Annotated in this window: 39 protein-coding genes, 2 tRNA genes and 1 pseudogene (2 of these 42 cut by a window edge); 16 read left to right on the forward strand and 26 right to left on the reverse strand. The window is 67.3% G+C overall.

The genetic code is table 11. The annotated features are described in order from the left end of the window. Positions 1-666 carry the 3' portion of a type VII secretion-associated serine protease mycosin gene (gene mycP / locus BMY61_RS20260; RefSeq protein ID WP_244904216.1) on the forward strand. It extends 408 nt beyond the left edge of the window, so the window shows 666 of its 1,074 coding nt (coding positions 409-1,074); its start codon lies off the left edge, out of view; it ends in the stop codon at positions 664-666. Positions 667-1,897: 1,231 nt separating this feature from the next. On the opposite strand, the gene BMY61_RS20265 is transcribed toward mycP, so the two are convergent. After that, a complete protein-coding gene (locus BMY61_RS20265) occupies positions 1,898-2,920 on the reverse strand; it encodes a PDDEXK family nuclease (protein WP_075003992.1) in 1,023 nt (340 codons plus the stop codon). Between the two features lie 67 nt (positions 2,921-2,987). Next, positions 2,988-4,325 (reverse strand): restriction endonuclease, encoded by a 1,338-nt coding sequence (locus BMY61_RS20270; protein WP_052438860.1) that lies wholly within the window; start codon positions 4,323-4,325, stop codon positions 2,988-2,990. A gap of 12 nt (positions 4,326-4,337) precedes the next feature. Here BMY61_RS20270 and BMY61_RS45090 point away from each other — a divergent pair, with 12 nt between their 5' ends. Then, a complete protein-coding gene (locus tag BMY61_RS45090; protein ID WP_052438861.1) occupies positions 4,338-4,568 on the forward strand; it encodes a hypothetical protein in 231 nt (76 codons plus the stop codon). Positions 4,569-5,191: 623 nt separating this feature from the next. Here the strand turns inward: BMY61_RS45090 and BMY61_RS20280 are convergent. After that, positions 5,192-5,425 (reverse strand): hypothetical protein, encoded by a 234-nt coding sequence (locus BMY61_RS20280; protein WP_042450257.1) that lies wholly within the window; start codon positions 5,423-5,425, stop codon positions 5,192-5,194. After that, positions 5,422-9,222 (reverse strand): colicin E3/pyocin S6 family cytotoxin, encoded by a 3,801-nt coding sequence (locus BMY61_RS20285; RefSeq protein ID WP_174514510.1) that lies wholly within the window; start codon positions 9,220-9,222, stop codon positions 5,422-5,424. Before BMY61_RS20285 ends, BMY61_RS20280 begins: the two co-directional genes overlap by 4 nt. A 604-nt stretch (positions 9,223-9,826) precedes the next feature. On the opposite strand from BMY61_RS20285, the gene BMY61_RS44235 reads away from it, so the two are divergent. Then, positions 9,827-10,405, forward strand: coding sequence for an Lsr2 family DNA-binding protein (locus BMY61_RS44235; protein WP_083555185.1), 579 nt, complete (start codon positions 9,827-9,829; stop codon positions 10,403-10,405). Between the two features lie 83 nt (positions 10,406-10,488). On the opposite strand, the gene BMY61_RS20300 is transcribed toward BMY61_RS44235, so the two are convergent. The 7 genes and pseudogenes from BMY61_RS20300 to BMY61_RS20330 all read right to left on the reverse strand — a co-directional run bounded on the left by BMY61_RS20300 (position 10,489) and on the right by BMY61_RS20330 (position 20,842). Further along, positions 10,489-11,202 carry a hypothetical protein gene (locus BMY61_RS20300; protein ID WP_143094450.1) on the reverse strand — a complete coding sequence of 238 codons (714 nt, stop codon included), beginning with the start codon at positions 11,200-11,202 and terminating at the stop codon, positions 10,489-10,491. Between the two features lie 8 nt (positions 11,203-11,210). Continuing rightward, positions 11,211-11,612: a hypothetical protein gene (locus BMY61_RS20305; protein WP_052438864.1), complete on the reverse strand. Its 402-nt coding sequence runs from the start codon at positions 11,610-11,612 to the stop codon at positions 11,211-11,213. 168 nt (positions 11,613-11,780) lie between these two features. Continuing rightward, the gene (locus BMY61_RS20310; protein ID WP_042450260.1) at positions 11,781-14,522 is read right to left on the reverse strand and encodes a DUF7825 domain-containing protein; all 2,742 of its coding nucleotides are present in this window, start codon (positions 14,520-14,522) and stop codon (positions 11,781-11,783) included. A 5-nt stretch (positions 14,523-14,527) separates the two neighbouring features. After that, positions 14,528-15,898, reverse strand: a pseudogene (locus BMY61_RS20315) (SWIM zinc finger family protein). A gap of 991 nt (positions 15,899-16,889) precedes the next feature. Beyond that, positions 16,890-16,956 (reverse strand) — tRNA-Ser (locus BMY61_RS20320). Positions 16,957-17,165: 209 nt separating this feature from the next. After that, positions 17,166-18,647 carry a hypothetical protein gene (locus tag BMY61_RS20325; protein WP_042450264.1) on the reverse strand — a complete coding sequence of 494 codons (1,482 nt, stop codon included), beginning with the start codon at positions 18,645-18,647 and terminating at the stop codon, positions 17,166-17,168. Positions 18,648-18,796: 149 nt separating this feature from the next. Further along, the gene (locus BMY61_RS20330) at positions 18,797-20,842 is read right to left on the reverse strand and encodes a hypothetical protein (RefSeq protein ID WP_042450266.1); all 2,046 of its coding nucleotides are present in this window, start codon (positions 20,840-20,842) and stop codon (positions 18,797-18,799) included. A gap of 196 nt (positions 20,843-21,038) precedes the next feature. Here BMY61_RS20330 and BMY61_RS20335 point away from each other — a divergent pair, with 196 nt between their 5' ends. The 5 genes from BMY61_RS20335 (at position 21,039) to dcm (ending at position 30,300) form a co-directional block, all read left to right on the forward strand. After that, positions 21,039-22,517: an ATP-binding protein gene (locus tag BMY61_RS20335; protein WP_052438865.1), complete on the forward strand. Its 1,479-nt coding sequence runs from the start codon at positions 21,039-21,041 to the stop codon at positions 22,515-22,517. Then, positions 22,514-25,381 (forward strand): Z1 domain-containing protein, encoded by a 2,868-nt coding sequence (locus tag BMY61_RS20340; RefSeq protein ID WP_052438866.1) that lies wholly within the window; start codon positions 22,514-22,516, stop codon positions 25,379-25,381. The genes BMY61_RS20335 and BMY61_RS20340 overlap by 4 nt, the downstream gene beginning before the upstream one ends. Continuing rightward, the gene (locus BMY61_RS20345) at positions 25,378-26,391 is read left to right on the forward strand and encodes a PD-(D/E)XK motif protein (RefSeq protein WP_042450268.1); all 1,014 of its coding nucleotides are present in this window, start codon (positions 25,378-25,380) and stop codon (positions 26,389-26,391) included. Before BMY61_RS20340 ends, BMY61_RS20345 begins: the two co-directional genes overlap by 4 nt. Next, a complete protein-coding gene (locus BMY61_RS20350) occupies positions 26,378-28,117 on the forward strand; it encodes an AIPR family protein (RefSeq protein ID WP_052438867.1) in 1,740 nt (579 codons plus the stop codon). Before BMY61_RS20345 ends, BMY61_RS20350 begins: the two co-directional genes overlap by 14 nt. Positions 28,118-28,401: 284 nt before the next feature. Beyond that, entirely contained in the window at positions 28,402-30,300 is a 1,899-nt protein-coding gene (dcm, locus tag BMY61_RS20355; RefSeq protein WP_236656086.1) for a DNA (cytosine-5-)-methyltransferase, read from the forward strand. Between the two features lie 8 nt (positions 30,301-30,308). On the opposite strand, the gene BMY61_RS20360 is transcribed toward dcm, so the two are convergent. From BMY61_RS20360 to dgt, 8 genes are all read right to left on the reverse strand, one after another. Next, positions 30,309-30,728: a very short patch repair endonuclease gene (locus tag BMY61_RS20360; RefSeq protein WP_236656087.1), complete on the reverse strand. Its 420-nt coding sequence runs from the start codon at positions 30,726-30,728 to the stop codon at positions 30,309-30,311. A 325-nt stretch (positions 30,729-31,053) separates the two neighbouring features. Continuing rightward, positions 31,054-31,431, reverse strand: coding sequence for a hypothetical protein (locus BMY61_RS20365; protein ID WP_042450272.1), 378 nt, complete (start codon positions 31,429-31,431; stop codon positions 31,054-31,056). Between the two features lie 510 nt (positions 31,432-31,941). Further along, a complete protein-coding gene (locus BMY61_RS20370) occupies positions 31,942-33,675 on the reverse strand; it encodes a hypothetical protein (RefSeq protein WP_143094451.1) in 1,734 nt (577 codons plus the stop codon). A gap of 164 nt (positions 33,676-33,839) precedes the next feature. Continuing rightward, on the reverse strand, positions 33,840-37,301 hold the full coding sequence (locus tag BMY61_RS20375; RefSeq protein WP_042450275.1) for a helicase-related protein: 3,462 nt from the start codon (positions 37,299-37,301) through the stop codon (positions 33,840-33,842). Between the two features lie 755 nt (positions 37,302-38,056). Then, positions 38,057-38,524, reverse strand: a complete 468-nt coding sequence (locus BMY61_RS20380; RefSeq protein WP_042450277.1) for an NUDIX hydrolase — start codon at positions 38,522-38,524, stop codon at positions 38,057-38,059. Positions 38,525-38,530: 6 nt separating this feature from the next. Next, positions 38,531-39,463, reverse strand: a complete 933-nt coding sequence (locus tag BMY61_RS48620) for a hypothetical protein (RefSeq protein ID WP_052438868.1) — start codon at positions 39,461-39,463, stop codon at positions 38,531-38,533. Positions 39,464-40,173: 710 nt separating this feature from the next. Continuing rightward, positions 40,174-40,866, reverse strand: a complete 693-nt coding sequence (locus BMY61_RS20390; RefSeq protein ID WP_052438869.1) for a hypothetical protein — start codon at positions 40,864-40,866, stop codon at positions 40,174-40,176. Positions 40,867-40,902: 36 nt separating this feature from the next. Then, positions 40,903-41,565, reverse strand: coding sequence for a dGTP triphosphohydrolase (gene dgt, locus BMY61_RS20395; RefSeq protein ID WP_082015146.1), 663 nt, complete (start codon positions 41,563-41,565; stop codon positions 40,903-40,905). 704 nt (positions 41,566-42,269) lie between these two features. On the opposite strand from dgt, the gene BMY61_RS20400 reads away from it, so the two are divergent. From BMY61_RS20400 to BMY61_RS20415, 4 genes are all read left to right on the forward strand, one after another. Next, positions 42,270-43,055 carry a hypothetical protein gene (locus BMY61_RS20400; RefSeq protein ID WP_042450279.1) on the forward strand — a complete coding sequence of 262 codons (786 nt, stop codon included), beginning with the start codon at positions 42,270-42,272 and terminating at the stop codon, positions 43,053-43,055. A gap of 13 nt (positions 43,056-43,068) precedes the next feature. After that, entirely contained in the window at positions 43,069-44,106 is a 1,038-nt protein-coding gene (locus BMY61_RS20405; protein WP_075003998.1) for a TRM11 family SAM-dependent methyltransferase, read from the forward strand. Next, positions 44,103-44,417: a helix-turn-helix domain-containing protein gene (locus BMY61_RS20410; protein WP_083555187.1), complete on the forward strand. Its 315-nt coding sequence runs from the start codon at positions 44,103-44,105 to the stop codon at positions 44,415-44,417. The genes BMY61_RS20405 and BMY61_RS20410 overlap by 4 nt, the downstream gene beginning before the upstream one ends. Before the next feature lie 199 nt (positions 44,418-44,616). Next, on the forward strand, positions 44,617-46,221 hold the full coding sequence (locus BMY61_RS20415) for a tyrosine-type recombinase/integrase (RefSeq protein WP_143094452.1): 1,605 nt from the start codon (positions 44,617-44,619) through the stop codon (positions 46,219-46,221). 300 nt (positions 46,222-46,521) lie between these two features. On the opposite strand, the gene BMY61_RS20420 is transcribed toward BMY61_RS20415, so the two are convergent. The 4 genes from BMY61_RS20420 to BMY61_RS20435 all read right to left on the reverse strand — a co-directional run bounded on the left by BMY61_RS20420 (position 46,522) and on the right by BMY61_RS20435 (position 50,292). Beyond that, complete coding sequence (locus BMY61_RS20420; RefSeq protein WP_143094453.1) at positions 46,522-47,187, reverse strand: HNH endonuclease; 666 nt, start codon at positions 47,185-47,187, stop codon at positions 46,522-46,524. Positions 47,188-47,375: 188 nt separating this feature from the next. Then, the gene (locus BMY61_RS47775) at positions 47,376-48,950 is read right to left on the reverse strand and encodes an AAA family ATPase (RefSeq protein WP_082015147.1); all 1,575 of its coding nucleotides are present in this window, start codon (positions 48,948-48,950) and stop codon (positions 47,376-47,378) included. Between the two features lie 483 nt (positions 48,951-49,433). Then, positions 49,434-49,510: transfer RNA gene (locus BMY61_RS20430), tRNA-Lys, on the reverse strand. A gap of 107 nt (positions 49,511-49,617) precedes the next feature. Further along, complete coding sequence (locus BMY61_RS20435; RefSeq protein WP_042450285.1) at positions 49,618-50,292, reverse strand: GOLPH3/VPS74 family protein; 675 nt, start codon at positions 50,290-50,292, stop codon at positions 49,618-49,620. 177 nt (positions 50,293-50,469) lie between these two features. Between BMY61_RS20435 and BMY61_RS20440 the strand changes: the two genes are divergently transcribed. From BMY61_RS20440 to BMY61_RS20450, 3 genes are all read left to right on the forward strand, one after another. Next, positions 50,470-51,633 carry an LLM class flavin-dependent oxidoreductase gene (locus tag BMY61_RS20440; protein WP_082015149.1) on the forward strand — a complete coding sequence of 388 codons (1,164 nt, stop codon included), beginning with the start codon at positions 50,470-50,472 and terminating at the stop codon, positions 51,631-51,633. Beyond that, the gene (locus BMY61_RS20445; protein ID WP_236656088.1) at positions 51,630-52,496 is read left to right on the forward strand and encodes a pyridoxal-phosphate dependent enzyme; all 867 of its coding nucleotides are present in this window, start codon (positions 51,630-51,632) and stop codon (positions 52,494-52,496) included. Before BMY61_RS20440 ends, BMY61_RS20445 begins: the two co-directional genes overlap by 4 nt. A gap of 290 nt (positions 52,497-52,786) precedes the next feature. After that, positions 52,787-53,986 carry a chitinase gene (locus tag BMY61_RS20450; RefSeq protein ID WP_082015155.1) on the forward strand — a complete coding sequence of 400 codons (1,200 nt, stop codon included), beginning with the start codon at positions 52,787-52,789 and terminating at the stop codon, positions 53,984-53,986. Between the two features lie 114 nt (positions 53,987-54,100). Here BMY61_RS20450 and BMY61_RS20455 read toward each other — a convergent pair whose 3' ends face one another. Continuing rightward, positions 54,101-54,898, reverse strand: coding sequence for an SDR family NAD(P)-dependent oxidoreductase (locus BMY61_RS20455; protein ID WP_042450292.1), 798 nt, complete (start codon positions 54,896-54,898; stop codon positions 54,101-54,103). Between the two features lie 144 nt (positions 54,899-55,042). On the opposite strand from BMY61_RS20455, the gene BMY61_RS20460 reads away from it, so the two are divergent. Next, positions 55,043-55,684, forward strand: coding sequence for a TetR family transcriptional regulator (locus tag BMY61_RS20460; protein WP_042450387.1), 642 nt, complete (start codon positions 55,043-55,045; stop codon positions 55,682-55,684). 378 nt (positions 55,685-56,062) lie between these two features. Here BMY61_RS20460 and BMY61_RS20465 read toward each other — a convergent pair whose 3' ends face one another. Next, positions 56,063-56,275, reverse strand: a complete 213-nt coding sequence (locus BMY61_RS20465; protein WP_042450294.1) for an acyl-CoA carboxylase subunit epsilon — start codon at positions 56,273-56,275, stop codon at positions 56,063-56,065. 63 nt (positions 56,276-56,338) lie between these two features. Beyond that, positions 56,339-57,671: the 3' portion of an acyl-CoA carboxylase subunit beta gene (locus BMY61_RS20470; RefSeq protein WP_042450295.1), read on the reverse strand. 251 nt of this gene lie beyond the right edge of the window; 1,333 of the gene's 1,584 nt are visible here — the last part of the coding sequence; its start codon lies beyond the right edge, outside the window; the stop codon is at positions 56,339-56,341.

Genomic DNA, 57,671 nt, shown 5'->3' on the forward strand with positions numbered 1-57,671 from the left:
GAGGCGATCGCCTACGCCGAATCCAAGGGAAAGCTCGTCGTGGCGGCAGTCGGCAACAGCGGGAACACGGGAAACCCGGTGAACTACCCGGCGGCCTACCCTGGCGTGCTCGGAGTGGCGGCAGTGAATGAGAGCATCAAGCCGACTGCCGAGTCCGAATACGGATCGCAGGTCGCGCTGGCAGCCCCCGGAGACAACATGGCCGACGCCTGCCCAAGTTCCACCGGTTACTGCACGAGCCATGGCACCAGCGACTCCACGGCGTTGGTGTCGGCGTCCGCCGCGCTCGTCTGGTCCCTGCACCGGGACTGGACCGCCGACCAAGTCATCCGGGTCCTCATCAATACCGCTGACGGTCAAGGAAAGTGGGACCCCCACTTCGGCTGGGGCGTCGTTCGCCCCCGCATCGCCTTGACGGACGCGGGGGACCCTGGGCCGGCGGACGTGAACCCTCTCCTTGCCGCGTCGGCGTCCGGCTCGGCGAGTCCGGTGGCGTCACAGTCCGCGCACGACAGCACCGCAAGCCCGGCCCCAGTGGCTGCGACACAGAACGCGAAGGACAGCGGGAACGGACTGCTGTACGCCGGGCTCGGGGGCGTCGCACTGCTCGCCGTGATCACCGGTATCGTCCTCGCGCTGCGCCGTCGTACTAGCGGTGGCATCTAGGCCAGTGGTTCGGGGGCAAACAGGAACAGGCGAACACCGAACGGCCCAAGCGCGTGGGACGATCGCCCAGCTCGCCATCTCGGCATCACTGTCGCGGAGTCAAGGAGTCCTGGACCGCCGACATGCCCTCGCGCGCAGGCGGCCGCATTGAATCTGCCCCCGGGTTAGCCGGTCCTGCGCTCGACCAGGCGCACGGTCAGCTGCGCAGGTCGCGACGTCGAGGTCGCCGACCCGATTGTGCGCCGCGGCAACTCCACAGTCGTGGAGACCAGTGTCAAGATGTGCCTGCGAGCCGGTCGGCGCGGGTGCCTGTTCGACAGCGTTCGGCAGCGAGGGCGGAGCGCATCCTCAGCGAACACACTGGCGAGACGAGCCCATGCGCCCAGCCGTCCGATCACAGGGCGGACTCCGCTGACGCAAGCTCAAAAATGCAAAGTCCAGCTCCCCGTCCACCATGGGTCTCCCCGCCCTGTCCAATCACGGACGGGATACCCTCAGGAGGTACATAAGCGCACGCAGGTCATTGCGTGGATTTGCACAGCGTTGGGTGCCCCTACTCAATACCCGGGGAGCATGTGATCCCCTGTCTTCGCGCGCGGGGCGGCCAGCAGCGTCCCGTGGGTGTGCGCCGCGGCCTTCCAATGTACTTCTGCGGCAGGTGCTCGCCGACGTTCTCGCGTACTCGGTTCCTTCCGGCCTGGACGGGCCGTTGCGGCGCGCTGGGACGCGTACGTGACCGGTGGCGGCGCACATCCTGGGCGGGTCCAGGCGCGTTGTGTGTCCGGCCCGCCCAGGGCTCAACAGCTCAGCTTCGTCGGCGTCGGCCGGAGGCGGTAGGTGCGAAGGTCGCCTCGGATCTGCCGATGGGTGATGGCCGAGGCCAGTCTTTGCTGGAGGAACCCGCACATCTGGTTTCATCCGCCCCATCCTGTGCCCGCACTCCCTCCGCAGGCACAAAAAGACCTGCGGCCCCATGATCACTCATGGGGCCGCAGGCTGTAGGTGCGCCGCCAGGGACTCGAACCCCGGACCCGCTGATTAAGAGCCGAGCTAGATCATTTCCCGCTAGTACCAACACACTGCGAAGTGTGCCAATCTAGGTCAATCTGTCCATCTTTGACACGACCGCGAGTCCCGATGGCACCATCGGACGTCCATCGCGAATGGCGCCGTCACTCCCACCACGCTCCCGCCACCAGCCAGGATTTCGGCGGCGGTCCGACGCGGATCGCTATTGGACTTGAGGCGCGACCACAGCCTCGGGTTGCTGTCGCACAGCGCGCCACAACGATGCCAGTTCAGGATCCATGTGGTAACTCGCAACACCGCCCGGCAGCCATTCGATGCTGACTGGCCAACGCTTCTGCGTGAAGCCGTTGGCAGGGTTCTTCAACCGCATGGTCAGCCCGGCGAGTTGCCCGCGCACGGCTCCCTTCGTGATCCCCGCTTCCTCTGCGATGTCCGCGACCCCCACATACCCCGGTTCCTCAGCGGCACAGAGATCGAGGAGGGCGAGTGTCGCGGAATTACTGGCGGCAGCGAGTCGGCGCAGGCCGCTCGCGTCCCAGGGAGCGCCTGGCTCGTCGTCGACGACCGTGGCTGTCTCACTTCGTCGGCCTATCGTGAATTCTTCGACGTCGGGTACCGGGAAGAGGCGGCTGAAGGACACAACGACCCGCTTGTCGTCCAGCTGGTAGGGGCGGAACCTGATCAGCGACAGGTCCACTCCCTGTTCGTTGAGCCACACGACCGAGGCGGTGACCGAGGGCGGGAAGTCGGAGGCGATGAGGACGATCCGCGGGTGGCGGATGGTCTCGGACGTGAGCAGGAACTCGGTCGTCAAGCGATCGAGGGCTGCGTCCGCATCGACGGTACGTCCTCGCTTCCCGAGATGGGCCGCGTACAGCTCCGAGACGTCGTGGGGGGTCAGTCTGCTCACCATCGCGGCGTAGTTGATCGCCTGCATGTGGATGCTGTGCGGGGCCGCCTCGCGTTTCAGCTCGGCCACGATCAGGTGCCCGTCCGGGGCGATCGCCAGCAGGTCCAGGCGATCCAGGACGCGCTCGCCGTCGGCTGTCTGCCACCCGTCGTACTCACAGGTGATGATTTCTACCCCTGGCCCCAGGATGCCGGGGTTGGCCAGGATCCACTCCTGTAGGTGCGCACGCTCCTGCAACGCCAGCTCCGGCAGCGAAGTCCGGTCGACCGGCACCGCGGAGCTGCCCTGGATGGTCAGGAGAACCTCGTCGTACACCACAAACTCCCGGTCTTCTTCCGCGCTTGCGCTGATGGGGGTTGATCAGGACCGGCCTTCGATCGGGTCACCTCGGGCCGAGGTGGCCGGACAGGCCGACTTCCTGGAGCAGTTCGACGAGCTGCGGGCCGTCGATGAGGGTGAGCCGTTTGTCGCGGGCGAACTCGTGGGAGCCGGGTCCGAAGCCTGCGGTGGTGACCAGGATGCCCTTCGCAGCTCCGTGGTGGTCGACGGTTCCCCACAGATCGCGCACGGCATCCGGGCTCACTGTGTTCCGATACCGCTTGGCCTGGATCACGATCTGACCGCCGGTGACCGGGTCCGGGTCGATCGCGAGGACGTCCACGCCTTGATCACCGCTTCTCTTGGTCGTGGTCACCTGCAGACCGCGGCGCCGGAAGAGTTCCGCGAGCAGTTCCTCGAATTCGATCGGGTCCATGTCGAAGAGGTCGGTGTCCTCCTCGTGGTCGGTCCCTGATTCGGCCAAGGTCCCGCCAACGCTGTCGGGCTGTCGTCCTTGGCGAACGGCTTCAAGTCGGTCCGGCCGGCCCGAGAGCTGTCCGTGGAGCCCGTGCAGGCAACTCACTGCCTCAACGCGGTCCAGAGCCAGCGCGTTGAACTGGTCCCGACGGCAGGTCAGCGTCAGCAGGAACGTCTCCGACTCGTTGCCGGTGGCGGGGCTCAACGCCGTCACATAGCCGTTGAGAGCAATGGACTGGAGCACTCCTTGGTCGTCCGCCCGGAACAGGTCGGCAACCACACGCAGACCACTCTGGGCGAGGACCTCCCGGTGGAGGTTCCGGCGCTCCGTGGGCGGGCGGGAGATCTCGCTCTCGCGGTCATCGGTCTTGAAGTACCGGATCCGGGCGGTCTCCGGCACGATGTCCACGCTCGGCAGTTCCCAGTTGATCACGAGCTGTCGAGCTGTTGTGTCGTAAGCCAGGGCGAACTGGCAAGGAAAGCCGACGGGCCATGTACTCGCAGTGTGCAGGAGCGCCGCGGAGAAGTACTGGCGTACCGCCTCACCGTCGCCGGCACCCACCTGACACCAGAGCGCATGCACCTCTGCGTCCCTGGCGGCGCTTCGACGCTGTTCTTCGGCAGCCCAGGTCGTGAACTGCTGGTGGTACTCGGAAAGGCGTCGCCAGCGGTCGGCTTCGGCCGCCTGGGCCTGCTGCCAGTCGTACTCGAAGCGAGCTCGGGCCTCGGCGACCTGAGCTTCATGCTGACGTTTCGCGCCGGGGCTGAGCGCCTGGAGTCCGCTCAGCGGGGGGACCTGGTAGTACCGACCGTCCGGCATGGCGATCGGACGCCCCAGGTGACCTGGGTCGAACGGCGGGATCTGGATGGGAGGGCACATCAGTTGCCACGAGAAGGCTGGGGCGGTGAGGCCCGTCTTCAGCACGGACCGAAGGTCGTGGACGAGGGCTTCGATGCCGCTGTTCCGTGTCGCGACCTCGGCCTCACGGGACTGCTGATAGGCGACCAGGGCGGCCTTCTGGCCACGTGCGGCCTCCCTCTGCGCCGCCCGATACGCCTGCTCCCGCGCCTGGGCTTGCTGACGCTGAGCTGCCGCGGCGGATCGCTGAGCAGCAGCCTGCTGCCGGCGCTGACGCTGTTGGTGGCGCTGGATCTCAGCGACGACTGATGCGAGCCCGGAACTACGACGCGCCACGTGCTCCCCTCCGGCAGAGACGTACGCCTGCCAAGTTTGGTGACAAGCGCCCACGACGGGCAGCATCGCAGGAACCCCACCCAGCTGCCGTGCCTGCCAGGATAGTGGCCATTCGTACAACAGTTGGGCGCACGGGAATCATGAAGGTGACCGCCCAACAGGTCAGTACCGGAGTGTCATTCCGGCAGCGCCGACCCTCCGTCGTCCCGGCGAGCCAGTCACGGATGCAGCTGCGCTCATCCGCGACGCTGAGCGCGTCGTCCCGGGCACCCACCGTCCACGGCGTCGCGAGTAGCCGCAACGGCCGGAACCGAACCGACGAAGCGAAAGGCGGCCCACCCGCGAAGGGTGAACCACCTTATCCGCCTTGCCATTTGAAGCCGGTGCGCCGCCAGGGACTCGAACCCCCGACCCGCTGACAAGAGCCGAGCTGGATCATTTCCCAGTAGCACTAAAACACGGCGAAATTCACCGTTCTAGGCTGATCTGTCCGTCTTTGACAGGAGCGCCAGTCCCGATGGCGCCAACCGGCATCCATCGCGATCGGCCCCGTCGCTCCCACCACGCTCTCACCACCTTGGGCACGGCACCCGGGTTCAGTCAGCTCGGGCCACAAGGAAATACTCCACTCGGTCCGCATCTGCAGTGATACCGAGCAGTTGCTCCATCTCCGGGATGCGGGACGGCGGGACGTCGAAGACCGATCCAACGAGGTCAGGATGGTCGCCCACCCATGCAGCCGCCGTGTCGATGTCGAAACTTTCCGGGAGTCGGTACTCCTCGGTGATCCATGGCTGCCCCTTCTCGGCAGCCTCGATCATCCAGATCACTTGACGCATTTCCTTCCCGACACCGGGCCCTTGAGTTGCGCCCCCGTATTGGGATCGTACGCACCGAGGTGCCGTCCGTTCTTGTCGTACTTCTCCACCTCGCCGTGTTGCGAGTCCCACTCGTAGATGTTCTTCCCGTCCTCCCAGCGAGCGCGCTTGCCACCACCACCCTGGACCGGCGTCTTCGCTGTCGCCTTCCTGGCGTTCGGGAAGCCCGGCAGGGAGGTCGGCGCCGGCACCCGGGTCGGGATGGTCCGCTTCGCGGGAGTGGGCGTAGGGGCCGGGTTGGCGTTTCCCCCGCCGCCTCCTGAGCCCTTGCGCTTGGCCAGTCCCAGCGGGTCGATCTCGTCCAATGGATTGGCTACATAGCTGTACGGATCCGGGGCGGGGACGAGGCCAAGGGGGTCGGGGGCCGTGAAGCGACCGGTCTGCGGGTCGTAGTAGCGGTGCAGCGTGTAGTCGAGGCCGGTTTCCTCGTCGTGGTACTGGCCCGGGAAACGCAACGGGCAGTCGGCCTCGGGGTCGCTGCGGCGCAACGACAGGTCGGTGCCCCACAGTGATCCACTCCGCTCCCAGGCAATGTGACCATCGGCGGTGACCAGGTGCGTCGGGGTGCCGACGAGGTCCCCGATGATGGCCCAGAACCGCTCGCTGACGGTGTCGTCGGCTACGGCGGTGCGCCGTACCTGTGCCCTGGGGATCCACGTGCCGGGTTCGTACTCCCACGTCGTCATCGTGACGGCCGAGTCAGTGGCTGAGCGGCGGCCTTCCTCCGCGAGGACCTCGTCGTCCCAGCAGAAGCGGCTTTCTGACACGACCGTGCCGTTGGCATCGAGCCGTCGCTTGGCCGTGCGGCGTCCCAGCGCATCGTAGACGTAGTTCCAGTGCTCGCCCTCCGCATTCTTCGCGTCGGTGAGTCGGTCGAAGGCGTCGTAGCGGTAGGACCAGTCACTCACTCGGCCGGAAAGCGTACGCCGTCGGACCTTGATGACTCTGCCCTGGTCGTCGTAGCTGTAGGACGTGCGTCCTGCCGCACGCAGCTGAGCTCCGGCGTAGGTGCGGCCGCCGGCGACGTCGAGGGCCTGGCTTCCTGCAGCCGAGTCCGTGAGGGCGCCGGCTTCGTCGTAGCGATAGCGCTCCGTCCAGGTCGCCGCCTCCACGGCGGTGACCCTCCCAACGGAGTCGAGTGCGAAGCTCCGACGGCCCACACCGCTGTCGTGATGTCCGATGGCAATCCCGTCCGCCCGATAGGTCCACTCGCTGCGATGCAGCAGACGCGGCGCCATGCCGTCGACGGAGGCCTGAGAGGCGGTCAGGCTCTGACTCGTCAGGCGTCCCCGGTTGTCCCAGGAGCTGCTGACGGACGTCGTCCCGCCCACACTCCGATGCTGTTCGCGACCAGCCCGGTCGTAGTCAACGGAGACGACGTTTCCGGCAAACATCATGTTCGTGGCCTGGTGGGCCTCGTCGTATTGCCACGCTGTGACGACGCCCGCCGGGGTCCTGCGCTCGGTTCGCCGCCCCAAGAGGTCGTAGCCGTGGGCGAACGACAGGCCGTCGGCGACCTCCGCCAGAACACGGCCGCAGGCGTCGTGGCGGAAGGCGACATCGACCCAGTCGTTCCGGGCGCTGACGAGATTTCCAGCCGCGTCGTACCCGAACGCCGCTTGCGCGCCGGCATCGGTGGTGTGTCCGGTGACGCGTCCAACCGGGTCCCAGGCGTAGGTGATGCTCTGGTTCGCGCCGTTGGTGCGTCGTACGAGCCGGCCGGCGGCGTCGTGCTCGTAACGGAGCGTCCTCCCGTTGAAGTCGGTCTCCGAAGCGAGATCACCCAGCGCGCTGTATTTGTACCTCCACTCCCGCCCCGCAGCGTCGACGACCGACGTCAGGCGCGGTTCATTGTCGTAGGCGAATGCGAGGCGAGCCCCCTCAGCGTCGATGCGAGCGGTCGGCATACCGAACGGCCCCGACTCAAACCGAGTACGGTGCCCCGCCGCGTCAACATGCTCCAGCAGGTTGCCCTCAGGGTCATGGCGGCGTTCCTCCCGGGTTCCGTCGGGGAGTTGCCGCCAGGCGGGCCTGCCCTCGACAGTCCAGCCGTAACTCGTGACCGTCCCCAGCGGGTCGGTCTCCACGATGAGCCGTCCGAACGGGTCACGCTCGTAGCGAGTGGTACGTCCCAGGGGATCGGTGACCGAGACGGGCAATCCCGCCGAGTTCGCCCCGTAGTACGTTGTCTGACCGTGGGCGTCGGTCTCCGCCACGGTCCGCCCCTGGCCGTCGTAGGTGTAGCGGGTGACCGCCCCACACGGGTCAGTCACCGAAGTCCGGTTCCCCTGCGCGTCGCACTCGTAGTGCCACGTCGGGCCACCAGGCTCTACCAGCACACGCAGGAAGCCGGCCGTGTCGTACTCGGCGGCCGTCACGGTCCCGTCCGGGTGGTCGATCCGCACGGTGCGGCCTTGGCTGTCGCGGGTGTAGCGGGTGACGTGCCCGAGGGGATCGGCGTGGCCGAGCAGACGGCCGTACGGGTCGTAATCGGTGCGGACTACATGGCCGAGAGCGTCTGTGACGGAAGCGACGTGCCCCTGCGCGTCGTAGGCGTAGACAGTTGCGTGGCCGAGACTGTCGGTGACCGTCGTAGTCCGCTGGACCACGTCGTAGGCGAACGCGGCGGCGAGGAACCCGCCGGTCCCGTCCCCTCGGGCGACACGCCCGTCCGATCCGTACTCGTAGGCATACCAATGCCCGTTGCGGTCGGTCCAGGAGGTGATCCGGTCCTGCTCGTCCCAGCCGTACACCAGCGGGAGACCCGAGGAGTTGAGCACGGCGGCAAGGCGTCCCCGGTCATCCCACTCGTAGCCGACGACGCGCGTGCCCCGCCCTTCGTCACTGCCGTCGAGCACCCGCAGCGCCGCGAGCCGCGGCCCTCCCACGGTGTGGACCGTGTCGATCGCGACCCGGTAACCACCCGAGTGCCGCACCTCGACGGGCAAGCCCTCAGGCCCGTAGAGGTGCTCGATGCGGTGGCCGTTACGGTCGGACATCGCCGTCAGCGCACGCGTCTGTTGTTCACCCCCGGCAGGCGGGGGATCGAAATGGCGGACCCACCCCGTCTCCGGGTCCTCGATGCGGATCGTCCCGCCCGGACCGTCCCAGGTGAGCGGCCAGCGTGCGCCCCTCACCGGCAGCACGCGCGATGAGGAGTCCGTCGGAAGCGGGTAGTGGAGGATCTGCGCGTCATCGCCCACGAAGCTGATTCCGTCCGCATCGACCCGCACACGCTGGTCGAGCGTCGACGACCAGCCCGGGCCCAGCCATTGTCCGTCCATGTACCCCGACGCATAGGCGCGCCGCAGCTCCAGCGGCAGCAAACCGGGCAAGGCCAGATCGGACGCAGAAGTGATCATCTGGCCGGTGACCACGTCGACCGGATCGCCACCGGTCGTGCACCCGCCGTTCCCCTCGGACGGCTGCCCCGGCCGCGGTTCCCCCGCTCCGGGATCAGGCCGCTCTCCGCCAGGGCCCGTTGCTCCCCCACCGTCAGCTGCCCGGCCGCCGCCCCCATCCCCCGGCCCAGCGGGGTCCCCGACATGAGGCGAATGTGCGTCCTTCTCCGCCGACTTCGCAAGGCTACTGGCGGTGTTGGCCTCGTTCTCGGCCGCATGCTCGGCGACCTGGGTGGCCTTGCTCTTGGTTTCACTCAAGATGTCGCGATAGGCATTCGCGAAGTCCCCCGCCAAGCCCTTTCCGGACTTTTCAGCGGCCTCCTCGAAGGCCTTGGCAATCTGGCTCACCGCGCTGCTCCCCCGCACGCCCCTGCTCCAGCATGTCAGGAGCACGCTATCAAGGGCCCGTTCGACTTGATCATCTCGTCTGCAGGCCGACGCGGAACGCAACAGCGGTCCTCTGCATGCCCGAGCTGCGCTCCCACAGCCGGCGAAAGTGAGATCTGCGGCAGCGCGATCATCACGGAGCCGTAGGTCGCACACCGCCCTGACCGTGCCCCGCCGGGGAGGCGAGGCCCCGGATGCGGTGATCCGGGAGAACATTTCAGAGTCGAACGGAGACGACGCCTCGAATGATGGCATTTTGCAGCCATTGCGAGGTAACCCGCAGGCATGGCTGCCGCGACCATCCGCGAAGTACCCGACTCGTTCCTCGAACAGCCGAAACTGAAGGCAGCCCAGGGCGGGAAGAGCCTTCAGCCGTACCTTCCCGACCTCGTCACGCGGGAGGCCACCACGCCCTCCCTGGCCGAGATGATGGCGCGGCTGAGAAGTGGGCGAGCCAGAAGGACGATCCGCAGGCGAGTTCCTCGCCCGCGATCAGTTCGGTGTCCTGGTACTCCGGGATAACCACGGTCAGCACGGGTGTGCTCGTGCCGGGAGGATACCCAGCGTGCCGAAGTCGAAGGTCGAGCCATGCCCCATCCGCCGCCATACCGCCAAGGCCGGCCGACCCGAGCACATGCTCGGGTCCGCCGGCCCGGCGCTCCGCGGGATGGCTGATCTCAGCGATGTCTTCGGCAAGTCCCCAAGCTGCGCCGTCGGCTTCAAGGCCGAGACGACCTTTGACGGTTTCCCCGGACCACCTCCAAGGCCCATTCTGGGAGAGACACTGCGTGACGGAGGTGTCCTGATGGGCCTGCTCTGGAGACTCCTCGCTCCGAAGTCCGTGAAACGTGCACGACGCTCCGTAGGCAAGGTGGCGCACCCCGTGCGCACCATGACCCCCAAGCCGATCAAAGGGGTGCGACGCGCGGCCTATGGGACGACGCACCCGTGGGAAGTGGTGGAACGCGGGGTCGAAGACCAGGTCGTCCGCTCGGCGCGCAGCCGGCCCCCATCACCCGTCGTCGCTCGCAACGGCGCGAGCAGCGCGCAGGTTCGCGCGTGGGCGAAGCGGAGTGGGTACTCCGTGGCGGACAAGGGCCGCCTGCCCGCGTACGTGATCGAGGCCTACAACCGCTCCCACTGACGCGTGCGAGGCCCAGGGCGCGCGTCCACGATGATCTGGAGCCTCGACACGCTCAGCCGGTTCCTCCGCCGGCGCGCCAGAGGTCATTCGGCGTAGGTGAGGATCGGGTGGGTGGGGTCGTCGGCGCAGACCAGCAGCCATAGCTGTCCGCCGCGGCCGCCCCATACGCCTGTGGGACGGTTGTCGTCCCAGTCCTCCGGATCGCCCCACCGGAACCCAGGATCACCGTTGGGCAGCCACGGGCCGTTGAGTGCCTCGGAGGTCGCACCGAGCAGCAGGACCGTGGGTGCCCCGCAGGAGCATCGTTCAGCCGGTGGGGGCCAGAACCCCACGTTCGGGAGCCACCCGCCCATTTTCCAGCCGGGCGTCCCCGCATGGTCGGCGTAGTCGTGCTGATCGAAATCGTTGCGAGGTTCGCCGGTCGCGGTCCACCGGGCGCAGTCCTCCTCCAGCCCGGCCGGCAAGATTCTGAGACGGCCGTCCCTGAAGTCGTCTTCGTCCGGGTCCGTGAGTGTGATCGGCGGGTACTCCTGGACCAGCTCGGGATGCAGAATGCACGCCCGCGGGGTGAAGTCGACGTCCTCGCCACGGGTGAAGAGGTTCAACGCGGGGTTGGCGTCCATTACCGTGCCCAGCTCCGACTCGGTTCGCCAATACAGGCGCACGCGCGGCTCGTAGTCGTCCGCGTGCGGGTTCGGGCACCACAGCACCTGCAGCATGTCCGTGCCGTCCGGGAACATCCACTTCGGCAAGGATGCGATCCCCCTGGGCACGTCGTGGCGGTAGAGCTGCAGCACGGAGGCCATCACCACTGGCTGGTGCGGGAGATCGCGCACCGGGGACAGTTGCTGGGGGCTGCCGAAGGCGCGTCGTGTCCGTGCAGCACACGCGTCAAGGCAGCCGCGACGCCGGGATCCAGCCTCCGCAGTTCGGCCTCGCTCTCGAGCGGGTCACCGTCCAGGATCCGGCGCAGGTCCTCGATGGCGGCTTCCTGCGAGCTCGGTTCACCATCGTCGATCGCGTGGTCCTCGGTGCAGGTGGGCCAAGACTCGCTCACGGGCCACGCAAGGGGGCCTCCCACGGAGCTGTCCCCGGCCTGGGGCGTGCCACGACGCGGATGGAGACGCAACGCCGTGCGCGCGTAAGCGGCCAGCTCCGGGTGGAGGGCGAGCAACTCGGCGCGACGGCCCGGGGTCGTATCCACCATGGCACAAGGCTCCTGAATTCCGGAGGCGGGTATTTGTCTCGGATGATGCAGTTGAAGTTCGTCAGGCTGAAACGCTGCGAAGGCAGTTGTCCCTGGCGCATCGGATCAACTGCTCTGGCGCCAACGAGCGTCGAAGTGTGCCGTTCCCGGCTGATCCGTTCCCCTCTCTCACTGACGCAGGATCTCCTGCAGGCGCCTGGCCTCCTTCGGGAGCCTCGCGGGCTTGGCTTGGAGCGCCAGTTCGGCGAGTTCAGGCAAGTCGCTTCGCACGGGTCCGAGTGCAGCGCACTCGGACCCGAGGGACAGGAGATCCGGCAGACCCTTGAGTGCCGGGTTCGCGGCAACAGCGGTGATGAGGGCCCGGACGACGCCCCACACGTGCGTCGCGGCGCCGACGCGCGCGGCCTCGCCGAGGGCCTTCAGGAAGCGGCCGGGTCGTGCGATGTGCTCGTGCCACAGCGCCGCAAGGAGTCTGCCGAGCAGGGACGGATCCAGCTTGTCGAGGGCGGCGAGTGCCAGCAGTGCGTCGACCGCCGCGGTGCGGCTCGCGGGGCCCGCAGCGGTCAGCCCGTATGCCAGGGCGAGGTGCACCACCGGGGCAGGGGATGACCCTGCCCACGCGAGGGACGGCAGCACGGTGATGGCGGTGGCGGAGCTGTCGTCGTCGGCCTGCTTGAAGAACGTCGGCAGTGCGTGGGCGGCGATCAGGTCGGGGTGGTGCGGCGTGATGCTGGGCCACAGGCCGATCAGGGTGTTGGAGCGTCCGTTCCACGTGGGCCAGTAGTACGCCTGGGGCTCCAGGGGATCGGGGGTCTGCGCCAGGATGCCGGCGAGCGTGCACTCCTCGGGCTCACTGCTGGTCTTCATGACTGGCACCACGCGGGGCGTCGAGATCCTGCGGTGTCCGGTGGCGTCGGGGAGTTCGTCGACGCCGAAGGCTTGGGTGTGGAAGTCGGAGAACACTGGCAGGATGACGGTCTCGCTTCGCGGACCGCCCAGCATCCGCGCGTGCCCGGCGATGTCGGCTCGCGCGGCATCGGGGAGGCGAAGAAGTGCCTGTTCGAGATCGTCCGCCCAGGGTGTGACGGATTCGGCCTGGAATTGGTCGAGCCGACCGGCGAGTACGGCTGGGTCGATCGCCCCGTCAGCCGTGGTCGGGGTGGCAAGCAGGAACGGCGCGGTTCCGCTGGGCAGGTGCTTGGTGATCTCGTGGATCCGCCGCAGCGGAATGTGGTCGACGCTCGTAAAGAGCTCCTCGAGGAGGAGGGTGCGGGCATCGAGCGCGACGCGGGAGGAGCGCCCGGCGAGGACGTCCATGAGGCAGCCCAGGGCATGGGCCATCGTGGTGGCTGACCAGCGGTTGGCGTCGTTCTGGGCGGGATAGCGGGTGGCGAGTGGAGCGAAGGCGGCGGCGACTGCGTCACGCTCTGCGTGGTGCTGGACCACCGCGCCTTCCAGAACCCGTTCCAGCTCCATCGGGTCGATCTGGCGAGTCACCAGAGCGGCGGCGAAGCGCTCGGCGAGTTCTGTCGGCGATTCGATCGCCTCGGGCATCGTCCGGACCGCCGGGACAGGAAGCTCCAGGGCCAGATTCTCTGGTTGCGCGGTGCCTGTGCCGAGCAGGCGGGCGGCTTCGCTCTGGAGGGAAGCGTCGACCATGATGGCCGCGTCTCTCAACTGCTCCTGCATCTCAGGACCGAGCAGTCCGATCCAGCGGGCGGCGAGGCCGAGGGCCCGCTCCTGAACCGCTGCCGTGGGGTGGCTGAATGCCATGGACAAGGCGCCCGCCAGAACGGCCGACTGCGCGGTGTCACGCCGCACCACCTTGTCCATCCACGCGAGCTGCGCTGAGACGAGGGTCGTCTCCGAGCGGGTGAGGACGGCCGAGCACAACTCCTCGAAAGCGTCCGGCTCCAAACGCCCCTGTGAGTCCAGGGTCTTCAGGAGCTTCTGGGCGATCTTGCCCACCGTCCCCGCCCCGTCGGCGGCCAGCCGGATGTACATTCCGACGCGGTCAGCCGTCTGTTCCGGGGTGGGCGCGAGTTGGTCGTGCAGGGCGACAAAGCCGCGCAGGTTGCCCGGCCGGTCGCCGCGAAGGAGCTTCGCCAGACACTGGTCAAGCAGCGCGCCCCGGTCGAGCACTCCCTCATCGGCGAGCGCTGCCAGCACCTTGGGCCACTCGTTGTCGGCGCCGAAGCGCGCCGCGTACGGGTCGGTGAACTCACTGCCGATGTCGTCAACTTCGAACAGCCTGGGCACGAACTCTGCAAGACGCGGTTCGGCCCGCAGCCAGGAACGCAGGGTGGTGTGGTGCGGCACCGGGGCGCGCCAGCCCTGGGCCGCGAACCATTCCCGGATCTCCTGATGCTGGTAGCGGATGAGGCTGCCTTGGGAGACCCAGCCGCGGATGAATCCGTCGGTGGCCGGCAGGTCCGTCTCGGACCAGGCCGCCAGGCCGTATGTGATCAGCCAGGGTGCCAGTCCACGGTTGGTGGGGAGCCACTCCGCAAGGCGGACGGCCAGCTCCTGCTGCCAGGCCGGGTCGCGGTGGCCGAGCAGCAGTAGAGCGAGGATCCGGTGGTAGTCGGAGTTCGTCGAGCCACCTCCGTCCAAGGGCCATGTGGTGTGCAACAGGCGACGCTGCGTCAGCCAGGAGTACGCCTCTCTGGGCGTTCCCGAGCAGAGAATGCCGGCGACGAACGTGGCGGCCAACTGGTCGTGTGCCACCATGTACCGTCCCGAATCCTGGGACATCTCCCGCCGAAGCTCCTTGAGCAGCGCCTTCAGAGGCGCCCGAAGGTGCCGGAGCTGAGAGGCCGATATGCCGGCCAGACGCTCGATCACGTTCTGCGGTACACGGCCTGCGATCAGGGCGCGCAGCTCGGTCCAGTCCATCGTCTCGTTGTCCATCGCCGTCATATCCGCTCGCCGCTTCCCTTGCTCTGATTCCGGACCACCAGTTGCACCGCCAGTACGTGCTTGCAGGGGCCACGGCCACCCCGGTAACGGGCCCACCACTCGCACGTGCAAGCCCACCCCGCCGAGCCGCGACGCACGCGATGGTGACCGTCCCCGACCTCCGCTGTTCCGCCGGCGTTGCTCCAGTCGCCCAGTCGGACGACTCCCTCAGCGACGAGGGTGCGGGCGCCGCGCAGACGGGGGTTGAAGCGCTCCACCGACTCGGAGTTGAACGGCAGATCCCGGTGGAAGTACTCGGCCTCAGCGAGGTCGTAGCCGATACGCCCCGCTGCGGCCAAGCCGGCCAAGGCCGCCCTGGTCCGCTCCTCGCTGAGTTCGCAGCGCTGCGCCAGTTCCCTGGTGCCGATCCGGGCCTGCCAGGCCAGACAGTCCGCGACCGCCTCCACGTCCCGTTCCTCACCAGACCCGAGCAGCCCGTGGAGAATCGCTCCCTCACCCGAGAAGCCACGCGATGCGTTCGGCGAGAGCACCAGCAGGAGCCGCATCCCGGGCAGTCCCACCTCCCAGGCGCTGGGCTGGGGCTGCCCATCCACCACGGGCGGACCCTACAAGGTCAGCGCCGTGGCGAAACGAAGCACCCGCCCCAGGGCTCCGAGCCGTTCCGGCCCAGGCAGACACACCGCGCCCGGAACAGGCCAGGAGGTGAGCCGCAGCGAACCGCCCGAGGCCACCACCCACAAAGGCGCCCCCGAGCGCCCGCGCGGCAACGAACGCAGGAACCGCACTCCGGCCGCCGCAGGCACCCGGGCACGCTCATCGAAGCCGGCCGAAATCACCTGAACCTCGCCGAACCCGCGGACCCACCGGTCAGGCAGCGCGACCTTGCGCTCGACGATCGGCGCCGCGCTGTCCAGCGTTCGCACGGCCAAGTCCTTTGGGCCGACACGCAGATGCAGCGGCTCACCCGTCCGGATCCGGGACAGTGCGTCCCGAAGGGACAGATTCACGTCCACATTGGTGGTTCCGTAGCCGGTCTCCCCGTCAAGGCCGGCCGGCAGGACATCCAGCCGGGCATACACGCCCCCGCACGCGGAGAACGACTCGAACCGCAACCGGTCGCCGTGGCCCGTCACGACCGGGTCGAGCAACCCCGGCCGGGGCCGGTAGTAGTCGGCGGCCGCCACATCCGCGACCGCCAGTAGAGCGGCAGCCGCCGCCTGCGAATGCTGCAGGAAGCCGTCGAAGAAACGCGGCTCGCCAACCCAACCGGCGGGTGTCACGGCCCCCGATGTGGACAGCAGGAGGCCCGTGTCGGTAGAGAACGTCGACGCCCCTTGATAGGCGTAGATCTGTGTCTGCGTCGGCATGGCGCAGAACCTATCCCTCACCTCCGACAAAGCCGCAGGCCGGGGCTGGCGCCCGCCCTTCGGGGTGCCGTGGTGGAACTCCTGGCTCACAGATAGAACGTCACTTGTCGGAAATGCTTGACGACTGCGGGGAACGCGGTCGCGCCTCTGCCATTGTCCTCAAGGGTCTGTGGAAACCAGTGGCCGAGCGGGCGCCGGCATTGGCAGGATGCCGGGCGATGGCCCCCCTTCGAACTCCTTCGACAACCTCATCCAGCACGCACGCACCGTCGTCCTGACCGACCCCGCGTGGGAACCGTGGGCAGCCTCGGCGAGCGCAATCCCGAGTGGCTCACGCAGCAGATGCTTCTGTGAGCCCGCCCTCCCCGATTGAGTGCAATCAGAGTAGGAGCGGCCTCGCACCCGATCGGCCGGCATCATCCAAGTGAGGTCGGGCGCTTGGGAAGGCGGCACGGGTACGCGGTTCGGGTTCGGTGGACAAGCGGTGCGGCTGCCGGGACGGAGGCAGCGGTCGTCAGCTCGGCGGTCGCTGCCCCAGGCTCGGCCGGCGCGAGCACGGCAGCTGGTACTTCGCCGCCCCGCGCGGCTACGCCACGCGCGACCGGGCCCACGCCGCCCTGCGGAGTCTGCGCCGCTTCAGGCCGCTCACGGTCCGGGACGGGCTGGGGCAGTGGCTCGCCGCCCACACCCGGCTGCGCTGCGCGCCACCACCCGCCAGAACTACCGCTACCTCGACAGCATGGCCCGCGTCGGCCGCGGCACCGGCCCGCTCAGTGCCTCCACGCTCATGCGGGCGCGTGCCGCGCTGCGCACGGCCCTGAACGCGGCCGTCCGCACGGGCCTGATCGAAAGACGCAGCTCAACCGCCCTCTCAACCCGAAGCGGATACTCAGGCCGCCTCACCTCAACCCCGCACCAGACCCGACAAAGCGAAAGGCGGCCCACCCCGCGAAGGGTGAACCGCCTTATCAGGCTTGCCACTTGGGCGATGTGCGCCGCCAGGGACTCGAACCCCGGACCCGCTGATTAAGAGTCAGCTGCTATAACCAACTAGGCGCTACCGGACTGTGCCATCCAGTCCATGCGGCGCCATTCTATCCATTTCGGGGGGCGGGTAGGTGCCTAGCAGTACCAGTGGCTGTCACCCGAGACCGGGGGCGCCGCTCCCACCACGCTCCCACCAGCGGCGCTGAGAGCGTCGACGATCTCAGCCCCGACTCAGCGTGTATCCCGAGATCCTGGCAGTGCGGTAGGCAGTCGCGAGCCCTCATTCCCAGCCGTACCTGTTGCCCTCCGGGCCGTGAGGGCTCCACTCACCAAGGAAGGGTTTGAGGTCCTCGGGCTTGACCTTCCTGGCCTCGGGCATCGTGGGCAGACCCTGGAGTGGATCCAGCGCGAGCACGTGTGCACGAGCCCAAGCCAGCCACTGCCTGGCTGACTCCATGGCCGAGGCGTCGTCTCCGGCCTGGGGCTGGGAGAGGCGGGCCTCCAGCGCGCTGCAGTAGGCGCGCAGACCCTCTGCCTGCCGCCACTGCTGTGCCTGCTCGCGGAGCCGCTCGGCGTACTGCTCGTGGATTGCCTGCTCGTTCGCCGCGGTCATAGCGGCTTCCCAGCGCACCTGGCGTTCTGCTTTCGCCCGCTCCTCGTCGATGGCGCGCTGCTGGTCCTCAACGGCACGCAACTCGAGTTCCGCGAGCACAACGGGCAGGAGTTCCTCGACGGTCCAGCGCTGCCGGTCCCGCCAGGCACACTGGCGAGTGGCGCGGTAGCGAGGAACCTCGATGACCAGACGCGCGGCCTTTGTCGGGTCGCTGGACTGCGGGGACTCCTGCTGGATGGTGACGGTGTAGCCAAAGCTGTCGATGACGATGTCGATTTCGCCCTCGCGCCGGGAGTAACTCGACGGATGATGCCGGCCGTTGTAGTAGTACGGGCGGCTACGGTGGTAGTCGGAAACCGGTCGTTCAATAACGCGGTGCCCGCGCCGGACAGCTTCCGCGGCCAGCGCCTGGAACATGAGAAGTGCTCTGCGCCGTTGCGGGGCTGGCATCACCAGTCGGTCGGTGTCGTCGCGCAGGCTGGCAACAACGGGGTGTGGATCTCGCAGCTGTGCTGGCACCGGTACCGGAGCCAGTGCTTCCAGGGCAACGTCTGACAGCTTGGTCGAGGTTCCGTTGGCGAGCGAGATCTCGAAGTCCTTGGTGCTGTTCCACAGGCGCCGGGTCTCGATTCGCTTCCCTGCGGGGATGAGTTGGTGGCGCTTCGCGTACTCCACAACACGTCGCCGGTCCTTGATCGCCTCGTCCGTCGGAGATGCGACAACGACCCTGTGCTCGGCCGTGAGGCGTGCGATCAGTTCCGCTGCCTCCGCTGCTCGCCGAGCTGGCAGTTGGATCGAAACAGCGGTGTGAACACGAGCCTTAACCGCCTTCGGTGTCCCGGCTGCCTCCTCGGGCGGGGGGACGTCCCCAACCGCAGTGACGACTGCACTGGTGGTCGCCACAGCCGACTGCACCTTTCGGGAGGGGTTCTCGGGGTGCTGACCATGCTCCAGGTAGTAGCGCCCAGCCTCTGTTAGCTCGGCCTCCCACCGACCGCCCCGGCGATCGACGGTGATCAGGCCGCGATTTCGCAGGGCATAGCCAGTGGTGCGGGCCCCTGAAGGAACCGGCGAGCCGGTTGACTCTCCGGAGGCGATGCCCTGGAGCAAAGCCAGCTGGACATCATTCAGCGGATCCCATCGATGCATGCCACCACGCTCACATCCCGATCTTCACCCCGAGCGGACACTGGGCTTCACGACGCCGTTCGCCCCACCACGTTCACACTCTCGCCAGGTCGGGCCAAACCGGCGCGACGAGGGAGTGGCCGAGCGCCTCGCTCTTTCCCATGAAGTCGTCACCCTTGAAACCAGGGAGGCGCTGCCATCCTGCGGGCATTGAATACTGCCTGCACCGGAGCCAGAACCTCGTGAAGCGACTCAACGGAGCCGTCCCTCCGTGCCTCTACAGAGGCCAACATGGCGTCGATCCGGGACGCAAGCTTCCGTGCGCTCTCATTACCGCTGAGCTCAGCCGCAAGAGCAAGACCCCGGCGGCAGTGCACAACGCACTCATGCAAGCTGGTCCGGGCCCTTTCATCGCCGGCTGCCAGTCCCTCGCCCAGCCTCGATGCCTCTCCAGTCACCTGCGCTGCGGCATAGGCGATGACATGGCGCACGGCTGGCACAGGTTCTGCACCGCTGTTGATCAAGGCATTCACTATCAAAGGAAACATGTCCTCCGGCGCCCGAAGCATCCCCTCGGGCGCCTCTGCCCATACCCGTTCAACCCAGTCGCGATCGATGGATATCGGCGTGAGATTTGGTGTTCGCTGCCGCACCAACCAGTGCGAGATGCCATGGTCCAGCTCCGCGGATCGGATGATCCCGAAACACAGTTGGAGAAAGCTGTCTGAGTCGAGAGACTGCACCACGAGCTCAAGGGTGCCGCCGGAGCGCCGGAGGTCGTGGACAGAGATGCCGCAGCCCCCCAGTGCTTCCAGGATGGCGAGGTTGCGCGCGGACTCAGGTGCGTTTGTCAGCCAGTCTCGAACTGGTGGCTTGGCGATGGCGAACGCGACCTCCACTCCGTGGTGAAACGCTTGGCATACCGCCCGAGCTCGCTCGGCTGACATGAAGAGGGTCTCTAGTGTGACGACATCTTCGCCGAGGCGTGCAGCGCCAAGATCGGAATCCCACCAGATATCGCGATGGGCGATCGCATTCCGCCAGGCGACTTGTATCACCGAGGCAAGCGCCTCGAACAGCCTGCCTTCTCGGCGCGAGATCGCGTCGTGGACAGGCCTTAGGGTGGAGTCGCCGGGGAGGCGCTGGCCCGCGAATGCGAGCGCGGCGATCGCAGTCCGCCGCGCGTCACCCTCGACAGCAAGCACGTAGGCGTTCGCCACGGATTCAAGCCTGTGCTCATCGTCTCGATCGCCCGATTCAAGTTCGAGATGGGCCTTGAAGAAGCCAGCGTGCCCCTGCCACATCATCCGTTCCCCGGCCCACTGCTCCTCCCAGGCTGCCATGAAGGCTGCCTCGTCGGTTTCGAGCGCCCCCAGGACCAGGTCCCTGGCGGCCACCGCGACACGATTCGCCACGAGAGGAAAGGATGTCGTGACCAGCGCCACCAGGTGACGTCGTAGCGACGGGCTCAGCACCACAGACGTGTCAATGAGGTGCGCCGACTGGCCACGAAGCCGACGATCAAGGTGGGTCTCATCCCGAGACCACGCAACCTCAAGCCTGGAGGTGAACGCCAGTCCTTGGCCGTCGACGAGCTCCCTGTCATCGATCCCGATCGCCCTCCGGACTGCGCCCTCCTCAACCTCCACCAGGGCGGGGACCTCGTTGATCGTCAACTGGTCAACTTCGGCGGAAACCTGTCCCGCCAGCGAGATCAACTGACGCCAGCCGGGCTCAGACCAGTCCTGCTTCTCGCATGCGGCGATCGCCCCGACAACGCGGCCGACCAGACTGACGTACCGGACCAAGCCCCTGCGCGGTGGGTCAGCGGTCTCGGGAGGCAGGAACCCCAGAATGTCGGCGTCGGCGACCATACGTCGAACGCTGGCGCGCAGTTCGTCGACTGCGCGAGCCAGACGCCGCTCCGTATTGCCGGCGGCCTGGGGCTCGTCCTCCTGTACGAGCTCCAACAGATGAGCCAGAGCGTCGTGAAGGTGGCCCCAAGAGACCAACAGGTCCGCCTCGGCCAGGACGGTGCGCCACTGGCCACTCGTGACGGCGATGTGCGCCCGTGTACGAGCACTGTCGCCGAGCAATTCGGACGCTGCGACGAAGAAGTCGGGGTCACGGCGCAGCAACCCTCTGACAGCGGACCTCCGGCCGGGACTCGCCAGGCCGTTCCAGACCGGCAACGGGACGATCGCTTCGTTGTCCACGAACGGATCATGCCACGCAGGCGATCACTCAGTCAGCGGCATGGAAGAACTGGACTGCCGCGGGTCTGGACGAAGGCATCCGCGTGGCCGTCGGTGCGTCAAGTCCAGCGATCCGCACATTCGTTCGTCTTGCCCTTCTTGTCAGAGCCCTCCTCTAATCTGCATATGCAGTTGGCTCGACACGAGGTGAGGTGTTGTGGCGCAGGAGACCACGCTGGGACTGCCGGTTCCCCCCAGGGCGTCTGCTCTGATGGAGAGCTTGCGTTCGTTCGGCTACGACATGGCCACCGCGCTCGCGGATCTGGTCGACAACAGCATCGCGGCGAAGGCAGCCCAGGTCCGGGTCGAGTTCTCAACCACCGAGGGACAGAGCTGGGTCGCGATCGTTGATGACGGCACTGGCATGGACGAGGGGGCGCTGCATGAGGCTCTGCGCTTCGGTGGTGAGGGCCCCACGGCATGGCGAGATCAGACCGATCTCGGTCGCTTTGGTCTCGGCCTGAAGACTGCGTCCCTGTCCCAGTGCCGCCTACTCACGGTCCTGTCTCGTACAGCGGACGGCCTCGCTTGTCGCTCCTGGGACCTTGACCACGTCATGCGGGTCGACGACTGGGAGGTTCTCCCCACTGCTGATCCCGAGGCGCTGCGCATCGCCGACGAGGTCGGCTTCTCCGGAATCGGCACGATGGTGCTGTGGAGGCAGCTGGATCATGCCGGCGAAGGACGCGTGCTGGCGCAGCGCCTCGGACAGGCGCGTGTCAGGCTGGCAATGTGGTTCCACAGGTTCCTGTCCACCGGTGTGCTCGACCTCCGCGTCGGCCAGCGAAGTGTCCACGCCTGGGACCCGTTCTGGCGGAAGTGGATGGCCACACAGGACCTTGGCACGGAGTTCCTGGGCCCGGACGGGGAGGTGAAGGTAACGCCCTTCGTCCTTCCTCATCCCTCGAGACTGAGCAACCAGGACTTGGACCTCGGGGCAGGGCCGCGCGGGTGGAACGCGCAGCAGGGGTTCTACGTGTACAGGCGGAACCGTCTCGTCTCAGCTGGTGGCTGGCTCGGGCTCTCTGAGCTCACCATCAATCCCCAGGCGCGACTTGCCCGCATCGAGGTGGACATCGACCAGCACGCTGACTCGTCGTGGAAGGTCGATGTGCGCAAGTCCCGGGTGCTCCCGCCCTCCACTCTGGAAGCGGACCTCGCTCGGCTGGCCGGGGCTGCACGGGATGCATCGGTCCGTGCGTTCCGCCAGCGCGCCGTGACCCTCAACCGGAATCGCGGTGGAGAGATCACCTTCGGCTGGCTGCCGCGGCAGCGGGACGGCGGCACCGACTATGTCGTGAACCGGGAGCACCCTGTCGTGCAGGGTGCTCTGGAGGCGCCAAGCAAGGACAGCATCGAGGCGCTGCTCCGCCTGGTCGAGCGCACCGTGCCCGTAGGCCTGATCGCCATCGAGGCCGAGCGGGACGAGACGCGCACTCCGCAGGCTGCCCTCGAGCAGGCCGATGAGCAGGAGGTCCGCACAGAACTGACGGCCATGCTCGTCGGGTTGCCCGAGGACCCCAGTTCACGAGCCCGCGTTGTCAGGGCCCTCGCTTCAGTGGAGCCCTTCAACCGCTTCCCCGGCCTGGTGGCTGAACTGACCGCAGATCTGAGCACGGACGAAGAGGGAACATGAGCAACGACGACCTGAAGTTCGCTCTCACCATCGCCGAGGCGATGGTGATGGAGATCGATCGCTCGGCAAGGACCCGCGAGGCCCTCGTCAAGGTGGCGGAGGACGTACACGGCATCGTTCGTCTCATGCGCCCAAGCGTCACGGCGGAGGACATCACGCGTGCCCTTGAGGAGCGCTTCAACGTCTGGACTCCCCGGGAGGTGTGGGTTCTCGACCCGGACAAGCACGACGAGTGGTTGGACAAGCGACAGTCCGACATCGAGTGGCGCTACTGGGACCGGTACAGGAACTGGTTGTCTCACAGGAAGAGCTGGAAGCCGGCGACGGTCGAGGCGCTGAGTGAGTCCACGAACACGGTCCTGTCCCTCCTGGAGGATCCACAGCGTCCGGGGAGCTGGCTGACACGGGGACTGACGTACGGCCAGGTCCAGTCGGGCAAGACCGCCAACTACACCGGCCTCGTCTGCAAGGCGGTCGACGCCGGCTACGACGTGGTGATCGTGCTGACCGGGGCGCACGAGAGCCTGCGGCACCAGACCCAAGCCCGACTTGACCTTGAGTTCCTCGGCTTTGACACCCGGTTCATGCGCGAGCGCACGGCCGGCTCCAACTACATCGGAGTCGGCAACCTCGACATGACGGAGCCGCCTCTGTGCATGTCGATGACCACGCAGAACCGGGACTTCAACTCGAACACGCTGGAATCGACGCCTGTCGACCCTCGACGAGTTCGACTTCTCGCTGTCGTCAAGAAGAACGCGCGCATCCTGGAGAACCTCCGCGACTGGCTCAGGAGCCACGGGACCGATCAGCCGGACGGCAAGAAGGTGATCAACGGGCTTTCGCTTCTCGTCATCGACGACGAGGCCGACTACGCGTCCGTGGACACCAAGAAGCCTCGGAAGGGTCGCACTGCCAGCGACCCTGAGCATGACCCGACCGCGATCAACCGCTGCATAAGGGAGATTCTCGCGGCTTTCGAGAAGCGAGCCTACGTGGCGTACACGGCGACGCCGTTTGCGAACATCTTCATCTCGAACGAGACGGACCATCCCGCCCACGGCGACGACCTCTTCCCGAGGAGCTTCATCGTGGCTCTCAATCCGCCCTCCAACTACTGCGGTCCCGAGACGGTCTTCGGGCTGGACGATCGGACTGCGGACGAGGTCCGCGAGCCGCTGCCCGTCATTCGCCTGGTGGAGGACGAGTCCCGCTGGCTGCCCGACGACCACACGAAGGACCACGAGCCGACCGGTCCGCTCCCCCGTTCCCTGGTGGACGCGATCGACACGTTCGTGCTGTCGACGGCCACGAGGAAGGCACGGACGGCTGAGTACGGGGCGGCGCCCGGCCACAACACAATGCTCGTCCACGTCACCCGGTACCGGACCACCCAGGTGGCCGTCGCGCGGCAGATCACCTCGCACCTGCGGGAGATGGACAACCTCTGGGGGGACCACGGCACTACGGGACAACAGCTCCGCGCCAGGCTCCAGATCTTGTGGGAGGCGGACCAGGTGCCGACCTACGACAAACTGCGAGCGCGGGAGGACCTGAGCGGCCTGGTCGGCGAACCCGTCGACTTCGAGCAGGTCCTCGCCCAGATCCCGGGTGTGCTCGAGGAGTGCGTCCAGGGCGTGAAGACCATCAACGGCCTGGCGAGCGATGTCCTCGAGTACGAGTCGAGCACTCCCGCGACGGTGATCGCCGTCGGTGGGGACAAGCTCTCCCGCGGACTGACTCTTGAGGGCCTGACCGTCTCCTACTACCTGCGCGCTTCCAGGACCTACGACACGCTCATGCAGATGGGCCGATGGTTCGGGTATCGCACCGGCTACCTGGACACGACCCGCCTCTACACCACCGGGGCCCTGGTCAACGCCTTCGTCCATGTCACCCGGGCAAACCGCGAACTGATGGACCTCGTGTCGTTCCTGTCCGAAACGAACAAGCGCCCTGCTGACGTGGGTCTGCGGGTACTCGACGGCTACGAGAAGCTCCAGGTGACCGCGGCCGCGAAAATGCGGAACTCCACCGTGATCTCCCTCTCCTCCGCCGGCCAGCGGCCCGAGACGCTCTTCATGCGGACAGGCCGCAACGACGTCGCCGAGAACTACGCCCGGCTGGAACGTCTGGTGGAGGACATCCGCGACTACGAGGATCTCGAACACGCGCGGCGATACGGCAGCACGGGGTTCTTCCGGACAGGCGTCCCTGCCCGGGTCGTGACCGAGTTCCTCGACGGCTTCAGCGCATCCGGGAGGAACCTCCAGGCCTCACCTGTCCTGCTCAAGCAGTACATCGAGCAGCAGGTCGCCCAGGGTGAGCTCACTTCCTGGACCGTGGCGGTGACCGCCGGTGCCTCGGCCCACCAGCGAGTGAGCGTCGGAGGGGAGACGTTCAGGCAGGTCACTCGTACGCCGCTGGTCAACAACCTGTCGGAGGGAAGTGACTTCCCGGTCGGCGTGCTCGTCAGCCCCGGCCACGAGGCCATCGGACTCTCGCCCGAGGTCTACGACCAGGCGAAGGCGGCCACCAAGGTGGACTTCCGGGTGAACGGCCGGGGCGGGAAGGAGCCCGTGCGCCCGAGCGGTCAACAGCTACGCCGACACCGCGATGCCCGCGAAGGACTGCTCCTTATCTACCCCGTGGACGGGACCAACGTTGAGTACGGCGATGGGCTGCCGCAGGTGGAGCGAGCCGGGACTGATGGGACGACTCAGCGGCTGCCCTTGGTGGGCTATGCGCTGTCTCTACCGACGTCCGAGACTGCCCTTTCAATCAAGTACCGCGTCAACGAGATCTACCTCAAGGAGCTTCAGGGGCTGATCGCGGACGCCACGGACGAGTCGGAGGAGTCGTGACGAGCCCCAGCGCAGCCCAGATATCAGCGCTATTCGGTGATCTCGATGCGGGGACGCCCGCAGAGCCCGGCAGCGTACGCCGTCGTCTGCCGTCGGCCGTGTCGCTTGATGTCTTCGCGGAGGTCAGGTATCCCGAACGCGAGTGGGCGCTGCTCATCGACAGCGCCGAAACGCTCCAGGACCGGGACCTGGTGCTTGCGAACGGGCTCACCTGCTCGATCCAGAGCGGGAACGTCCAGGTGGTTGCCCAGCCGAGCACAGATCGCGGGGTCTTCTCCGCCCTGCTGGCCGACCTGCTCGCTCACCTCGCGAGCACCTCGGCGGCACCCGCCACGGCGGTCACCCGGCGTCTCACCACCTGGCAGAGGATGCTCGGCCGAGGGCTCGGACAGGTTCTCGGTTCTGAGGAGCGGGCCGGACTCTTCGGGGAGCTGCTGCTGTTCAGAGACTTCGTGGTCCCCGCAGCACCCGCCAGCGCAGTCTCAACCTGGTCGGGTCCTCGCGGCGGGGCGAAGGACTTCCTCTGGGGGGACTGGGGCCTCGAAGCCAAGACGACCGTCAGCAGCCAGCGATTCCCCAGGTGTCGGATCCATGGGGAGGAGCAGCTGAGCACCGCCTCCCTCGGTTCCCTGCTGTTGGCGCACCAGACTCTGCGCAGGGACTCGACGGGGCTCGGCCTTCCGGATCTGGTCGACGAGCTTCGGGCGCACCGCGCCTTGGCCGACCAACTGGCGGAGCTTGAGGAGGCCCTGCTGGAGGCTGGCTGGGTCGAGAGCCATCGCCGGCACTACGAGGACGAACGCTGGGTGCTCGCGAACCGCAGGTTCTACCGCGTCGAGGACGGCTTCCCACGGGTCATCAGCACGATGCTCCCTCCAGGTATCTCCGGCATCTCCTACAATCTGGACCTGCGGCTCTGCGGCCCGTTCCAGGTCGACGACGAGACGGTGCGGGAAACGCTGAGGGGCGGAGCAAGCCGCTTGGGGGAGGAACACCTTGTTCGAGAGTGACCTCCGGGACTTCGCCGAGGACCTCCACGAGACCGCTCGCGCGAGCTTCGGGGAGTCGACGGGCACGCCCTACTACAACGACTCCTTTACGGAGGTTGTGGGCACCTACCTGATCGAGGACGGCGCCCTCGAAGACGTCGAGCCCTGCTACTTCCGGAAGGTGACCGAGACCGGTCGCGGATCGATGGAGGTCTTCGGCTACCACGTTGGCCGCGGCGGAACCGTCCTGGACATCGTGACTGCGGAACCGAACCGCAAGGCGGAGGTGCTCCGGAAGACCGACGTCCAGCGGGTCCTTCGTCGGGCCCGCAACTTCGTGGAACGCTGCCGGCAGGGAATCCACCTGGAGCTGGCCGAGACCGATCGCGCCCACCCCATGGCACTCGCGATCAACGGCGCCTGGCCCGAGCTGACCAGGGTGAGGATCTTCCTGGTCACGGACGGGCGCGTGACCGTGGACGCATGGGAAGAGGAGGAGATCGCCGGTCTCAGGTGTACCTACGAGCTCTGGGACATCGAGCGACTCTACCGGCTCGCAACCTCCGGCCGCCCGGAGGAGGACACAGTCATCGAGCTCGATCCGCCGCTGGCGTGCCTGCCGGTGCCTGGAGACGAAGACTACTCGTGCCTCCTGACCGCGATTCCCGGAAGTGTCCTCGCCGGGCTGTACGACACGCACGGCGCCAAGCTGCTGCAGCGGAACGTGCGGGCCTACCTGCAGGCCCGCACGAAGGTGAACAAGGGCATCGGCGAGACGGTCAGGAACTCCCCTGGTCGCTTCCTCGCGTACAACAACGGCGTGTCGGCGACTGCCAGCGCCGTGGTCGCGAGCTCAACCAGCGGCGGATTCCACGAGGTCAGTCAGCTGGTGAACCTGCAGATCGTCAACGGTGGTCAGACCACGGCCTCGCTCCACCATCTCTGGAGTCGCGACCCTGGGAGCCTTGACGGAGTGTCGGTGCCTGTGAAGATCACCGTTGTCGGCTCCGACGCTCTCGACGAGCTCGTCTCTGAGATCTCGCGGTGCGCGAACTCCCAGAACGCGATCAAGGAAGCCGACTTCCAGGCCAACGGCCCGTTCCACGTGGCCCTTGAGAGACTGTCCCGATCGCTCTGGGTGCCTGCCCGCGAGGGCAGCACCGTCCAGTCCCACTGGTACTACGAGCGGGTTCGCGGCCAGTACCAGGTGGACGTGAGCAGGAGAGACAGAGGCGCCCAACAGCGAACGTTCAGGGCGGAGAACCCAGCCGCCCAGAGGTTCGGCAAGACTGAACTCGCAAAGTACGAGCTCGCGTTCCTGAGGCGTCCGCACACTGTGACCCTGGGACGCGAGAAGTGCTTCCAGATATGGACCTCAGAGGTTCTTGGCGGCTCGGCTGAGCCGGTGATACCCGACCGTGAGTACTTTCAGCGCCTGGTCGCCAAGGCGATACTCTTCGAGCGCACAAGGAAGATCATCCAGTCCATGCGACTCGGAGGCTACCTCGGTCCCACTGCCACGTACGTCGTGTCGCTGGTTACCGACCGCTGCGAGGACCGGATCGAGCTCGACGAGATCTGGCAGACACAGAACCTTCCACCCTGGCTGATCGACGTCGTCCCGCATCTGGCTGGGGATGTTGTTCGCCCCCTCCTCGTGGATGCTCCGGAGGCGGCAAACGTCACCGAGTGGTGCAAGAAGAGTGCCTGCTGGGATCGCGTCCGAGAGTGCAGCTGGACCCCGTGACATCCACACGAGCCTGATCGTTAGGATGTACGACCAGGCAACCATCTTCCAGATGTTCCGGACACTGCGTACCGATAGGCCGTCCGCCGAGGCGGACCAGATCGGACGAGCAGAGTCCGCGACAACCGTGCGCGCCGAACTGCCGAGACCACAGGGCGGTTCGGCGCTTCTGGTTGATTGCCATGGGGCATCTGTGGTGTCGTGGTCCTCGTCATACGGTGTGGAGCGGAGGGTGTAGGGTGTCGGGCCGGACTCGTGCGCCGGGAACCTACGGGGTCCGGTTGGTGCGCAGCAAATACCTCCCACTGGAGCCGCACCCCGATTCCTGCACGCCCGACACCTTCCGCGAGTTCCTTAGTCGCCACGAGGGCGAGCCGCTCGCAATTGATCTTTTCTCGGGCGCCGGGGGGCTCAGCCTCGGCCTCAAGCGCGCTGGCTGGACCGTTGCCGCCGCAGTCGACAAGGACGAGCGGGCGTTGGAGACCCATCGCCACAACTTCCCGGGCATGAGTTTGGAGCTCGACCTCGGAAGCCTGAGCGACCGCGAGAAGCTCCTGTCCCTCTTCGAAGGCGTGAAGGTCGACCTTGTCGCCGGTGGCCCGCCCTGTCAGCCCTTCAGCCGGGCGGGCAGCGCGAAGATCCGAAGTCTCGTCGAAGCCGGTGTCCGCGAGGAGCAGGACCTCCGCAAGGAGCTCTGGCGCGCCTACATCGACATCGTGCTGGCCCTGAAGCCACGGGCCGTGCTGATGGAGAACGTCCCGGATATGGGCCTTGCGGACGACTTCCGCGTGATTCGGATCATCGAGGAGAAGCTCGAGCGGGCGGACTACGCGACCCAGGTCCAGCTGGTGGACGCATGGAAGTTCGGCGTCCCCCAGCATCGACGCCGGCTGATCCTTCTGGCGCGTCTGGACTCCCAGGAGTTCCGTTGGCCGGCCCCCAGCCAGAGGCATGTCACGCTCCGTGATGCCATCTCGGATCTCCCTCCCATTCCGGAGAAGGAGACCGGGGAGCGTGAAACCCCCTACCCGTCCCGGCAGAAGCTTTCCGACTTCGCCAAGGTCATGCGGCAGGACGCGGTCAAGGGCCTGGTTCACGACCACATGACCCGTCCAGTGCGGGACGACGACCGGGAACTCTTCTCGCTGATGGACGAGAAGAGCCTCTACTCGGACCTCTATGAGAAGTACAAGGACGACCCCGACAAGGCGCGGCTCTTCCGGTACGACACCGAGCACTTCACTGACAAGTACAACCGGCTCGGCTGGAACGAACTGAGCCGGACCATCACGGCCCACATCGCCAAGGACGGGTACTGGTACATCCACCCGGGGCAACCCCGGACCCTCACCGTGAGAGAGGCTGCGCGGATCCAGACGTTTCCGGACGCCTTCCGCTTCGCCGGCATGCGGAGCGACGCATTCCGGCAGATCGGCAACGCGGTTCCCCCGCTCCTCGGTGCCGCAGCCGCTCTCGCGGTCAGGCAACATCCCGAGGACTCGGCGACCGAACCACTCCATCCGTTCTGGCGGACCGTCCGAAAGGAACTGACGGGCTGGGCAACGGTTCTCCGGGAGGACGATGGCTGGAGCCTGCTGCCTGGCCCTGAGATGGGAGCCCCCCAGGCAGCCGTCGCTGCCCTGCTCAGCACCGGGCGAGGCGGCCCATCGAGCACCGCAGAGGCAATGGCCCACGTTCGTGGCCTCACAAGCATCACGCGGGCCGTCTACGCGAAGCTCCTGGCATGCGCTCCGAATGCGGCGGCTCGTAAGTCCCTGGAACGCCTCGAAGGCATCGCCGGCAAGCGCAAGCCCTGGGAAGATCCCGAAAAGGTCATCGAAGCCCTAGCCTTCAAGCCGAACGAGAAGTCCGTGTTCAGGCTCCTGATGAACAACGACCTCCTGCTCGCGTCGCAAGGGGCGATCCGTGTCGCTGAGCGGGTCGCAGGCATAAGCCTCAGAGCCAGCTCGGGGGACGAACCGGCTAACGCCCTCAACGACGGCCGGGTGAACCTCTCGAAACTGGTCGGTGCAGGCGACGAGGCACCGCTCCGGATGGCGGCGGTCAGGCTCCTGAGCCTGACCGAATGCCGTGCCGCCGGCCCGAGCTGCACCAAGTGCCCGCTTCAGTCCCTGTGCGCAAGCGAATCCGTTCTGTCGGAGGAGCAGGAAGCTCTCTTCTGAGGAGGGCCTCATGCTTCTCCCTTGGCAACCGACTGAACCCGATGCGCAGCGCCGGTCGGATCTCGACGGACCTGACACTCCCAGAGACGGACCACCGTCCATCCGCCGGCCTCGGCAACGGCGTTGTTTCGCTGGTCACGCTCCCTGTTGGTCTCGATCTTCTGTTTCCACCTGTCGGCATTGGGTCCCCGAAACTCGGTCGCCCCGTGCTCCGGGCATCCGTGCCAGAAGCAGCCGTCGACGAAGACGGCCACCTTGTATCTAGGCAGTACGAAGTCAGGTGTGCATCGGGGCGCAACCGGAACGTGCAGCCGGAAGCGGAGTCCGAGCGCGTGGACATGCTGCCGGAGAAGCACCTCGGGCTTGGTGTTGCGGGTGACACGCCCGCGAAGGTGCGCGCCCGCAGCCGTGCTCACCCACTCGTCCACTTCTTTCCTTTCTCTCCTGCCTGAGCCGGGTCCCCCCATCAGTACACGCCAGCCCAATTCTGCATGTCCGGATTCGCCGCCATTCGCCGTTGGCGTCCATGCCGTAGGCCAGCAGGATGGGGGCGGTTGGAGTCGGATGCCCCCTGTCGGCGACGGCTGAATGAGCCGCCGCCGACACCCCGAACGGGGCGAGTGAGCCAGCACTGACCCACCGCTGGTCAAGATGTACTCCCAGGGCGTCAAGTCAGGTGAGTTGCCTGGCAGGCCATGTCCCTGCTTGGCCACCTACTCTGGGCACTTGGTGATACGGCAGAGACAGGCAGTCTCAAGCGGTACCCACGTCAGCGCTCTCATTTCCCCAGTCCCACTTTCCCTTCATCTTGGTCACCAGCCGAGCGAGCTCGGGGTCAGTCGCGATGCTGGGGTTGTTGATCAATGCAACGAGGGTGTGAACGAGGGAGCCCTTGCGAATGAGGCGGAAAGTATCTGCTGTGCTGATCGCATCCAGGGGTGGATACGCGATCAACCCGACCCCATCAAGCGCTCCAGCAAGGAGACGGGCCCGCTCGCCTGTCAGGCGGTCTTCCCCCGTCACCGCGCGGAAAGCATCCGTGACGTCAGAGCGGTGCATGGTCTGCCAGGCCCGGCCACTCAGGGCCGACATAAGGATCTTTGCAATGGACGCGTAACTATCAGAAGGCATAGCTCACCCTCCACAGGTTGCCGACTGGAATTTCGAGCAGCGAGACCGCCCCTCGGGAATTCAGTAGAGCACCACACGCGCCCCGCGCGCAAGGGGGTCGCCGAATTTGGAGTGCCTCATGCGATGCCGCACACAAACATACAGGTCAGAGGCTTGCGTGCCATCGCGCGCGTGTATCCACGGTTTCTTTTCGACTGTTTCTTAAGTAGCTTCTCGCGATTATTTCGCCGATAGTTCTTCGTAACGGTTCCCCCGTAGTTAGTCGCAATGGTTTTCCGTAGTAGTTATTGCTAACGGGATCCGTTAGAAGTTCGGCGTAACGAGCCTCTTCGCAGCTTCTCGTAACAGTTCCAGGCGTGGATACACGCTTGCGGGTTCCTGAAAACGGCCAGGGAGTGAAAGCACTGAGGCCCGCTGGTAGGACAGCGGGCCTCAGTGGAACGAGCACTTCGCGTGGCCTTGAGCACTTCTGGTGCGCAAGCCGGCACGGCGCGCTGCCTTCTGGTGACGCTAGAGTGCAGGATCCCAGTAACCGACCCGGTCGCCCTCGGGGTCCCCGAAGAGGTGCCACCTGGACAGGTTGCGGTTCCAGTGCTGGCAGGCGGTCTCGGGGAGGAGCAGGCACCCCAGGTCGGCACCCTCGCTGCTGAGCATGCAGTTCGGATCGTAGAGACAGGAGTCGTTTTCCTTCGCCCGCGTCACGACGGCGTCCAGGTTCTGCTCGATCACCGTGCGCAGGGCACCGAGGCTGAATTCGGCCCCACCGTTGGGGTAGAGCGCGAAGGCGAGGTCGTGGGGGAAGAGGTACTCCGACAGGCTGGTCTCGCTGTATCCGCTGTCCACGGCCAGAGCGCGGAGCAGCTGGTGCGCAAGTGAGTGCAGCAGTCCGAAGAGCTCGTAGACGGGCCCCTCGGGATCCCCTTCCGCCGGCCGCGTGTCCCGGTGGAACACCTCTCCGTCCCCTTGGCCCAACAACTGGAGCAGCCAACGTCGGACTCCTCCGGCGTCCATCAGCGCGGCATTCGTCACGAGGCCGTTCCGCACCAGCCAGCGGTGGACCCGCTCAGGATCCAGCTGGAAGAGGAGGGCCTCGGCCTGGGTGGGGTTCGCGTAGAGCAGGGTGCTGACGGCCGCCCCACGGCCAGCACGGCCGCGATACGGGACCAAATCCGCCTCGTCCGGGGTGAAGCCCGTCCGGCTGTACCCCACGGCGACGTAGGTGACAGGGAGGTCACCGATGAGGCAGCTCGTTGCCGGATCGAACCCTGCGTTCACAAGGGCCCCGCGGTAGCGGTTGTACAGCCGGAGCCGCTCGGGGTTCCGGGCCTCCCGCTCCAAGCGGTCAATGTCGACGCGCTCGAGGTTGAGAACCCTTCGGAAGGTGTGGAGCTGGGTCGCTATCTGACGGACAGCGTCGCTGTCAGGCTCAAGACCGAGCGCCTTGCGCACCTGGTCCTTCAGGACGCCGACATCGACAGGCATGAAACGGGCTCGCAGGGCACGAGCTGCATCGTGCAGTCCGTTGGCCTCCATGACCTCGATGCTCGAGAGCACCTCCGGTGGAACGTCAGTGGTCAGGCCGTCAGTGAGCCTTCGGAACTCATCCTCGGTGATCTCCTCCAGCCAGCGTCCCAGGACGGCAACCGTGTAGGTGGGAGCGGCCGCTCTGCGCGCCTCCTCCGCCGACGTCGCGTTCACGAGGGTGAACCCCTGGCCGACGTGGGCGGCGCCGGCCGAGTGCAGCAGTGGCTGCATGTACTTGTCGGAGTAGCTGCAGCTCGGGTTGTTGCAGTTCCATTGAACGCCGTAGGGAAAACCGCAGGTCATACACTCCCAGCGAAAGTCCCGGAAGCGGCTGGCTCGGTCGTCGAGCTTGAACGTGGTGTGGTTCCTCGGGCAGGAGCGAGGGGGCTGCATCTGGGCCACCTCGCCGCACCGGTGGGCGAAGACGAACTGGAGCTGCCGGTTGCCGGCCTTGTTGCCACAAGCCGGACAGGCAGGCGGCCAGTCGTCCACGCCGGGGCGCGGGTCCGACGCTGTCCAGACAAGACCACACGCCACCCGCGCGCACCGCACCACACGCGGCCAGACCCGGCAGAACACCTTGCCGGGGATGACCACCTCGTACTGCCGGTTGCCCAGTCCGCCCTCCTGGGGGAACTCCGGTGCCCGGTCGGCACCCTGGGCGGATGCTCGTCCCGCCGACCTCCAGCGGGAGACGAAGCGCACCGCCTCGCCGACCAAGTGTTCGCGGTCGAGCAGCGGCCCTTCGAACTCCTCGTCACGTCCGTACTGCACGACCTGGGCGGTGTACCCGCCCTTGTGGTCGAAGGTCTGACCGGGTCGGTGCCGGTAGAGCACCTGGTTGCGGTCCCGCGCCATGTCGTCAAACCTCGGGTTGAACGGCATCAGGACCTCCGGTCGGAGACAACGTAGAAAGGAAGCCCTTCGGCGACGTCCCGCAGGCTCGTCATGGGACGGTGCTCAAGCCCCAGAAACTCCCCGGTGGCCCGGTAGGCTCGCGAACCGCCGGCCGAGACCCCCGCCCCGGCACCCGCGGTGCTGAGGCTGGCTCGCGCGTGAGCGACGAGCTCCTCGAGATCGGTACGGAGCTCCGCGGCCTCAGGGCGGTCGGCCTGGAACACCGCGTACATGGCTTCCAGGAGATCGTCGAGCTGCGTGGACGTGAGGCCCCCATGTTCCGGATCTCGCAAGGCCTGCTGGATCCTGGCGAGGTCGTGAAGGTGTGTCGGCGCGTGGCCCTTCTCCCACCACTCCCGGTTGGCGACCTGCAGTATGTGACCCATGAGGATGCCGGGGAGGGTCCGTCGTACGGCGAACCTGCTCCACCGGTTGATGGCCACTGGTTCGACCATGCGGTCCAGGTACTCGTGGAACTTGCCGTGGTAGCGGTAGTGCGAACGGTCTCGTTCACGCAGGGGGTTGAAGAGCATGAATACGAGGCCGTGGTAGGTCCGACCGACCCGGGACGACGCCTGGATGTACTCCGCCATCGACTTGGGCATCCCGTGAAAGAGCATGAGGTTGAGCCGGTCGATGTCGACGCCGTGGCTCACCATGCTCGTCGCGACGACGGTGTCGATTTCTCCTTGCCGAGACTCCAGGTCGTCCAAGACGTTGCGGACGTTGTCAAGGCGCGAGTCACCGCTGAGCTGGGCGGTCTTGAGAATGTCGAAACCCCCGCGCTTGAGGATCTCGTTGACCTGTGTGTCCAGCGATCGGCTGATCTTCGCGAAGTCGGGAAGCGCTGTCGTGTAGGTGAGGCTGGTGCGGTAGAGATCGACCGTCCTCGTAAGCTCCTCCGGCGCCCACTCCGCGAGTGCCACAGGAAGGTTCTGGCGGCTCGCGAGCGACTGCAGTGCGCGGTGCAGCGAGGTCAGGATGCGGACGAGCGTCATCTCGGCGGTGCCGTTTGTCGGCATGATTCCGACGAACCGCCGGAGCGGCCGTGCTCTGTCCAGGCGCCAGTAGAAGCTCTCGTCGAGGGTCGGCCCCGGGAGCGGAACCACTACCGACCGGAGTCCGAAGAGGTGCTCACACTGCCGGTCCTCCCCACGGATCGTCGCCGTGGTCGCGACGACCTTCGTCCTCACACCTCGCCCGTCCTGACGCTGCCGGGCCGAGAGCACGCGTTGGACCTCCGCGAGCAATCCCTCGTAGTGCCCAGAGAACACTCCGAGCTCCTCCTGGACCATGTGCAGCTCGTCCACGATCTCGAGCGACGGGGAAGGGTCGTACAAAGGAGCCAGCCGTTGCACCGGTGCCTTGGCGTGGCCGGGGGCCTGCCGTTCGTGGCACTTCATTCCGCGCCCGTATCCGTGGACCGAGCAGCGGCAGTCGACGTCTCCGAGCAGAGAACCGAACCGGTCCGACAGACCGATGTTCGCGAGCTTGTCCAGGGTGCCGACGACCACGGACGGCAGGAAGCGGTAGATCTCGGTGTCAACGACGACGATGGGCAGTCGCCTGCCACACGATGGGGACGTGCAGACGTGCACCAGCTGGAGCTGCTTCTCGTCCGGCGGCGGGATGTCGACGGTGCGCTCACCGCAGTAGGGACACTCGTCGACGAGACGGTACCTGCGCCGTGCCTCTTCGTCCGAACGGAGCCGCCCCAGTAGTCCCGGGTCGCTGGTGAGCGAATTGGGCGTGTTTCCTGCGCCTGCGTAGAAGCCGATCAGGAAGTTGTTGCCGGCGCTGCCCCCAACCGCCTCCAGCCGATCCGCCGCCCGCTCGCGAACCATGTTGGCGAGCGCCACAGCGTTCATCTGGCGTTGGGTCTGCTGGAGCGTAAGCAGTCGCAGCGGAAACCGGCACCAGGCCGTGACACCTGCGGACTTGCCGCGGGCTCGGTCGTAGAACATCGCCGTGATGACCAGCCCCAGGTAGGCCTCCGTCTTACCGCCGCCGGTGGGGTACCAGATGACGGTCGCCGCCGTCGTCGGGTCCGCCGAGTCCTCGTCCCCCCACAGGCCCTTCTCGAAGTCCGACTCGGGGTACTCGCGCCATGCCAGGGCGCTCACCTGGCTCACGATGCTGACAAGTTGGAACAGGCGCCAGCCTCCCGGACGTCCGGTGCTGGTTCGACGCCTACGCCCCAACTCAGCCATGGTCTCGTTGGCGAGTTGGAAGGCGAGGAGCAGGCGGGGATCGCGCCGCAGCCAGGAGATTCCGTCCCTGAACCGGCGTACTTCGAGCGTCGCACCCTCGCGATCGGCCGCCTTGCGGGCCGCCAGCTCGGGTTGGTCGACCAAGTCGCCACCGTCCCAGACCGGACTGCGAAGGTAGCTGTCCATCCCCTCGGCCAGGTCGTCCAGGATGGGCAGCGGGTCGTACATGAGCGACTCGAAGGTCCACTCAGGGGAGCTCACGGAGTCGGCCCGGAAGGTGTCATGAGTGGGCACGGGAACGCTGCGGATCCGGAGCAGGCGGCCCAGCTCCTCCTGCGCCTGCACCCCGCAGTTGTTTGCGTACGCGGGCAGTGCGCCGGAGTACCTGTAGGCGTCGGCGCCGAGGTCCATCGTGATGGGCAGGAGGCCATCCCCACGCACGTCGATGCCTGCGCGGAAAAGGAAGTGGTCCCTGGCCTCGTCGCGCCTGGCCCTGCCCGCGTTCCGCCCCCGCCCCTGGACCACGACCGTCGGCTCCGCCGCGCAGTTCTGAAGGGTGACCGTAACTCGTAGGCGCCCGTCGGCGACAGGCCGGACGGAGACGACGACACGAGCTGCCGGCGCGGGGACCAAGGGGGTGCCGACTGCCACGGAGGCCAGCCACTGCGCGAAGGCAACATCGTCCTGCATCGCACTGGGCGGAACGAGACGCTCACGCCGGTCATCCCCGGGGCGCCTGTCGATACCGGGATCTGCCAGAGCATCCTGGAGTTGCCCGCCGAATGCCTGGCTGAACTCCTGCTCCAAGATGCTCCGCACACGCCGACCGGCGTCAAGGGTGACTTCCACCGGGCCGACGACCACGTCCTTGCGCCGGAAGAGAGGCGCCAGCCGGAACGCTTCCTCCCTGTCCCCTGCCCACTCGTGCTGCTCCTCTCGCGTGGGAAGAGCGGCATAGTAGAACGACGCCCGTGCGGAGATCTCGATCGTCGAGCCAACCTCCGCCTCGAACTCGAAGCCGAGACTGTCAGGAGTCGATCGACCGAACTTCACACCGGCACCGCTGGCCTCGTCGCCCCGCGGCGCAAGACTCTCCATGTAGTAGCGGGCGCTTGGAGGTTCCCCCAGGCAGACGCCGCCATCTCCCTCGCCTGTTCCGTCAGCGACGACGGCTCGAACGAGGTGCTCCACGATGGCGGTCTGCTGGTCGAGGGTGGGTTCAAACGCGGGGACAGACACGTCAGGTCCTCCGGGGCAGGACGGGGCAGGCAGAGCAGGTCTTGGGCGCTCGACAGGTCGGTGCGGACCCCTTGGAGGATCGACTGGCGTGAGCGGATGCCGGTTGGACCAGACCGCGAGAAGGCGCGCCGTCGGGGTGGGGCTCGTCGCCATTACTGCCATCAAGCTTGGGGACGGCGAGGCCGCTGCAGGCGACAGCGCGCATCTGCGTGCGGTGGCGAGTGGCCGACAAGGTCCGTGCGCCGCGTCCTCTGAGGAGAGACGGCGCGCCCGGCGACTCGACTTGGTCACGTCGGCGGGCAGTCGGACGATGGTAAGCGCAGAGGGTCGAGGTTGCGCGGGCGCTTGCCGGGGCGGTAGACCGGCTGTGGGGGTGCGGCGAAGACGTGCACGCCAAAGCACCCCTCGGGACTGGGGTGTCCACGAAGGCTCCAGGTGCCCACCTGCTGCAGCCACCAGGGCACGGCGCCTAGGTCGGACATCTGCAGCTTCTCAGGGCAACTCACAGAGTGTCCCCCGGGAGCACTGTTTCGCAACCGAATCCCTCGAACTTGCAACTAGCCAGGCGTACATGATGCACCAACAGCCAGGCTGACCGAACCGTTGGGCGTCGCGCCCCGCTCCCCACCCTGAGGCCTTCCCGGTTCTCTCGGGCCAGGCCGAGGGCCTCTGCGAATCACCCAATGAGTCGGGGCGACTCCGGCAGGACTCACGCCACGTCAGCGACCAAGTCACCTGCGGCCACGACCGCTCGGTCAGCCCAGGAAGGGGTAGGTCCCGCTCAGATAGTCGCCGATCTGCTGACGCATGCTCTGGTGGATGTCCAGCTGGTCCAGGCAATCAGACGCCACCCATTGCACGCCATCCGCCCCGTCGTTGACGGTGGGTTCGCCTCGCACAGGTCGGCCGATGTAGGTGTTCTCGTACTGCTGGCGGATCTCGCCGTCGCTGTAGGCGACGATGTGGTGCGGGTTGGTGTAGACGCCGAGGAAGCCTGTGATCTCCGCGAGGATGCCGGTTTCCTCCTGGCACTCTCGGACGGCACACTCGGCCGCGGTCTCGCCGATGTCCTGCGCACCACCGGGAAGTGCCCACTGGCCGGTGTCGCGGCGGCGCTGGAGCAGGATCTCGCCGGCGTCGTTGACAACGAGGAGGTTGCTGGCCGGGATCAGGGTGTTGGCCTTGGGGGCCTCGGGGTCGTAGTAGTACTCAGTCCTGCCCATGGGCGGCTACTCCTTGCTGGTGCGTGCGGTCGTGCCGTCCCAGGGCCGGGCGGCGGTCCAGACAGCGTCGAAGCTGGCGGCGTAGTGGTCGAACCATCCCCGTGCTGGCCCCCGGCGCAGATGCAGGAGGGGGTTGGCGCTGGCGGGCTGCCCCCAGATGTGCGGGTTGGCGAGCAGGTCGTCGTCGTACCGGAAGAGTGACGCGTAGACCGTGGCGTCGTGGAGGCGGACCTCGCAACGGTCCTGGCCCAGGAGTGGTCGGTAGTAGGTGAGCGAGGCGCGGATCTTGGCCGCCATGGTGCCGTCGAGCTCTTCCTCCTGGTCGTGGCGGGCGACAGCCTGCCCCGTCGGATCGGCGAAGCACAGGCGCACTTGTGTCCCGTGGCGAGCACGCGTCGCCAGCATCTCGGCGACGTGCGGATTGCTCTGGGCGAGGAACGTGCCCGAGTAGACGAGGACGTCGACGTGCCGCTCAGCGTGTTCGAGGAGGTGGAGCCACAGGTCTCTCGGGACGCTCGCTCGGTTCGCGTAGGTCGCGGCCACCAGTGCATCCGGCCCGGCGCTGATCGCTGGATCTGCCGTTGACTGCGGCCAGATCCGCTGCTCCGGGGTGGCTTCCTTCACGGTCCTGGCCCAGCGCATGCTCACCCGCGTGAGCCCCGGCAGGGCCATCCCGACGGCGGCGAGCCTCCAGTCCTCGCCCTCGCGATCGCCGCTCGCGGCCAGTTCGAGCAGCCTCGCCCACACCGCGCCACGGGCCTGGTGGCCGAGCGCCGGGTGCAACAGGAGGGCCCGCAGGGCCAGAACGTCGACCGGCTCGTCCGGCAGCCCCTCGCCCAGGTCGGCCGTCTTCATCTCCAGCGGCACCGGCCGCTCCACCAGCGCGCGGAACTCCCGCGCCACCTGCTCCATCGGGAACAGCACTCCAGCGGCGGTCATAGCCAATCCCCTCATCAGGCCGGCGGCGACCCGGATGGGCCGCCTGGGCCCATCCCGCCCAAGGCGCCTCCTCCGCTCCTCCGGTCGAGCCCCGCAGTGCCTCCCCTCCAGTTCCACCCGGCCGTCAATCCCCCTTCGGTGCCGTCGTGCGCGGTCGCCGCCGTCCATTTCAGATCCGGCGGTGACCTGCAACTATGCGCCTCTCAGTCGAAGGGTCCGCGGCGTTGAGGACTTCCATGAGCGGCTCGGAATACCTGCCGTCAGCGCGTACGCGACGCCTCCGGGCGAGGCAATGCACCGCCGGGAGCGCGGCATGTCTGACCAGGCGAATCACCAGAAGGTCGGGAGCAACAAGCTGATCTCGGCAGATCGGTGTATCGAGGGCCTCTTCCCCGCGGTTGCCGCATTCCCGGACGGCTTCATGGGATAGCAAGGTACCCCGCCTCGAACTGCTGATCCACGACTTGCACAGCAGACTGTTAGTGCCGCTACTGCCGCGAACTGCGCATATATTGACCCTGGGCATCATCGCGTGCCCCCACCAAGCCGAAGCCCGACTCCCCATTGGATAGCACCCCATCCAGCATGGCCGTGGCATGCGGGGGCGCGACGCTCGCCTGAAGTCTCAACCCAAGTACGACGCTTGTCGAGCTGAATCCGCTCGCTCCGCCTGGGATTCACAACGAGCCATGCTTTGCCAAGCCTGACCCTCAGTCGAACCAGGCATCGAATATCGACGCCCTAGCGACGGACTGTCCAGTCATTCGCTCATACAAGTCAATGGCCTGGTCTTCAGTCAGAGAACAGAGGAAATCGCAAGTCGCGCGCGCACGTCGCTCTTCCCCATCGCTTGGGATACCATAATTGCCTTCTTCGTACTTTGATATCCCATCCTCTATTCCGCGAAGAAGAAGAGGAGTAGGCGCCTCCGATCCCTGCAGAGAGCGGAACAGTTCTCGAATAATTTTCCGCTGCCCAAACTGGGCAACCGACAGTGCCGGCCGCTCGATCACATAGAACTGAGTCAGATGCTTCATAACTTCGACCTGGTACTGGGCATCAACATCAACCAATACGTATGGCGACCCGCCGTCCGTCGTCGGCAAGATAGCCCCCGCAAATCTCGCTATTAGCATGGTCATCAGACGACTCAGCACTATCCGCCCATCCCTGGAGTCTTGGAATGCCGCGCTCGGCATCTCCCCCCTCAGCTCTCCATACGCCTTCTCGAAGCGCCCAAAGTCAAACTGTTCCAGCTTCCGCACGCGCCTCTTGGCCGACTCAAGAAACGCATCCTCATCCTGACCAAAGCGGATGTGACTTAGGGGTATCAGCCCAGCCCTGTAGTAGTCATGGATATCATGGGTTGCATACGAGATATCATCAGCCCAGTCCATTATCATCGCAGCTACACAGCGCTGAAATTCTGGACTTGCTTTTCAAGCGGAGAAGAATTCGTTCTGGTCTCGATCATAGGCGCCCCATTTCGTTCCCCTGCTTCTGTCGTACCAGGGTACGCCAGTGGCTTCCCCTGGAGAGGCGACCTGCGATCTGAACTTCGGATACTTCAGGACAGAATTGAGGCTTGCCCTCGTCAGATTCAGCCCCAAGGAAGAGTCCCGGACTGCCAACTTGGTCACAATTCGAAAGGATTGCGCATTCCCTTCAAATCCCCCCAGGTCGGCCATCTCCTCAGCGAGCACTTCTTCGGCGATGTGCCCAAACGGAGGGTGTCCAATGTCGTGAGCAAGACCAGCAGTTTCGACAATGTCGGGAAGGTATTCTCTACAGCCGTCATCCAGATCTCCCTGAAAGCCGCCCTCCAGACGGAGAAGGCGCTGAGCCATACGCCTGCCCAACTGGGCCACTTTGAGACTATGAGTCAGTCGATTATGCAACAAGTGACGCTCGCGAACTGCGGTCACCTGAGTAACCCCAGCAAGGCGACGAAAAGCCGATGAGTACAGCAGGCGATCTCTGTCGCGCTCATAATCGAATCGATATTCGCCAGCGCGATCATCCTCACTGACTTCGCGATATGTGTGAGGAACCTCATTGCTGCATTCGATAGACATCTGATCACCACAAAATGCAGAGGTCATTCAACGAGTGGCATTCTCACTAAGAGTGTCCACCTTGCGCACCCGACGTGCATCTCAGGAGTTCATGCGCAGCGTGCGTAGCCGCCCCGCCAACATCCTGTGCGCCGTCCACCCACACGCACGTGAAGAGGACCCGGCGATCGGGATCGCAGCCCCTCTCCCAGGCGCTCTACGGGGGCGCGTGCAGATCTACTACCGCGTTCGACCCCACCAATCCTGCACGAGAGCTCTTCGGGGACGCGACGGCACCGACCGTCCAGCTCGGCCTCATCACGGGGCGTGCGCCTTCCGCCGGCTGCCTCACCGGATTCCCGCACCCATTGGGGGAGAACGGGCTAGCAGCCGCGCAGGTTCAACGAAGCTGAGCATGCCTGCGCCAGCAAGGTGGCCAGTTGAGGCCCTACGCGAGCCGCGAGTCGCACCTCCCGACCACCTCCACCGAACCTCCGCTTCAGCTCCTACCCGGCTGATCCGGTCATCGGAGCTGCACCGGGGATCTGCGCCTGACCAGCCCAAACGGCACACGCCGTCTTCCCAACCCCACTCGCAGGACCTGCGCCAGGACCGCTCCGGGGCACGCCTTCCGGCATACCTCGCAAAGAATTTCTGGCATCGAATTTCTGACCACGCGTTTGGATCGACCCGGAAATTGCGTTTCTTGGGGTGTCAACGTCTTCCACAGCGCCCGTCGGGCCGAACGGTCCATGAACGACCACCGCACTTCGGAGATCCCCGCTCCTGACGACCTGTCCGCTGTCCCGCGCGGCCGACACCGTCGCAGCACCACCCACCTGGACGGACTGCCGTCCGTGCCCCTGTCCGTCTGGCTGACCGAGCCACTCACCGGCTGCTGCCCGCTGTGCGCGGGCCCTGTCGTCACAGCCTGCGCCCGCCGTCTCCCCGTCGCCCTGGTCCGTCAGATCACCGAGACCTACTCCGAGTCCGGCGACGTGGTCTGGGTCCCGGACGCCGGCAACGGCAGCCTCCTCATCGGTCCCGTCACCTGCGGACGGAGGGTCATCGGCTACGCCCGCACCGCCTCCGCGCTGCTGAAGGAGCAGCCCACCGAGATCGCCTCCCGGGCCGTGCTCCGGCACGTCCCGCCTACGGGGCTGCCCGGACAGAGCGAACGCCTCGCCTCCCGCGCCGCGCTCGCGATCTTGGCCCCGCACCACCCGGCCACCGCCTCCGAACTGGCGCCGGTGCTGGACGCCACCGTGCGCGTTGTGAGCCCCGGCGGCGGCGTCGTGGTGGTGACCCGTCAGCAACCCGGCCAGGACCGGCCTGGCCTCCTCACCGCCTTCGCGCAGGCCGCCGGCCTCACCTACCTCCAGCACGTCGCGGCCGTGGAAGCCTCCGCGACCGGCGGCAAGCTGCGGCCCCGCACCGAGACCGCCTCGCACGGTCCCGACTGCGCCTGCCCCGGCGCCTCCGCGCGGGCCGGCCGGCACCAGGTCGCCCACCACGACCTGCTCGTCTTCACCAAGTAGCCCGGAGCACACCGTGACCGCCGCCTCCCGCCGTCTCGACCTTTCCTCCTCCCCACTCGACGCGGCCCGGACCGCGCTCGCCGACGCTCCGTGCTCGGTGTGGGTGACCGCCCAGGCCAGCCCAGCGGCCCAACGTAAGGGCCGCTACCTCCCCGGCTCCACCGCCCATCCCGGCAAGATGCTCCCCGCCATCGCCCGCCACGCCGTCGAGGCCTACACCCGGCCCGGCGACACCGTCCTGGACCCGATGTGCGGCATCGGCACCACCCTGGTGGAGGCCGCCCACCTCGGACGCCACGCGATCGGCATCGAACTCGAACACCGCTGGGCACAGGTCGCCCGCAGCAACGTCATGCACGCCCACCGCAACGGCGCGGAAAGCGCCGCGACCGTCTACCGCGGCGACGCGCGCGACGCCGACCGCATCGTCAAACCCGAGCTGCACGGCAGCGTGAACCTGCTGCTCACCTCGCCGCCGTACGGGGCATCCCTGCACGGCCAGGTCCGCTCCACCCGGGAGACCGGTAACGACGGCATCGTGAAGTTCCACGACACCTACGGCACCTCGCTGGGCAACCTCGCACACGCTCCCACCGACGAACTGCTGGACGCATTCACCCAGATCTTGCGCTCCTGCCGGCCCCTGCTCGCGGACGGCGCCACCGTCGCGGTCACCGCCCGGCCGTGGCGCGAGCACGGTGAGCTGGTCGACCTACCTGCGGCCGTGGTCGCAGCAGGGCAGGCGGCAGGCCTCGTCCTGGTCGAAAGGTGCGTCGCCCTGCTGGCCGCGGTCCGCGATGGACACCTGCAGGCCCGGCCGTCGTTCTTCCAGCTCCGCAATGTCCGCGCCGCGCGGGCAGCCGGCATCCCGATGTCCCTGATCGTCCACGAGGACCTGCTGTGCCTACGGGCGGTTGGCGACACGACTTCGACCGTACCTCCCCCCCCCCCCCCCCCCCCCCCCCCCCCGCAGCGGAGGCCCCGATCAACGGGCGACTGCTTGAGCAGCACGAACCGTCACATCAAAGCGATGACCCAGGCGACCACATGACCGACTTCTCCCTCTCAAGGCATTCGACCACGCCTGACGGTCGACTCCTCCACGCCAACTCCACCCCCGAGTTCCCGTTCAAGCTCGCCGAGCTGGGCACGTTGCCTCCCGTGCTGGACTTGACCACGGCCGCGCGCCTGCTCGGTATTGGTCGGAGCACGGCCTACACCCTCGTCCGTGAGGGCCGATTCCCGTGCGAGACGTTCAAGGTTGGCCATCAGCACCGCGTCGCTTCTGCGGTCCTGCTCCGTCTGCTCGGCGTATCCGTCCCTGAACTGGAAGAGTCCGAGCCTCCCGTTCCACTCGGGTAAGCGCGTGCCCCCGGTCGGCGCAGCAGGCCCAACCGGGGGCACGGCCAACTCATCACACCAACCATGAGCAGCGGAGATGTCGTTGACAACGGGGGCCACGCAGCGCGTGGATCGACCACCGACCAGCTGATTGCGTCAGCAGCCCCGCGACGCCGTCAGCCCACGCTCGCCCACCAGCCGCGATCGGCTGGTGGGCGCTGTGACCGAACGAGAGGTCGTGATGGCCGGAAGTATCTACAAGCGCTGCGGCTGCAAGGTTCCCGTACTCGACGACGACGGCAACCCCGTACGCGACGCCTCTGGGCGCATTCGCCGCCGGGAACTGGGCACCAACTGCCGACAGCTGCGTCGCCCTGGCGGGCGGTGGAACCACCGCCACGGCACCTGGTCGTGGATCCTCCAGGTCCCCACCGGCCCCGACCAGCCCCGCCAGCACTTACGACAGGGCGGCCACCAGACCCTCGACGAAGCCGAAGACGCGCTGCGCCACGTCCAGGAACTCCTCGCGCTCGCCGACAAGGCCGATGAGCCCGACCACTGCCGCGCCGAGATCTCCACCCTGATCCGCGCCGCCCTGCGTGCCAAGGAGCCCCTCCCCGATCCGGAGCAGCTGCGCAGCCGGATCAGCCTCGGGCGCCCCGTGAACACGGACATGACCGTGGGGGAATGGCTCACGAGCTGGCTGGAGATGAAGCGCGACATCGCCCCCAACTCGCGACGCTTCTACGAGGCCAACATCCGCCTCTACCTGCTCCCCCACCTCGGCCATCGCCGGCTCGACAGGCTCCGCACCGCGCACCTCCACGCCATGTTCACGGCCATCGAGGCCAGCAACCAGCTCGTCATCGAGGAGAACGCTGCCCGCGAGGCCGTTGAGCAAGCGCGGAAGAAGGCGTGGGACGAGCGGGGCATGAAAGCCTGCCGCGCCGCCCGACGCAGGCTGCGTGCCATGCCACCGTTTCGCCGAACCGCCGGGCTCGCCACCATCCACGGCATCCGCGCCACGCTCCGCGCCGCGCTCGCCGACGCCGCCAACGAACAACTCGTCATCGTCAACGTCGCGAAACTCGTCAAACTCCCCGCCCGCCGTCGACCCAAGCCAAAGAGCTGGACTCGCGAGCGCGTCGCCCGCTGGCGTGCCACCGGCGAGCGGCCCTCCCCGGTCATGGTGTGGACCGCCGAACTGACCGCCCGATTCCTCATCGGCAGCGCGGAGCACCCACTCCGAGTCTTGTACTGGCTCACCGCGCACACTGGTCTACGTCGCGGCGAAGCGTGCGGCGTGCGCTGGGTCGACCTTGACCTCGAAAACCACACTCTGTCCGTGAGCCAGCAGATCATCCAGCTCGGCTGGCAGACCCAGGCCAGCCGCCCCAAGTCCGACGCCGGCGAACGCGTCATTGCGCTCGACCCCGCCACCGTCACCCTGCTGACCGAACACCGGCACCAGCAGCGCAAGCAACGACTCGCTCACGGCCCGGGCTGGATCGACACCGGCTTGGTCTTCACCCAGGCGGACGACGGGCCACTTCACCCCGCTCACGTCACCGACGAGCTCCAAAGACTGATCGAGCAACACGACCTGCCGCCGATCCGATTCCAAGACCTCCGCCACGGCGCCGCCACCCACGCCCTCACCGCCGGAATCGACGCCCGCGTCGTCCAAGAGACCCTCGGTCACTCCTCCAGCACGTTCACCCGCGACACCTACCAGTCCGTCGTCAACGAGGTGAAGCACAGCGCCGCAGCCGCCCTCGCCGAGATCTTCACGCAGGCCGCCAGGAATCTCAACAGCGCCGGTTGAACCATCTGTCGGTCCGACCGCGCTGCCAGCGTTCCGGAGCAAGAACCCACTGGACTGAGTCCGGCAGCGCGGCCGGAACACGAAGCTCCAGCCCTTGCCCCGTCATGGCCCGTGCCCTCCGCAGCCACGACCCGCCAGGCCGCCCTCTCACATGACGAGCCGGTGGCCTGCGTCGTCGGCGCAGAGCAGGTGGACCGCGGGCGTCGTTGCCAGATCGGTGTCGTACGTCACCCCCCTACCGAGCTCGCACCTCGTCCCGGCCATTTGAAGCCCATTCCGGCAAGGTCTAGTTCCGCGCGCTCAATCGCCGAACGCGCCGCGGCAGAATCTTGCATCATTGGCCAGGCTTCGGTAGGTAACGCCCATCCAGCTGTTCGGACGCTTGCTGAGCGAGCTGGTCGCGCCTGCGAGTAGATGGGCGCGGACAGCGTCCGCTCCACCTGAAATCAGCAGGTCGGGAAGCTGGCCGCGAATTTCGCCGATGAATCTGTTGGCTTGAAGGGCATAAGTCCTCCGGAGTCCGAACAGTTTGAAGTGGTTCCTGGCGCGAGCGGCCAGGACCCGGTCCCAATGGGGTGGAGGGGAGACGAAGAACTCCAGGCGTACGGACCGGTCTTCGTGGACGACGTTGGCGGCGAGCCACTCTTGGCCGTCGACGTGATCCAGATAAGGGTGGAGGGGGAGATCCTCAATTGCACTGGCTCTCTTGTCGGCTTTCGCCTTATTGCAGTCTGAGCAGGCCGGTATGAGGTTGAGCGGATCCACGCAGAGAGCCGGGTAGCTGCTCTTGGGCATGAAGTGGTCGAGTTGACTGACTGTCCCGTGGCCGCAGAGGGGGCACCGTTCGTGCTCCGGAGCACTCATCAGCTCGTCGTAGATGGGTCGGCCAGGACCGTTCACCATGCCGTTCTGGTAGATCCAGTTGACGGCCTTCTCCTCCTCGCCGACGCCCGGGATCTGGAACATCTCAGGGATGAGAATATGCAGAGTTTGGTCCGTAGCCGCGGTTCGAAACTGCTGCCCGGCCTCATCGACGGCGTCTGCGGCAGCGAGCAGCCGAGTGCGTCGCATTTGGGTACCCATCTCCCTGGTGAGGGAGATGCAGGTCTCGTAGCTCGCGCGTGCGCTGTGAACGGGAGGACTTAGAGGCCACATCAGATGTCTTCGCCTGCTGCCTTGTCCGCGAGGAGGATCCTGACGAGACCCTTGGCCTCCCCGCCGAGCTGTCCGCCGAACCGCGCCAAGACTTCCTGGTAAGTGCCCAGCTCTCGTACGGCTTCCAGGATCTCTGCGTGGAAGCTGGAGTCCCTGACTTCAAGCCCGAATATCTCGTGGGTGAGAACACCAACGTTCTCACCGAAGGTCTCGATCTCGGGGCGCTCTGCGCGTCGCCCGATCTTCCAAACGCAGGAGCTTGGAACTTCCTGAAGGACGACGGGTGAGTGCGTGGCCACGATCGCGACCCCGTTGCGTTCCGTCAGCAGGCTGGAGAGCGCCTTGATGAAAGATGCAAGCAGCGGTGGGTGTAGGTGGCCTTCTGGTTCGTCGAGGAGGACGAGTGTCTGTTGGGTCACGAGCTCGGTCAGCCGCGTGATGGTGAGCAGCACGAGTGCGTGGCCTGAGCTGAGCTCTTTGAAGATCGCAATGAGCCCATCTGGGCTCATCGGGTTTTTCGGGCGTGCCTCATGAACCTCGGCGTTGCGTAGGTGGCGTGCGTAGCCGTGGATTGGTGATTCCGCGAAGCCTGGGTCGTGTTTGAGCATCTGGAGAACGTGAAGCCATCTGCGGGCCCGGCCAGCTCGTGCGATGTTCTCGACACTGGCGGCGAACTCAGAGGCTAGGTCGTCGCGCCCCTTGGGACGCCCGTCGTCGGGGGTCAGCAGACCCACGTACTCGTAGCTGGCTGAGAAAAGGGGTGTTCTCGGTATCGCGTTGACGGGGTCGAAGGCGCTGAAGGAAATGGAAACGACGGTTGCGAACGGGGTGTCGCCGACGGGTTGATCTGGGTTGTTGCCGATACGGCCAGCACCAGGCTCCGGTTGATCGGCGTTGACCACCGCCTGGGCGATGCCGCGTAGCAGGGTGGTTTTGCCGACTCCGTTGCGGCCAATCAGGACATGCACGTTGCTCCGTGGTGCGGAGGCTGGGTCGACTTCGAAGGTCAGCAACGTCGGCTGGCGGGAGGGGTGTGCCGGCGTAACGTAGCCGAAGGTGTAACGCATGAGGCGCTCGCCACCACCGGCGATGCGCTTGTACTGGCGTTGCAGCGTTCGGTCGTCGACTGAGCGAAGTAGCGAGGTTTGCGTCACTTCGTGGTGCCGCGCGTTGTCAGCGATCCGAACGTCGAAGGCTATGTCGCATAGGGCTTTGAGCAGCGCCTGTCGTTTCACGGGCCCCAGAGCCCGGATGTTGTCGTAGTAGGTGTCGTCCTGACCCACAGAGAAGAACACCCTTGGGTCGAGGTCGACAAGTTCCCCCGCGGGGAGAGAGTGGCCACCACGCTCTTGATCAGCGCGCCCGATCTTGACGCGCCCTACTAGCTGAGGTGTTGAGTCGGGCCTCTCTCTGAAGAAGAGGTCGTAGCTGGTACGGAACCCGAAGTCGTCCCAGTCATTCGGAAGGAGGACCGCTCGGGCTGCACTGTTGAATGCCTCCGGGTGGCCGCCCATGTGGCCGACGTGGATACGCAGGGGGTCCTCCTCGGATGAGGGTCGGCGCGTCGGCCGCATTTCCCCGAACTCTACCCGCCCTACCCGACAACAGAGTTGGTCAGGGCGGGTGTCTCGGCGCTGCCAGGTAGCCGTCCGTAGCGTGCGTGACGTATCAGCACGGCGTACTACGGCACCGCTGCCCGGCTGAGCGACGCATACCAGTGCCAGTACGATCGTCGAGTCGACCGCGAATGCCTACGGCGAGTAATCAACCCATGTACCGCGGCCACGCTCCTGCCCCATTGATGCACGTGGCCCAAGGCATCTTCATGCTCTCATCGTCACTTCATCCTGACAGAGCGCTAGAGTCGAGGTCCCGAGCGAACAAAGCTGGCCGACGCAGAACCAGTGCCGGACAGGCCGACCGGGCGGGCCCTGACGCGGCGATCATTCGTATCCGTTCTTCCGGGCCCGTGCTCCCACCCCGCTCCCACCACGGACACAAAAAAGACCTGCGGCTCCATGATCAATCATGAAGCCGCAGGTCAGATACCACCTTGGTGGTGCGCCGCCAGGGACTCGAACCCCGGACCCGCTGATTAAGAGTCAGCTGCTCTAACCAACTGAGCTAGCGGCGCCGGTGTGCCTCGTCTGCGGTTTCCCGCGCCTCGGCACGACAGAAATACTACCTGACCTGCAGGGGTGCTCTTGACCACGGCCGTCGCCGGGACGGCGGGGGTACGGGTCAGGAGGCGGTGTGGGACTCCTGGGCGCGGCGGATGGAGGTGGAGACGGCGGAGGAGACGGGGTCGGCGCGGACGAGGCTGCGGAGGAGGTGGCGGGTGGCGCTGTCAGGACGGGTGGGGTGGAGGCGGTTGGTGAGGTCGACGGTGGCGGCGAGGGTGGTCAGGGCCAGGTCGCGGGGGTGAGCGGAGGAAGGGGAGGCGAGGGTCGCGTCGATGCGGGCGACGCGGGAGGCGCGGGTGGACGGGTCGGTGAGGGTGTGGGTGGTGACCGGGATCAGGCCCAGGAAGCGGGTCTCGTCGCGGCGCAGGAGGCCTGCCGCCACCAGCGAGTCGAGGTAGGGCTGGGGCCGGTTTCGACGGCGGATGCGGTGCAGGCAGGTGGAGAGGGTCGCGCCGCGCGAGCTCCAGACGGTCGGCGGGAGGCCCTCGAGGGCGTACTCGAGAGCGGGGTGCCCTGCGGGCACCGGGAGCCCCGTCGCCTGGACGTACTTGCCGTCGAGGCGGATCACTCCCGCGAGGAGGTGCTCCGCGAGGACTGCGCCGGCGAGGGCGTAGGCGAGGTAGGACGGCTGCTTGATCCGCTCGTCGCGCAGCCGGGCGCCGAGAAGGAGCAGGTCCTCGGGGAGGCAGGTGAGGGATCCGGGCGGGGCGGCACCCCTGAAGCCGTCGTGCATGCGGTCCTCCCGGCAGGCGATGAGCGGGACGTTCCCTGTGAGGGGTGTCACGTTCGGGTGAGTCGCTGCGGTTCCCGGCGCGGGTCGGGGAACAGGACGGCGGGGACGGGGGTTGGCCTGGGGGCAGGAGGCGACACAGACCGCCGCCACATGACCCATGATCCGTGGAGCCGCACGATGAGCCAGACCATCCCCGAGGGAAGCGAAGGAACCGAAGGAACCGCGGGGACCGAAGGAACCGACGGGACCGAGGCCATCCGGGCGACCGAGCGAACCGGGACGACCGAGCGAACCCGGGCGACCGAGCCGGGCACGACCGAGGCGCCGCTGTCGATCCTGGATCTGGCGACCGTTGGCGAGGGCTACACCCCCGCCCAGGCGCTGGCCGCCACGACCGCGCTCGCGCAGCGCGCGGAGGAGTGGGGTTACCACCGGTTCTGGGTGGCGGAGCACCACGGGATGCCCGGGGTGGCGAGCTCCTCCCCCGCCGTGTTGCTGGCGCACCTCGGGGCGCACACGAGCCGGATACGGCTGGGGTCGGGCGGGGTGATGCTGCCGAACCACGCGCCGCTGGTGATCGCGGAGCAGTTCGGACTGCTGCACGCGCTGCACCCGGACCGGATCGACCTCGGGCTCGGGCGCGCGCCGGGTACGGACCCCGCGACGGCGCGGGCACTGCGGCGCGGGGCCGGGCTGGACGCGGCGGACGAGTTCCCGCAGCAGCTCAGTGAGCTGCTGCACTTCCTGGACGCGGACTTCCCCGCCGGGCATCTGTACGAGCGGCTCAAGGCGGTGCCCGGGGAGGCGAGCGCTCCCGGCAGCGGGCGGCCGCCGGTGTGGCTGCTGGGTTCGTCCGGGTTCAGCGCGCAGCTGGCCGGGCGGCTCGGGCTGCCGTTCGCGTTCGCGCACCACTTCAGCGCGGCGAACACCGTGCCGGCGCTGGACCTGTACCGGGAGTCGTTCCGCCCGTCGGAGGTGCTGTCCGAGCCGTACGCGCTGATCGGGGTCGGGGTCGTCGCCGCGGACGACGAGCGGCAGGCACGCCGGCTGGCCGGGTCGGGGGCGCTGGCGATGCTGCGGCTGCGCAGCGGACGGCCCGGGTTGGTGCCAACGCCCGAGCAGGCCGAGGCGTACCCCTACAGCGAGCTGGAGCGCGACTTCGTCGACGCGTGGCTGACCAACGTGGTCGTGGGCGACCGGGACCAGGTGCGCGAGGGTCTGCAGGAGCTGCGTAAGCGCACGGGTGCGGACGAGCTGATGGTCACCAGCAACATCCACGGCCACGAGGCGCGGCGACGCTCCTACGAGCTGGTGGCCGAGGCGTGGGGCCTGCTCGGGTGAGATCGCTCAGCCCGTCCCCCCTGCAGGAGCTGGATGACGAGCGCGCGCGGCGTGCGGGCGTGCGGCTGCTGCTGAAGCGCGACGACCTGCTGCACCCTCCCGTGAGCGGCTCCAAGTGGCGCAAGCTGCAGCCGAATCTGGAGCGCGCCCGGCCGACGGGTCTGCTGCTGACCTTCGGCGGCGCCTACTCCAGCCACCTGCGTGCGGCTGCTGCGGCCGGGCGGGAGGCCGGGCTGCGGACGGTGGGGATCGTGCGCGGGGACGAGCTGCGTGGGCGGGAGTTGAACCCTGTGCTGACCCAGGCGGCGGCCGACGGGATGGAGTTGGAGTTCATCAGTCGCAGCGCCTGGCGGTCCCGGATGGAGCCGGAGGCACTCGCGGTCTGGCGGGACCGGTACGGGCCGGCCTGGGTGGTTCCGGAGGGCGGCAGCAACGCCGACGGGGTGCGTGGCTGCGTCTCCCTGGGCGAGGAACTGCGGGACATCGGCGCAGGGTTGGTGGTCTGCTCGGTGGGCACGGGCGGCCTGCTCGCCGGTCTGGCGGCCGGGCTCGGGCCGGACCAACGGGCGCTCGGCTTTGCCGCGTTGGCGCATGCCGATCTGGCGGAGGAGACCCGGGCGTTGCAGCGCGAGGCCTTCGGCGGTGTGCGCGGCCACTGGACCGTGGACGCCGAGGCGGCCGTCTTCGGCGGCTACGGACGCCGCGCGCCCGAAGTGGACGCGTTCCGTGGGGACTTCGAGGGGCGGCACGGTGTCGTGCTGGATCCGACGTACGAGGCGAAGCTGTTGTGCGCGCTGTTCGCGCGCCTGCAGGCCGGCGGCGTGGCGCACGGGACGACGGTGGTCGCCGTCGTCGCGGGTTGAGTCGGCGCGACAGGGGACGACTCGTCGTCGCCCGGCCCCCGGTCGAGTCTTAAGAGAGTATTGGTCTAGCCCTAGGTCTAGTCCATTCCCTTGACGCCTCGTCGACATCTCGCCACTCTGGACCCTGGACCCGAGCAGGCGTACCCCCACAGCACACCTGCCCGCGTCCGGCCGCAGTTGTCCTCGTCCTCCTCCCCACAAGGAGTGTCCAGGTGTTCCGCTTGACCCCCAACCGCGTGCTCGCGACGGTGGGCGCCGCGGCGCTCGCCGCCGGCGGGCTGCTGGCGTCCATGGGCGGCAGTGCCCAGGCCAGCACCACCACCGCGCTCAGCAGTAACTGGTACGCCGCCGCGCCGTATCTGATGCCGCTCGACAACAACCCGCCGAACCCCACGGACGTGATGGCGGCGACCGGCCTCAAGGCCTTCCAGCTCGCCTTCATTCTCGCCCCCAACGGCGGCGGCTGTACCCCGACCTGGGGCGGCACCGCGGCCGTGTCGAGCGACACGAGCGTGGCGGCGACCATCGCCTCGATCCGCGCCGCGGGTGGCGACGTCTCCGTCTCCATCGGCGGCTACGGCGGCACCAAGCTCGGCCAGACCTGCAGCACGCCGGCCGCGACCGCCGCCGCGTACCAGCAGGTCATCGACAAGTACGGCCTGCACGCGATGGACTTCGACCTCGAAGAGCCGGAGTACGAGAACACCGCGGCCGTCGCGAACGAGATCGGCGCCGCGCAGATCCTGCAGCAGAACAACCCGGGCCTGTACATCTCGGTGACCACGCCCGGTACCACGTCCGGAACCGGCTGGTTCGGGCAGCAGATGCTCAACCAGGCCAAGACGGACGGCTTCACGCCGAACAACTTCTCCATCATGCCGTTCGACGGCGGGTTCAACGGTGCCGCGAGCCAGATCTCCGCGCTGCAGCAGTTCAACACGATGCTGATGAACACCTTCGGCTGGAGCAGCGCCACGGCCTACGCCCATGAGGGCATCTCGATGATGAACGGCCGCAGTGACAGCGGCGAGTACTTCTACCAGTCCGACTTCCAGACGGTGTTGAACTTCGCCGAGTCCAACCACATGGCCCGGTACACCTTCTGGTCGATCAACCGTGACCGCCAGTGCACTCCGGCGGACAACAACGGCCAGACGTCCGGCATCTGCAGCAGCGTGCCGCAGAACAGCTGGGACTTCACCAAGTACGACGTGCAGTTCGCGGGCGCGACCCCGCCCACCGGCACGCCGTCGGCCAGCGCGAGTGCGTCCGCCTCGGCGAGCGCGAGTGCGAGCCCGAGCGCAAGTGCCAGCTCCTCGCCGACGAGCGGCGGCGGCACCTGCACGGCGGCGGCGTGGAGCTCCACCACCGCGTACAACGGCGGCGCCGTGGTCAGCTACAACGGCCACCAGTGGACCGCCAAGTGGTGGACCGAGGCCGACACCCCGGGTGGCGCGGCCGGAGTCTGGACGGACAACGGTCCCTGCTGACCGAGACGAACTGAGATGAACCGAGAGGCATGAGGAGGGGCGGCCGCAGGCCGCCCCTCCTTCGCGTTCCTCGGTGACCCCCGTGAGCCTCGTGACTCAGGTGACTCAGGTGACTCAGTAGTGCGTGCCACCGTCGATGCGGATCTCGGTGCCGGTGACGAACGCACCGTCCGCCGAGCCGAGCATCGCGACGACGCCCGCGACCGCCTCCGGTCCGGCGAAGCCGCTGCCGAGAGCCGGGGTGAGCTTCATGAACAGCGAGAAGTCCGCGTCCTCGGGCAGGCCCGGGCCGGCGTTCTGCGTGCTGGTGCCGCTGGCGTCGGTCATCCCGGAGGAGATGGAGCCCGGGGCGACGGAGGTGAAGCGGATGCCCTGCTTGCTGTACTCCGCCGCGAGCGCGTGCGTCATCGACTGGATGCCGCCCTTGCTGGCCGCGTAGGCGGCCATGTAGGGGTGCGCGAAGCTCGCCGAGGTGGAGCTGAAGTTGATCACGGCCGGACCGTCGCCCTGCAGCAACGCGGGGAGGGACTCGCGGATCATCAGGAAGGTGCCGGTCAGGTTGACCGCGATGACCTTGTTGAACTGCTCCAGCGTGGTCTCGTGAGTGTGCGAGGAGCGCAGGATGCCGGCGGCGTTGACCAGCACGTCCAGCCCGTTGCCGCCCAGCGCCGCCAGCGCGGTGGCGACCGCCTCGCGGACGGAGGTCTCGTCGGCGATGTTCACCTGCACGGTGTGCAGGCGGGCGTCGGTGCCGGCGTCGGCGGCGAGCTTGCGGGTGGCGCTCAGGCCGGCCTCGTCGACGTCGGCCGCGACGACGTGACCGCCCTCGGCGAGGACGCGCAGGACGGTGGCCTGTCCGATGCCGGAGCCCCCGCCGGTGATCAGGACTCGACGACCCTCGTAGCGGTTCATGGCTGCTCCGTTTCGATACGAATCTCTTGACGTCGAGGTTCTCGGCGTCGATAGACACCGTACGCCCAGGTGGCACGTTTTGCCACACATGCATTGCGTGCCGATGCGGCACTGGTCGCCTACGGCGGCGTTAGGGTGGACGGCGTGACGACACAGCCCTCCCTGACGGAGCGACGCAAGGCCGCGACGCAGCTCGACATCGCCCGCGCGGCCGCCGAACTGTTCGCGGAGCGCGGGCCGGACGGAACCACGGCGGACGAGATCGCCGGACGGGCGGGGATCGCGCTGCGCACCTTCTACCGCTACTTCCGCAGCAAGGAGGACGCGGTCTCCCCTCTGCTGAGCGCCGGCGGCGCACGTTGGCGCGCGCTGGTCGCGACGGAGGCGGCGGACACCGCGGGCGCGGAACTGCGCGAAGCACTGGTCCGGGCGGCGCGCGCCTCCCTGACGGCGGAGACGGAGGGCTGGTCCCTCGGCCACGGCTGGGCCGCGGCCGAGGGCACGCGCGGCCTGCTGCGTGCCGCGGCGGACGACGCGGCGCTGCGCGCGGTCTGGTACCGCGTGAACCAGGAGTCGGAGGAGCAGCTGACCGACGTCCTCGCCGCCCTGCCCGGCCTCGCGGGGCATGCCGAGGCACTCGAGCTCAAGATGATCGCCGCCGCCGCGACGGACGCGATCCGCCTCGCTCTGGAGACCTGGGCGGCCTCGGACGCCCCCCTGGACGGCGACGCGGGCCCGGCCGCCCTGGTGGAGGGCTGCATGCGCAAGCTGCTGCAGTGGCTCTAGCGCTCCGCATCGGCCCCGGCGGGCCGGGCGTCAGCACCAGGCGAGGGAGCAGAGGACCAGGCGGCAGCCGTCCGGGTCGGCCACTCGGGCCGACCAGCACCAGGTCGGTTCACCAACGACGCGCTCGGTCGTGCGCCTCGGCGCATCCAGCCCCAGGTGCTGGACGTGGAAGCGCTCGGCCGCGGCAAGGCTGAGCAGGGTGAGGATCGAATCGGCGTCGGCGCTGCGGGCCGACGTCGGCTCGAAGGGCTGGGAAGGCGCGGCGCACGGCAGGCGGGTCCGGGATCATGGCCCACCCACATGATCATGGGCCTGGCCAGGGCCGGCCTGCCGCGTCTCCGCCTGCCGGTGTCGCGCCGGTCAACGCCAGCCGGCCGGTCAGCGCCAGCTGACGGGGTTGCGGTAGCTGGAGACGCGCTCCAGGCGACGCCAGCGGGCCTGCGGGTGGCGGCTGCCGTGGGCGAAGCGGGGCTGGGTCGCGCGCTGCGCGGCGGCGGCGCGGGCCATCAGGACGGCGGTCAGCGCGGCGAGCTCGTCGTCGGCGAGCTCACCCTTGACGATCTGGACCATCGGCACAGTGGCGGAGGTCATCGTTTGCTGCCTTCCTCGGTACGGTGCGGTGCGGTGCGGAGATGGGTAACGACTGGGATGTGCTTACTGCGGCGGGTTGCCGTGCTTGCGGGCCGGCAGGTCCGCGTGCTTGGTGCGGAGCATCTGCAGCGAGCGGATGAGCACCTCGCGGGTGGCGGCGGGGTCGATCACGTCGTCGACCAGGCCACGCTCGGCGGCGTAGTAGGGGTGCATCAGCTCGTCCTTGTACTGCTGCACCATCTCGACGCGCTTGACCTCGGGGTCGTCGGCGGCGGCGATCTCGCGGCGGAAGATGACGTTGGCCGCGCCCTCGGCGCCCATGACCGCGATCTCGTTGGTCGGCCAGGCGAAGGCCAGGTCGGCGCCGACGGAGCGCGAGTCCATCACGATGTAGGCGCCGCCGTAGGCCTTGCGCAGCACCAGCGAGATGCGCGGAACGGTGGCGTTGCAGTACGCGTACAGCAGCTTGGCGCCATGGCGGATGATGCCGCCGTGCTCCTGGTCGACGCCCGGCAGGAAGCCCGGCACGTCCAGCAGCGTGACCAGCGGGATGTTGAACGCGTCGCACAGCTGCACGAACCGCGCGGCCTTCTCGGAGGCGTGGATGTCGAGCACGCCGGCCAGCGACTGCGGCTGGTTGGCGACGATGCCGACGACCTGGCCGTCCATGCGGGTCAGCGCGCAGATGACGTTGGTGGCCCAGCGCTCGTGGATCTCCATGAACTGGCCGTCGTCGGCGAGCTCCTCGATCACCTTGCGCATGTCGTACGGACGGTTGCCGTCCGCCGGGACCAGGTCGAGCAGCGCCTCGCAGCGACGGTCGGCCGGGTCCTCGGTCATCTCGGTCGGCGGGGTCTCGCGGTTGTTCTGCGGCAGCATCGACAGCAGGAAGCGGACCTCCTCCAGGCAGCTGCGCTCGTCGTCGTAGGCGAAGTGCGCCACACCGGAGACCTCGGCGTGCACGTCCGCGCCGCCGAGACCGTTCTGGGAGATCTGCTCACCGGTGACGGCCTTGACCACGTCCGGGCCGGTGATGAACATCTGCGAAGTCTCGCGGACCATGAAGACGAAGTCGGTCAGCGCCGGGCTGTAGGCCGCGCCGCCGGCGCACGGGCCGAGCATCACGGAGATCTGGGGGATCACACCGGAAGCGCGGGTGTTGCGCTGGAAGATGCCGCCGTAGCCGGCGAGGGCGGTCACGCCCTCCTGGATGCGGGCGCCGGCGCCGTCGTTCAGCGACACCAGCGGGCAGCCGGCCGCGATGGCCATGTCCATGATCTTGTGGATCTTCTGCGCGTGGGCCTCGCCCAGCGCGCCGCCGAAGATCCGGAAGTCGTGGGCGTAGACGAAGACGGTGCGGCCGTGGACCGTGCCCCACCCGGTGATCACACCGTCG

The organism is Streptacidiphilus jiangxiensis (assembly GCF_900109465.1).
Classification (GTDB): domain Bacteria; phylum Actinomycetota; class Actinomycetes; order Streptomycetales; family Streptomycetaceae; genus Streptacidiphilus; species Streptacidiphilus jiangxiensis.

Excerpts from the sequence above, each read along its gene's own strand:
- BMY61_RS20340 (WP_052438866.1), top strand. The coding sequence starts at position 22,514 with ATGAGCAACGACGACCTGAAGTTCGCTCTCACCATCGCCGAGGCGATG.
- BMY61_RS20400 (WP_042450279.1), top strand. The coding sequence starts at position 42,270 with ATGAACGACCACCGCACTTCGGAGATCCCCGCTCCTGACGACCTGTCC.
- BMY61_RS20390 (WP_052438869.1), bottom strand. The coding sequence starts at position 40,866 with ATGATAATGGACTGGGCTGATGATATCTCGTATGCAACCCATGATATC.
- BMY61_RS20325 (WP_042450264.1), bottom strand. The coding sequence starts at position 18,647 with ATGCATCGATGGGATCCGCTGAATGATGTCCAGCTGGCTTTGCTCCAG.
- BMY61_RS48620 (WP_052438868.1), bottom strand. The coding sequence starts at position 39,463 with ATGACCGCCGCTGGAGTGCTGTTCCCGATGGAGCAGGTGGCGCGGGAG.
- BMY61_RS20455 (WP_042450292.1), bottom strand. The coding sequence starts at position 54,898 with ATGAACCGCTACGAGGGTCGTCGAGTCCTGATCACCGGCGGGGGCTCC.
- BMY61_RS20410 (WP_083555187.1), top strand. The coding sequence starts at position 44,103 with ATGACCGACTTCTCCCTCTCAAGGCATTCGACCACGCCTGACGGTCGA.
- BMY61_RS20440 (WP_082015149.1), top strand. The coding sequence starts at position 50,470 with ATGAGCCAGACCATCCCCGAGGGAAGCGAAGGAACCGAAGGAACCGCG.
- BMY61_RS20310 (WP_042450260.1), bottom strand. The coding sequence starts at position 14,522 with ATGGACAACGAGACGATGGACTGGACCGAGCTGCGCGCCCTGATCGCA.
- BMY61_RS20380 (WP_042450277.1), bottom strand. The coding sequence starts at position 38,524 with ATGGGCAGGACTGAGTACTACTACGACCCCGAGGCCCCCAAGGCCAAC.
- BMY61_RS47775 (WP_082015147.1), bottom strand. The coding sequence starts at position 48,950 with ATGCGGCCGACGCGCCGACCCTCATCCGAGGAGGACCCCCTGCGTATC.
- BMY61_RS20420 (WP_143094453.1), bottom strand. The coding sequence starts at position 47,187 with ATGTTCCAGATCCCGGGCGTCGGCGAGGAGGAGAAGGCCGTCAACTGG.
- BMY61_RS20305 (WP_052438864.1), bottom strand. The coding sequence starts at position 11,612 with ATGGTGGATACGACCCCGGGCCGTCGCGCCGAGTTGCTCGCCCTCCAC.
- BMY61_RS20465 (WP_042450294.1), bottom strand. The coding sequence starts at position 56,275 with ATGACCTCCGCCACTGTGCCGATGGTCCAGATCGTCAAGGGTGAGCTC.
- BMY61_RS20435 (WP_042450285.1), bottom strand. The coding sequence starts at position 50,292 with ATGCACGACGGCTTCAGGGGTGCCGCCCCGCCCGGATCCCTCACCTGC.
- BMY61_RS20450 (WP_082015155.1), top strand. The coding sequence starts at position 52,787 with ATGGGCGGCAGTGCCCAGGCCAGCACCACCACCGCGCTCAGCAGTAAC.
- BMY61_RS20365 (WP_042450272.1), bottom strand. The coding sequence starts at position 31,431 with ATGCCTTCTGATAGTTACGCGTCCATTGCAAAGATCCTTATGTCGGCC.
- dgt (WP_082015146.1), bottom strand. The coding sequence starts at position 41,565 with ATGACCTCTGCATTTTGTGGTGATCAGATGTCTATCGAATGCAGCAAT.